The 57,377-nt window shown below is 61.1% G+C and carries 48 protein-coding genes and 1 pseudogene (1 of these 49 running past the window's edge); 18 read left to right on the forward strand and 31 right to left on the reverse strand.

From position 1 onward, the window contains the following. Window positions 1-116: 116 nt before the first annotated feature. The 3 genes from preA to hydA all read right to left on the reverse strand — a co-directional run bounded on the left by preA (window position 117) and on the right by hydA (window position 4,265). Window positions 117-1,391: an NAD-dependent dihydropyrimidine dehydrogenase subunit PreA gene (preA, locus tag EKA13_RS05365; RefSeq protein WP_065758368.1), complete on the reverse strand. Its 1,275-nt coding sequence runs from the start codon at window positions 1,389-1,391 to the stop codon at window positions 117-119. Beyond that, a complete protein-coding gene (locus tag EKA13_RS05370; RefSeq protein WP_065758369.1) occupies window positions 1,392-2,759 on the reverse strand; it encodes an NAD(P)-dependent oxidoreductase in 1,368 nt (455 codons plus the stop codon). A gap of 66 nt (window positions 2,760-2,825) precedes the next feature. Continuing rightward, complete coding sequence (gene hydA / locus EKA13_RS05375) at window positions 2,826-4,265, reverse strand: dihydropyrimidinase (RefSeq protein WP_065758370.1); 1,440 nt, start codon at window positions 4,263-4,265, stop codon at window positions 2,826-2,828. Window positions 4,266-4,853: 588 nt separating this feature from the next. On the opposite strand from hydA, the gene EKA13_RS05380 reads away from it, so the two are divergent. Then, window positions 4,854-6,341 carry an NCS1 family nucleobase:cation symporter-1 gene (locus EKA13_RS05380; RefSeq protein WP_065758371.1) on the forward strand — a complete coding sequence of 496 codons (1,488 nt, stop codon included), beginning with the start codon at window positions 4,854-4,856 and terminating at the stop codon, window positions 6,339-6,341. A 45-nt stretch (window positions 6,342-6,386) separates the two neighbouring features. Beyond that, window positions 6,387-7,670, forward strand: coding sequence for a Zn-dependent hydrolase (locus EKA13_RS05385; RefSeq protein ID WP_065758372.1), 1,284 nt, complete (start codon window positions 6,387-6,389; stop codon window positions 7,668-7,670). A gap of 197 nt (window positions 7,671-7,867) precedes the next feature. Here EKA13_RS05385 and EKA13_RS05390 read toward each other — a convergent pair whose 3' ends face one another. Continuing rightward, window positions 7,868-8,779: a LysR family transcriptional regulator gene (locus EKA13_RS05390; protein ID WP_065758373.1), complete on the reverse strand. Its 912-nt coding sequence runs from the start codon at window positions 8,777-8,779 to the stop codon at window positions 7,868-7,870. A 286-nt stretch (window positions 8,780-9,065) separates the two neighbouring features. On the opposite strand from EKA13_RS05390, the gene EKA13_RS05395 reads away from it, so the two are divergent. The 7 genes from EKA13_RS05395 (at window position 9,066) to EKA13_RS05425 (ending at window position 17,200) form a co-directional block, all read left to right on the forward strand. Next, a complete protein-coding gene (locus tag EKA13_RS05395; RefSeq protein WP_065758374.1) occupies window positions 9,066-10,382 on the forward strand; it encodes an MFS transporter in 1,317 nt (438 codons plus the stop codon). Window positions 10,383-10,401: 19 nt separating this feature from the next. Then, on the forward strand, window positions 10,402-11,793 hold the full coding sequence (locus tag EKA13_RS05400; RefSeq protein ID WP_065758375.1) for an FAD-dependent oxidoreductase: 1,392 nt from the start codon (window positions 10,402-10,404) through the stop codon (window positions 11,791-11,793). A 100-nt stretch (window positions 11,794-11,893) separates the two neighbouring features. Beyond that, the gene (locus EKA13_RS05405; RefSeq protein WP_065758376.1) at window positions 11,894-12,598 is read left to right on the forward strand and encodes a YebC/PmpR family DNA-binding transcriptional regulator; all 705 of its coding nucleotides are present in this window, start codon (window positions 11,894-11,896) and stop codon (window positions 12,596-12,598) included. Window positions 12,599-12,710: 112 nt separating this feature from the next. Continuing rightward, window positions 12,711-13,211: a PaaI family thioesterase gene (locus tag EKA13_RS05410; RefSeq protein ID WP_065758377.1), complete on the forward strand. Its 501-nt coding sequence runs from the start codon at window positions 12,711-12,713 to the stop codon at window positions 13,209-13,211. 167 nt (window positions 13,212-13,378) lie between these two features. Then, entirely contained in the window at window positions 13,379-14,602 is a 1,224-nt protein-coding gene (locus EKA13_RS05415; RefSeq protein WP_065758378.1) for a multidrug effflux MFS transporter, read from the forward strand. A gap of 32 nt (window positions 14,603-14,634) precedes the next feature. Beyond that, window positions 14,635-15,225 carry a TetR/AcrR family transcriptional regulator gene (locus EKA13_RS05420; protein WP_065758379.1) on the forward strand — a complete coding sequence of 197 codons (591 nt, stop codon included), beginning with the start codon at window positions 14,635-14,637 and terminating at the stop codon, window positions 15,223-15,225. An 85-nt stretch (window positions 15,226-15,310) separates the two neighbouring features. Then, the gene (locus EKA13_RS05425; RefSeq protein ID WP_065758380.1) at window positions 15,311-17,200 is read left to right on the forward strand and encodes a propionyl-CoA synthetase; all 1,890 of its coding nucleotides are present in this window, start codon (window positions 15,311-15,313) and stop codon (window positions 17,198-17,200) included. Window positions 17,201-17,809: 609 nt separating this feature from the next. Here EKA13_RS05425 and EKA13_RS05430 read toward each other — a convergent pair. The 4 genes from EKA13_RS05430 to EKA13_RS05445 form a co-directional block, all read right to left on the reverse strand. Further along, on the reverse strand, window positions 17,810-18,475 hold the full coding sequence (locus EKA13_RS05430; protein WP_176717398.1) for a DUF4225 domain-containing protein: 666 nt from the start codon (window positions 18,473-18,475) through the stop codon (window positions 17,810-17,812). Continuing rightward, complete coding sequence (locus EKA13_RS05435; protein WP_065758381.1) at window positions 18,472-18,957, reverse strand: Hcp family type VI secretion system effector; 486 nt, start codon at window positions 18,955-18,957, stop codon at window positions 18,472-18,474. Before EKA13_RS05435 ends, EKA13_RS05430 begins: the two co-directional genes overlap by 4 nt. Before the next feature lie 221 nt (window positions 18,958-19,178). After that, the gene (zapE, locus tag EKA13_RS05440; protein ID WP_083199746.1) at window positions 19,179-20,279 is read right to left on the reverse strand and encodes a cell division protein ZapE; all 1,101 of its coding nucleotides are present in this window, start codon (window positions 20,277-20,279) and stop codon (window positions 19,179-19,181) included. A gap of 124 nt (window positions 20,280-20,403) precedes the next feature. Then, window positions 20,404-21,252 (reverse strand): LysR substrate-binding domain-containing protein, encoded by an 849-nt coding sequence (locus EKA13_RS05445; RefSeq protein WP_065758382.1) that lies wholly within the window; start codon window positions 21,250-21,252, stop codon window positions 20,404-20,406. Between the two features lie 101 nt (window positions 21,253-21,353). Here EKA13_RS05445 and EKA13_RS05450 point away from each other — a divergent pair, with 101 nt between their 5' ends. The 4 genes from EKA13_RS05450 to EKA13_RS05465 all read left to right on the forward strand — a co-directional run bounded on the left by EKA13_RS05450 (window position 21,354) and on the right by EKA13_RS05465 (window position 25,204). Next, the gene (locus EKA13_RS05450) at window positions 21,354-22,583 is read left to right on the forward strand and encodes a cyanate transporter (protein WP_245704307.1); all 1,230 of its coding nucleotides are present in this window, start codon (window positions 21,354-21,356) and stop codon (window positions 22,581-22,583) included. Between the two features lie 121 nt (window positions 22,584-22,704). Further along, the gene (locus EKA13_RS05455; RefSeq protein ID WP_065758383.1) at window positions 22,705-22,947 is read left to right on the forward strand and encodes a DUF2790 domain-containing protein; all 243 of its coding nucleotides are present in this window, start codon (window positions 22,705-22,707) and stop codon (window positions 22,945-22,947) included. A 151-nt stretch (window positions 22,948-23,098) separates the two neighbouring features. After that, window positions 23,099-23,719 (forward strand): TetR/AcrR family transcriptional regulator, encoded by a 621-nt coding sequence (locus EKA13_RS05460; RefSeq protein ID WP_065758384.1) that lies wholly within the window; start codon window positions 23,099-23,101, stop codon window positions 23,717-23,719. 66 nt (window positions 23,720-23,785) lie between these two features. Next, on the forward strand, window positions 23,786-25,204 hold the full coding sequence (locus EKA13_RS05465) for a ComEC/Rec2 family competence protein (RefSeq protein ID WP_065758385.1): 1,419 nt from the start codon (window positions 23,786-23,788) through the stop codon (window positions 25,202-25,204). A gap of 13 nt (window positions 25,205-25,217) precedes the next feature. Here the strand turns inward: EKA13_RS05465 and EKA13_RS05470 are convergent, their stop codons facing one another. The 16 genes from EKA13_RS05470 to paaF form a co-directional block, all read right to left on the reverse strand. Next, window positions 25,218-25,703, reverse strand: coding sequence for a GNAT family N-acetyltransferase (locus tag EKA13_RS05470; protein WP_065758386.1), 486 nt, complete (start codon window positions 25,701-25,703; stop codon window positions 25,218-25,220). A 144-nt stretch (window positions 25,704-25,847) separates the two neighbouring features. Beyond that, complete coding sequence (gene paaZ / locus EKA13_RS05475; protein ID WP_065758387.1) at window positions 25,848-27,902, reverse strand: phenylacetic acid degradation bifunctional protein PaaZ; 2,055 nt, start codon at window positions 27,900-27,902, stop codon at window positions 25,848-25,850. A gap of 59 nt (window positions 27,903-27,961) precedes the next feature. After that, window positions 27,962-29,215 (reverse strand): OprD family porin, encoded by a 1,254-nt coding sequence (locus EKA13_RS05480; protein ID WP_065758388.1) that lies wholly within the window; start codon window positions 29,213-29,215, stop codon window positions 27,962-27,964. A 42-nt stretch (window positions 29,216-29,257) separates the two neighbouring features. Next, a complete protein-coding gene (locus tag EKA13_RS05485) occupies window positions 29,258-30,898 on the reverse strand; it encodes a cation acetate symporter (protein ID WP_218060839.1) in 1,641 nt (546 codons plus the stop codon). Further along, window positions 30,895-31,203 (reverse strand): DUF485 domain-containing protein, encoded by a 309-nt coding sequence (locus tag EKA13_RS05490; protein WP_065758389.1) that lies wholly within the window; start codon window positions 31,201-31,203, stop codon window positions 30,895-30,897. The genes EKA13_RS05485 and EKA13_RS05490 overlap by 4 nt, the downstream gene beginning before the upstream one ends. Before the next feature lie 85 nt (window positions 31,204-31,288). Continuing rightward, complete coding sequence (paaE, locus tag EKA13_RS05495; RefSeq protein ID WP_065758390.1) at window positions 31,289-32,365, reverse strand: 1,2-phenylacetyl-CoA epoxidase subunit PaaE; 1,077 nt, start codon at window positions 32,363-32,365, stop codon at window positions 31,289-31,291. Window positions 32,366-32,385: 20 nt separating this feature from the next. Beyond that, window positions 32,386-32,919: a 1,2-phenylacetyl-CoA epoxidase subunit PaaD gene (gene paaD / locus EKA13_RS05500; protein WP_065758391.1), complete on the reverse strand. Its 534-nt coding sequence runs from the start codon at window positions 32,917-32,919 to the stop codon at window positions 32,386-32,388. Continuing rightward, the gene (gene paaC, locus EKA13_RS05505; protein ID WP_065758392.1) at window positions 32,906-33,661 is read right to left on the reverse strand and encodes a 1,2-phenylacetyl-CoA epoxidase subunit PaaC; all 756 of its coding nucleotides are present in this window, start codon (window positions 33,659-33,661) and stop codon (window positions 32,906-32,908) included. Before paaC ends, paaD begins: the two co-directional genes overlap by 14 nt. Window position 33,662: 1 nt before the next feature. Further along, window positions 33,663-33,944 (reverse strand): 1,2-phenylacetyl-CoA epoxidase subunit PaaB, encoded by a 282-nt coding sequence (gene paaB, locus EKA13_RS05510; protein WP_065758393.1) that lies wholly within the window; start codon window positions 33,942-33,944, stop codon window positions 33,663-33,665. A gap of 15 nt (window positions 33,945-33,959) precedes the next feature. After that, window positions 33,960-34,949 carry a 1,2-phenylacetyl-CoA epoxidase subunit PaaA gene (paaA, locus tag EKA13_RS05515; RefSeq protein ID WP_065758394.1) on the reverse strand — a complete coding sequence of 330 codons (990 nt, stop codon included), beginning with the start codon at window positions 34,947-34,949 and terminating at the stop codon, window positions 33,960-33,962. A 191-nt stretch (window positions 34,950-35,140) separates the two neighbouring features. After that, window positions 35,141-36,451: a phenylacetate--CoA ligase PaaK gene (gene paaK / locus EKA13_RS05520; protein ID WP_065758395.1), complete on the reverse strand. Its 1,311-nt coding sequence runs from the start codon at window positions 36,449-36,451 to the stop codon at window positions 35,141-35,143. 94 nt (window positions 36,452-36,545) lie between these two features. Next, window positions 36,546-37,757, reverse strand: a complete 1,212-nt coding sequence (pcaF, locus tag EKA13_RS05525; RefSeq protein WP_065758396.1) for a 3-oxoadipyl-CoA thiolase — start codon at window positions 37,755-37,757, stop codon at window positions 36,546-36,548. Continuing rightward, a complete protein-coding gene (gene paaI, locus EKA13_RS05530) occupies window positions 37,754-38,194 on the reverse strand; it encodes a hydroxyphenylacetyl-CoA thioesterase PaaI (protein ID WP_065758397.1) in 441 nt (146 codons plus the stop codon). Before paaI ends, pcaF begins: the two co-directional genes overlap by 4 nt. Beyond that, entirely contained in the window at window positions 38,187-39,704 is a 1,518-nt protein-coding gene (gene paaH / locus EKA13_RS05535) for a 3-hydroxyacyl-CoA dehydrogenase PaaH (RefSeq protein WP_065758398.1), read from the reverse strand. The genes paaI and paaH overlap by 8 nt, the downstream gene beginning before the upstream one ends. A gap of 2 nt (window positions 39,705-39,706) precedes the next feature. Continuing rightward, window positions 39,707-40,498, reverse strand: a complete 792-nt coding sequence (gene paaG, locus EKA13_RS05540; RefSeq protein WP_065758399.1) for a 2-(1,2-epoxy-1,2-dihydrophenyl)acetyl-CoA isomerase PaaG — start codon at window positions 40,496-40,498, stop codon at window positions 39,707-39,709. A 53-nt stretch (window positions 40,499-40,551) separates the two neighbouring features. Next, entirely contained in the window at window positions 40,552-41,322 is a 771-nt protein-coding gene (gene paaF / locus EKA13_RS05545) for a 2,3-dehydroadipyl-CoA hydratase PaaF (RefSeq protein WP_065758400.1), read from the reverse strand. 288 nt (window positions 41,323-41,610) lie between these two features. Here paaF and paaY point away from each other — a divergent pair, with 288 nt between their 5' ends. Both paaY and paaX read left to right on the forward strand, forming a co-directional pair. Then, window positions 41,611-42,210: a phenylacetic acid degradation protein PaaY gene (gene paaY, locus EKA13_RS05550; protein WP_065758401.1), complete on the forward strand. Its 600-nt coding sequence runs from the start codon at window positions 41,611-41,613 to the stop codon at window positions 42,208-42,210. 77 nt (window positions 42,211-42,287) lie between these two features. After that, on the forward strand, window positions 42,288-43,250 hold the full coding sequence (gene paaX / locus EKA13_RS05555; RefSeq protein ID WP_065758402.1) for a phenylacetic acid degradation operon negative regulatory protein PaaX: 963 nt from the start codon (window positions 42,288-42,290) through the stop codon (window positions 43,248-43,250). An 11-nt stretch (window positions 43,251-43,261) separates the two neighbouring features. Here the strand turns inward: paaX and EKA13_RS05560 are convergent, their stop codons facing one another. From EKA13_RS05560 to wecB, 4 genes and pseudogenes are all read right to left on the reverse strand, one after another. Further along, window positions 43,262-44,113: a DUF4434 family protein gene (locus EKA13_RS05560; protein WP_065758403.1), complete on the reverse strand. Its 852-nt coding sequence runs from the start codon at window positions 44,111-44,113 to the stop codon at window positions 43,262-43,264. Next, window positions 44,113-46,974 (reverse strand): annotated as a pseudogene (locus EKA13_RS05565) (NfrA family protein). The gene EKA13_RS05560 and the pseudogene EKA13_RS05565 overlap by 1 nt, the downstream one beginning before the upstream one ends. After that, window positions 46,971-49,145: a cyclic di-3',5'-guanylate-activated glycosyltransferase NfrB gene (nfrB, locus tag EKA13_RS05570; protein ID WP_065758404.1), complete on the reverse strand. Its 2,175-nt coding sequence runs from the start codon at window positions 49,143-49,145 to the stop codon at window positions 46,971-46,973. The pseudogene EKA13_RS05565 and the gene nfrB overlap by 4 nt, the downstream one beginning before the upstream one ends. Beyond that, on the reverse strand, window positions 49,142-50,296 hold the full coding sequence (wecB, locus tag EKA13_RS05575) for a non-hydrolyzing UDP-N-acetylglucosamine 2-epimerase (protein WP_065758405.1): 1,155 nt from the start codon (window positions 50,294-50,296) through the stop codon (window positions 49,142-49,144). Before wecB ends, nfrB begins: the two co-directional genes overlap by 4 nt. A 336-nt stretch (window positions 50,297-50,632) precedes the next feature. On the opposite strand from wecB, the gene ilvA reads away from it, so the two are divergent. Then, window positions 50,633-52,195 carry a threonine ammonia-lyase, biosynthetic gene (gene ilvA, locus EKA13_RS05580; protein ID WP_065758406.1) on the forward strand — a complete coding sequence of 521 codons (1,563 nt, stop codon included), beginning with the start codon at window positions 50,633-50,635 and terminating at the stop codon, window positions 52,193-52,195. A gap of 84 nt (window positions 52,196-52,279) precedes the next feature. Next, the gene (yiaY, locus tag EKA13_RS05585; protein WP_065758407.1) at window positions 52,280-53,428 is read left to right on the forward strand and encodes an L-threonine dehydrogenase; all 1,149 of its coding nucleotides are present in this window, start codon (window positions 52,280-52,282) and stop codon (window positions 53,426-53,428) included. Window positions 53,429-53,464: 36 nt separating this feature from the next. Here yiaY and EKA13_RS05590 read toward each other — a convergent pair whose 3' ends face one another. Both EKA13_RS05590 and EKA13_RS05595 read right to left on the reverse strand, forming a co-directional pair. Next, window positions 53,465-54,817: a GntP family permease gene (locus EKA13_RS05590; RefSeq protein ID WP_065758408.1), complete on the reverse strand. Its 1,353-nt coding sequence runs from the start codon at window positions 54,815-54,817 to the stop codon at window positions 53,465-53,467. 99 nt (window positions 54,818-54,916) lie between these two features. Next, window positions 54,917-55,456 carry a gluconokinase gene (locus EKA13_RS05595; protein ID WP_065758409.1) on the reverse strand — a complete coding sequence of 180 codons (540 nt, stop codon included), beginning with the start codon at window positions 55,454-55,456 and terminating at the stop codon, window positions 54,917-54,919. Window positions 55,457-55,661: 205 nt separating this feature from the next. On the opposite strand from EKA13_RS05595, the gene gntR reads away from it, so the two are divergent. Then, window positions 55,662-56,681: an HTH-type transcriptional regulator GntR gene (gene gntR / locus EKA13_RS05600; protein WP_065758410.1), complete on the forward strand. Its 1,020-nt coding sequence runs from the start codon at window positions 55,662-55,664 to the stop codon at window positions 56,679-56,681. 2 nt (window positions 56,682-56,683) lie between these two features. On the opposite strand, the gene EKA13_RS05605 is transcribed toward gntR, so the two are convergent. After that, on the reverse strand, window positions 56,684-57,377 hold the 3' portion of the coding sequence (locus EKA13_RS05605; RefSeq protein ID WP_065758411.1) for a transporter substrate-binding domain-containing protein. 2,636 nt of this gene lie beyond the right edge of the window; 694 of the gene's 3,330 nt are visible here — the last part of the coding sequence; the start codon falls outside the window, past its right edge; its stop codon occupies window positions 56,684-56,686.

Raw genomic sequence — 57,377 nt, forward strand, 5'->3', positions numbered from 1 at the left:
TCCAGCTGCCATTACGGGCCGCAGTTTTATTTTAACGGGGCCGCTGGTGCTGCGCCGGTTAACATGAGTGACGGCCAGCCGCGGCTGCGGCTGGCCCCTGGTCGCTGAGATGCCCTTCAAGGTGCTACGTGATAGGGGTTGCGCGGGTCATGCTGCCAATCGAGGAAGGGTTTGCCGTTATCCTGCGCGACCATCTCGATACAGTCCTGCACCGGGCAGGTGATCTGGCAGAGGTTGCAGCCTACGCATTCGGCGTCGATCACCTCGTAGCGGTGGCTACCATCGGGCTGTTTCAGGCTGGCGATGGCCTGGTGCGAGGTGTCTTCGCAAGCGATATGGCAGCGCCCGCAGCCGATGCAGGCCTGTTGGTCGATCCTGGCGATGACCTGGTAGTTGATGTCCAGGTACTTCCAGTCGGTGGTGTGGCCGACGGCCCGCCCGCTGAAATCCCGCAACGTGTGATAACCCTGGCTGTCCATCCAGCGTGAAAGGCCGTCCTTCATGGCTTCGACGATTCGAAAGCCATGCAGCATGGCGGCGGTGCAGACCTGTACCGAACCACAGCCCAGCGCGATGAACTCGGCCGCATCGCGCCAACTGCCGATACCACCGATGCCGCTGATCGGCAGGCCCTGGGTGGCCGGGTCTCGGGCGATTTCGGCAACCATGTTCAGGGCAATCGGTTTCACCGCCGAACCGCAGTAACCGCCATGGGTACTCTGATTCCCGACAATGGGCAGGGCGACCATGCGCTCCAGGTCGACACTGGTGATGGAGTTGATGGTGTTGATCAATGACACCGCGTCAGCGCCGCCACGGTAGGCCGCACGTGCCGACTGGCGGATATCGGTGATGTTCGGCGTGAGTTTGACGATTACTGGCAGCTTGCTGTAAATCTTGCACCAGCGAGTAACCTGCTCGACGTACTCCGGCACCTGGCCGACTGCCGCCCCCATGCCACGCTCAGGCATGCCGTGGGGACAACCGAAGTTCAGCTCGATACCGTCAGCGCCGGTGGCTTCCACCAGCGGCAGGATGGCTTTCCAGGATGCCTCGACACAGGGCACCATCAACGACACGATCAGGGCGCGGTCGGGCCAGTCCTTTTTGACCTGGGTGATTTCGCGCAAGTTGATGTCCAGTGAGCGGTCGGTAATCAACTCGATGTTGTTGATCCCGATAACCTCGCGGTTGGCGCCATAGTGCGCCGAGTAACGTGACGACACGTTGACCGCAGCCGGGTCTTCGCCAAGGGTCTTCCAGACCACGCCACCCCAGCCGGCCTCAAACGCCCTGACCACGTTGTAGGCCTTGTCGGTGGGCGGGGCGGAGGCCAGCCAGAAAGGGTTAGGCGCTTTGATGCCCGCGAATTCGATCGACAGGTCTGCCATTTATGCGGCCTCCACGTGGTTCATCAGTTGGGCATGAATGGCCTGGGCTGCCAGCTTTCCGTGCTGCACGGCCTGGACGGTGAGGTCCTGCCCGAGTTGGGTACAGTCGCCACCGGCATACACGCCGGGAAGACTGGTGCGCATCTGTTCATCGACGCGAATGCGGTCGCCGTCGCGGGCCAGGAGTTGCCCGCTGGCGTCGTTCAGGGCGTGTTCATCGAAGGTCTGGCCGATGGCCTTGAAGATGGCATCGGCGGCCAGTTCGAAGGTTTCCCCGGTAGGCTGCAGGCGACCTTCGTCCAGGTGGGTACGAGCAAAGCGCATGCCGCGCACCCGACCCTGTTCATCCAGCAGGACTTCGTCGGGTTGTGCCCAGGTCAGCAGACGCACCTGATTGGCCTTGGCGATGTCCTGTTCATGTGCCGTTGCGCCCATGTCCGGGTAGCCACGGCGGTACACCAGGTTGACCTCACGAGCACCCAGGCGGGCCATCTGCACGGCCATGTCGATGGCGGTATTGCCGGCACCGAGCACGATGCAGCGCTCGGCCAGTGGCAGTTGGCTCAGGTCGTCGGCCTGGCGTAGTTCGCGGATGTAGTCGGTGGCGGCGAGCAACCCCGGCGCGTTTTCGTTGGCCAGGCCGAGTTGACGGCTGGCGTTCAGGCCAAGGCCAAGGAACACCGCATCGAACTGTTGGCGCAGATCCGACAGGCTCAGGTTGTCGCCCAGTACCTGACCATGGCGTATTTCAATGCCGCCAATCTGCAGCACGAACGCCAGTTCGCGCTGGGCGAAGTCGTCGACCAGCTTGTACTTGGCGATCCCGTACTCGTTCAGCCCTCCGGCCTTGGGCCGTGCCTCGAAGATCACCACGTCGTGGCCATGCCAGGCCAGCCGATGGGCACAGGCCAACCCGGCCGGGCCGGCACCGACCACCGCGACGCGCTTGCCGGTAACGGGCGCGCGCTGGAAAGGGTGGGCGTCGAAGTCAGCGTGGTCCAGGGCGTAGCGCTGCAGCGCGCCGATCAGCACGGGCGCGCATTCCTGATGATGGTTGCGCACGCAGGCTTGCTCGCACAACACCTCAGTCGGGCAGACCCGTGCGCAGCTGCCACCGAGGATGTTGGCCGAGAGAATTTTCTCGGCCGCACCCTGGAGGTTGTCCTGATGAATGTTGCGTATGAAGGCGGGGATGTCGATTTCGCTGGGGCAGGCGTTGACGCACGGCGCATCGTAGCAGTACAGGCAGCGTGCGCTTTCCAGCGTAGCCTGACGGGCATTGAGCGGCGGCGCCAGGTCGCCGAAGCGCTCGGCCAGGGTGGCGTTATCGACGCCGGGTCGGGGGAGGTGATTCAAGGAGTCGATCACGGTGGTGGCCTCTGTTCTGATTGTTAGAGTCACTACGGCCTGTGGGGCAGCGTCACGGCCTTGCTTTCAGCGTTTCACGGCGCTCGGCTTATGCAATTCGGCACGCTTGCTCAACAGGTCGAATACCGCAGGGTAGGCGGGCCGTTCGAGGTAGCGCCCGGCACCGCGCTCGGCGCGCAAGTCACCGTTGGCCCAGACCAAGCGGCCTTGGCTGATGGTGTGGCTGGGTATGCCGCGCACGGTCTTGCCTTCGAAAATGTTGAAGTCGACGTTCTGGTGATGGGTCTTGGCCGAAATGGTCCGCGTGCCCTCCGGGTCCCAGAGCACCAGGTCGGCATCGGCGCCGACGCGCAGGGCACCCTTGCGCGGGAAGAGGTTGAAGATCTTCGCGGTGTTGGTCGAGGTCAGGGCGACGAAGTCGTGCACCGACAGCTTGCCGCTGTTGACCCCTTCATCCCAAAGCACGGCCATGCGGTCTTCAATGCCGGCCGTGCCATTGGGGATCTTGCTGAAATCGTTGCGCCCGGCGGCTTTCTGCTCGGCGCAGAAGCAGCAATGGTCGGTGGCGGTGGTGTGCAGGTTGCCTGATTGCAGGCCTTGCCACAGCGCCTGTTGGTGGCCGATTGGGCGGAACGGTGGGCTCATTACGTAGCCGGCGGCCGTCTGCCAGTCCGGGTGGCGGTACACACTGTCATCCAGCAGCAGGTGCCCGGCCAGTACCTCGCCGTACACCGGCTGGCCCTTGGCCCGGGCGTAGCTGATTTCGTCGAGTGCCTCGCGGGTCGAGACATGCACCAGGTACAACGGCGTACCGAGGGTTTCGGCGATACGGATCGCGCGGCTGGCCGCCTCACCTTCGACCTGCGATGGCCGCGACAAGGGATGCGCCTCGGGGCCGGTGAGGCCCTGGGCCAGCAGCTTGCGTTGCAGGTGGTAGACCAGTTCGCCATTCTCGGCATGTACGGTAGGCACCGCGCCCAGTTCCAGGCAGCGCTCGAAACTGGCTACCAGGGTATCGTCGGCGGCCATGATCGCGTTCTTGTAGGCCATGAAGTGCTTGAAACTGTTCACACCGTGCTGTTGAACCAGTTCACCCATTTCCTCCCGTACCTGTTCGCTCCACCAGGTGATTGCGACATGGAAGCCGTAGTCGGCGGCGGACTTCTCGGCCCAGCCACGCCACTGGTGGAAGGCTTCGAGCAGCGACTGCTGCGGGTTGGGAATGACGAAATCGATGATTGACGTGGTCCCCCCGGCGAGGCCTGCAGCGGTGCCGCTGAAAAAGTCCTCGCTGGCCACGGTGCCCATGAAGGGCAATTGCATGTGGGTGTGCGGGTCGATGCCGCCCGGCATCAGGTACTGGCCGCTACCGTCGAGTACTTCGCAGCCAGTGGGGACCTCGAGGTTGTCGCCAATGGCCTTGATCAGGCCGTCGGCGCAGAGCACGTCGGCCCTGTATCGCTCTTCATGGGTAATCAGGGTGGCGCCACGGATCAACAACGTCATAGCGAAGCTCCTCACAGGCTTGACCGGTGTTCCGGTTCTACATTTTGTGCCACGGGACGCTGCTGGCAGAATCCTGCCACTGCTGTCAGAAATTGAATCTAGTTGTGCTTTTTCGATTGGGCAAGAATATTTCTAATAAGCTTATTCCTAATTCAAACTACTGATTTTTAAGGATAAAAAGACAAAATCAACAAATTGGTGCAGGCGCTCACCAAATTGACGCACTTGACAGAAAGCCGAAATGGTCAAGATTTCTCATGGGAAATCAGCGGTTTGACCGGGACAGGTGCGGGCCTATGGCAATCACCCAAAAATATTCCCTGCACCCCTTTGGTTCCCCAGGGGCGTACCTGCGTCAGGTGACCGTGAACCCAGTCGCCGTCGGGGTGCGTCCATCGGTGCTGTCGGTGCGGGGAAAGCGGCGTTGTACGCCGTTTTCAACACAATCGCAGCCGCCGTCGCCTGTTTCGGCACGCTTATTGTTTGCCGCCGCTGTGCGTTGGCCGGAGCCGCGATTGTTCAATGCAAGTGCAAGAACTCCAGCCATCGTCACGATGTGCAGACAATCAGAACAACAGTGGAGCGGCCATGCAGCAGATCAAATCGCAAGTGAGCGAACGCGACGGCTTGTTCGAGCTCGACGCCGGCAGTGACGTTCTCGAGAGCCCCCGGTACAACCACGATATTGCGCCGACCAAAGTCCACGAGCGCACCTGGAACAAATGGCATATCACTGCGCTGTGGGTCGGCATGTCGATCTGCGTGCCGACCTACACCCTGGGCGGTGTGTTGACCGCCTACTTCGGTCTGACGGTTGGGGAGGCGTTGCTGGCGATCCTGCTGGCAAACGTCGTGGTGCTGGTACCACTGACACTCAATGCCTTTCCCGGGACCAAATACGGCATCCCTTTTCCGGTGTTGTTGCGCTCTTCATTCGGAATCATCGGCTCCAACGTGCCGTGCCTGATCCGTGCCTTGGTGGCGTGTGGCTGGTTTGGCATCCAGACGATGTTCGGCGGCCTGGCTATCCACCTGTTTTTTGGCGCGATCTCGCCCGAATGGAAAGCCTTGGGCGGCACCGGTGAGGTGATCGGCTTTCTGCTGTTCTGGACCTTGAACCTGTGGGTGGTGTTGCGCGGTGCCGAGTCGATCAAATGGCTGGAAACCCTCTCGGCTCCATTGCTGATGCTGGTGGGGGCTGGGTTGCTGTTCTGGGCCTTGCCGAACGTTTCCATCAGCGAGTTGATGGCGCAACCGCCGAAACGCCCGGAAGGCGCGAGCGTGACCGGTTACTTTCTCGCCGGACTGACAGCCATGGTCGGTTTCTGGGCCACCTTGTCGCTGAACATCCCTGACTTCAGCCGCTACGCGAAAAGCCAGAAGGACCAGATCGTCGGGCAGATCATCGGTTTGCCGCTGACCATGTTCCTATTCGCCGCCCTGGGGGTTGTACTGACGGCCGCATCGGCATCGCTGGTAGGGGAAACGGTGTCCGACCCGGTCAGCCTGATCGGGCACATCCAGAACCCGCTGTGGGTTGCCTTGGCGATGGCCCTGATCATCATCGCCACGCTGTCGACCAACACGGCTGCAAACATTGTTTCACCGACCAACGACTTCCAGAACCTGGCGCCAAAATGGATCGGCCGCACCAGTGCCGTCATGCTGACCGGCGTGGTCGGGCTGTTGCTGATGGCCCATGAGCTGCTGAAAAAGCTCGGCCTGATCGTCTCTGAGGTAAGCCTGGAGTCGGTCTATTCCAACTGGCTGCTGGGGTATTCCAGCCTGCTGGGGCCGATTGCCGGAATCATGGTGGTGGACTATTTCCTGATTCGTCGGCAGACCCTGGACCTGGCTGGCCTCTACCGCGACGATGTGTATCCCGCCTGGAACCTGGCCGGTTTCGTCGCCTTCGGTGTGCCCGTGGCCCTGACCCTGTTATCGCTAGGCAGCACGGCGTTCAGTTGGTTCTATGATTACGGCTGGTTTACCGGTTCGGCCTTGGGTGGGCTGATCTACTACATGCTTGGCAGCCTCAAGGCTTACCGCGCTGCGAGCGTCAAAACCAGCGTTTAAACCCCCAGGCCCGTGGAGGCCCGTTGACTGATGCAGGAGATGCACATGCAAACAGCTCAGGACGTTCTGCAATCTACCCTCCACCACGTCGACGGAGGTCGACTCTGGCGTTCACTGATGGAGCTGGCGCAGCTTGGTGCCACCGCCAAAGGTGGCGTTTGCCGTCTGGCACTGACTGACCTGGACCGCCAGGCCCGTGACCTGTTCGTGACGTGGGCGCAGGCTGCCGGTTGTACGGTGACGGTGGATGCGGTGGGCAACATCTTTGCCCGTCGTCCAGGGTGCAACCCGACACTGCCGCCGGTGATGACCGGTAGCCATATCGACACGCAGCCTACGGGCGGCAAGTTCGATGGTTGCTTCGGGGTGATGGCGGGCCTTGAGGTGTTGCGCACCCTCAATGACCTGAAGGTGGAGACCGAAGCGCCACTGGAGGTGGTGGTCTGGACCAACGAGGAGGGCTCGCGTTTTGCTCCGTGCATGATGGGTTCGGGCGTCTTTGCCGAAAAGTTCACCCTTGAGGAAACCCTGGCCAAGACCGATGCCGAGGGCATCACTGTCGGCGAAGCACTCAATGCCATCGGCTACGCAGGATCGCGTGCGGTGACCGGGCACCCGGTGGGCGCCTATTTTGAGGCGCATATCGAACAGGGGCCGATACTTGAAGACCAGCAAAAGACCATTGGCGTGGTGCTCGGTGCCCTTGGCCAGAAGTGGTTTGACCTTAACCTGCGCGGGGTCGAGGCCCACGCCGGGCCGACACCCATGCACCTGCGCAAGGATGCGCTGGTGGGGGCAAGCGCTGTGGTGGCCGCGGTAAACCGCGTGGCACTGGAGCACCAGCCGCATGCCTGTGGCACCGTAGGGTGCCTGCAGGCCTACCCGGGATCGCGCAACGTCATACCTGGCGAAGTGCGCATGACCCTGGACTTCCGTCACCTGGAGCCCGCGCGCCTGGCGTCGATGATCGCGCAGGTCAAGGACGTGATCACTGACACCTGTCGTCAGCATGGCCTGAGCTACACCCTGACGCCGACCGCTGACTTCCCGCCCCTGTACTTCCATGAGCGTTGCGTAGAGGCGGTGCGCAATGCCGCGCAGGGGTTGGGCCTGTCACACATGGACATCGTCAGCGGTGCCGGGCATGACGCGATCTTCCTGGCAGAACTGGGGCCGGCCGGGATGATATTCGTACCTTGCGAAGGCGGGATCAGCCACAACGAAATCGAGAATGCCGCACCGCAAGACCTCGCCGATGGGTGTGCGGTGTTGCTGCGGGCGATGTTGTCGGCAGCGCAGGCCATAGCGCGTGATCGGGAAGCGGCATGATCTCGAATTTACATTATGTGTATAGGGTATCTGCTTGTTTTAATTAGATTAAATTCCAGTACTTAAAGTAAATTCTAGCTTGTTATTTTGACCGATTTCAGGGTTCTGTGACGGGCTTGCCTGCGATGGTTTCGACGGGGCGTCAGTGAATGCGTGGCGCCTGCATCGTTGGCAAGCCAACGTCCCGCAGGGGCAATTCAGGGCGTCGAACGCGGGCTGTGCGTCATGAGGTTGTTTTCATCCAGGCTTTCCTGAACCATCTGCAGAAAGGTTGCCACCAGTCGCCGTGAGCTCTGTTCGCGCAGGCACACCAGGGTTTCGGTCAAGCGTCGTTGGCAGTCGACAATCGGCAGGGCACAAACCCGCGCATCGGCGCCGAACTCGGCCGCCGACACCACCCCGACGCCAATGCCCACCACCACAGCCTCCCGCGCTGCTTCGCGGCCTTCGACCTGAATCGCCGGGCGAATGCGCAGGCCTGCGCGTTGCATTTCTTCTTCCAGGGTTTGCCGGGTCACCGAGCCCGGTTCGCGCAGCACGATGGGCGTGTCATCGAGGTCCTGGAGGCTGATCGAGGCACGGCTTGCCCACGGGTGCTGGTGGGAGACGAAGGCGACCATCGGGTCGTCGCGCAAGGGCACGCAGAGCAGCCGTTGATCGTCGACATCGCGCCCCAGCAGGGCCAGGTCGGCCTGGTAGTTGAACAGGCGCAACAGCGACTCGTCGGTGTTGCCCGTCTCGATCTTCACGCTGATGCCGGGGTAACGCTGGCAGAACCGGGCGATCTGCGGCAGTACGTGTACCGGGGCGTCTACCGCCAGTACCAGGGTGCCGGTCTGCAGCGCGCGTGAATCCTGCAGCAGTTCGTGCGCTTCGTCCTCGCAGGCAAACAGGCGCTGGGTGATGCCCAGCAGGCGCTCACCCAGATCGGTCAGTTGCACCGAGCGTTTGTTGCGGTGGAACAGCAGGATGCCGAAACGCTCCTCCAGTTTGCGCACCTGATCGGAGATCGCCGGCTGAGTGAGGAATAATCGTTCGGCGGCACGGGTGAAGCTGCCGTGCAGCGCAACCGCGTGGAAAGCCTTGAGTTGAGCGTGTGAAACGGACATGGCGGTACCTGTTACAAGCTGAGCTTATATTTGAAATACGATAAATCGATTTTATTTATCAGTCAGTAATTGTTTCCATCGCTCTCAGCCCGCTGGCAACATTCGTTCGAGTGTGTCCCGGGCCATGGGCTCTGGACGACAGCGCAAACAACAACCGCGTATCCCCGGGATCCATCTGACCAGGTGATGGCCTTGCTTGGCCGTCACGCAGTGCGCAACACAAGAACAAGACAGGCGTTTTTTCCCAATTCTGCCGGCACACTCAGATTCCGAGGTCAGATTCATCATGAATAAACACATCGCAAGCATCAAACGTTGGCGCATGCAGATCTTCGCCATCACCTGGTTGGCCTATGCGGCGTTCTATTTCACCCGCAAGGCTTTCTCGGTGGCCAAACTGGGCATTGGCGAAGACCCCAGCTTCACCCTCGACAAAATGGCCATGGCCAACCTCGATGCGATCTACCTGACGGCCTATGCCGTCGGCCAGTTCACCTGGGGCATGCTCGCCGACCGCTTTGGTCCCAGGGTGGTGGTATTGGGCGGTCTGGTGATTTCGGCCGCCGCGGCGGTGGTCATGGGGAGTTATGCGACGTTCCCGATTTTCGCCACCTGCATGCTGATTCAGGGCTTGGCGCAATCCACCGGTTGGGCAGGGCTGTGCAAGAACATTGGCAGCTTCTTCCCGGCGGTTCAGCGCGGCCGTGTACTGGGGCTGTGGAGTTCTTGCTACGCCTTCGGCGGCCTGGTCGCCTCGCCGTTTGCCGGCTGGTGGGCGTACACGCTGATTGGCAGCTGGCACGCTGCGTTTTTCTCCAGTGCTGCGGTGGTCGCTGTGGTGGCAGTGCTGTTCTTCTTCCTGCAGCGCAACAAGCCCGAGGACGTTGGCTTGCCGGCGGTTGAGCCAGAGCCGGAAAGCATGGTGCCTGGTACCACCCTGTGCAGCGTCTGGGCACCGCTACGCGAGATTCTGCGCAACCGCACGGTGCTCACCCTGGGCCTGGCCTATTTCATGTTGAAGCCGGCGCGCTACGCGATTCTGCTCTGGGGGCCTGTCATCGTCTTCGAGCAAATGCCGTCGCTGGGCAAGGTTGGCGCGGCCATCGTGCCCACTGCGTTTGAACTGGCCGGCTTGCTGGGGCCGATCATGATTGGCCTGGCCTCGGACAAACTGTTTGGCGCCCGGCGCATGCCCGCCTGTGTGCTCAGCCTGCTGGCGTTGACCGTGACGCTGGGGTTGTTCATGGGGGCGATGCACACCGGCAGCGTGATGTTGGTCGTGGTCTTGTTGTTTGTCATGGGCCTGACCCTCTATGGGCCGGATTCGATGATCAGCGGCGCCGCCGCAATTGACTTCGGTACCGCCAAAGCGGGCGCCACTGCTGCTGGTTTCGTCAATGGCTGTGGCTCGGTGGGGGCCATTCTTGGCGGCCTGCTGCCGGGCTACTTCGACACGGTCACGGTGTTCATTGTGTTTGCTGGCTGCGCCTTGTTCTCGGCGCTGGTACTGGTACCGCATTGGAACAGCCGCCCGGCCAGCCTGGCCGATACGGCAGCCGTCGCACCGAACACATCAATGGCAATCAAGCCAATGCGCACCTGAGTCGACAAGGAGACACACAATGAGGCCGTTCTGGTTACAGCAGGCATTGGACCAGGAAGAGGCGGCGCCTTGTGCGCCGCTGGCCGGTGACAGCCGTTGCGATGTATGCATCGTCGGCGGCGGCTACACCGGTTTGTGGACCGCGCTGATGCTCAAGGAGCAACAGCCGACGCTGGATATCCTGCTGATTGAGGCGGATACCTGCGGCGCAGGTGCCAGCGGGCGCAATGGTGGCTGTGCATTGTCCTGGTCGGCCAAGTATTTCACGCTGGAGCGGCTGTTTGGGGTTCAGGAGGCGGTGCGCCTGGTCCGGGAGTCGGAACAGAGTATTCGGGCTATCGGCGACTACTGTACTGCCCATGGTATCGACGCCGACTACCGATTGGATGGCACCCTGTACACCGCCACCAACCCCGCTCAAGTGGGGGCGACAGACCGTGTGATCGCCGCGCTGGAGCGCCAGGGCGTGAACTCGTTCCAGCGTTTGCAATTGGCGCAGGTGCAGCGCCTGGCAGGTTCGCACAAGCACCTGGAGGGGTGGTTCTCGCCGGCGGCAGCAACGGTTCAGCCCGGCAAACTGGTACGTGGTTTGCGCCGGGTTGCGCTGCAGCGGGGCATTCGTATCCACGAACAGACTGCGATGACCGGCCTGCAGCAGGGGCGACAATCACAGGTACAGACCGCCCACGGTACGGTACACGCCGACCGTGTGGTGCTGGCCTTGAATGCCTGGATGGCACGGGCGTTCCCACAGTTCGAACGCAGCGTAGCGATTGTCTCCAGCGACATGATCATCACAGAGCCGTACCCACAGTTACTCGAACAGATGGGTTTGAGCACAGGTATCAGTGTGCTGGATTCGCGGATTTTCGTGCATTACTACCACAACACCCCGGATGGCCGGCTGATGCTTGGCAAAGGCGGTAATACCTTTGCTTATGGCGGAAAAATGCTGCCGGTGTTCGATCAGCCGTCGCCCTACGAGCCGTTGTTGCGGCGAAGCCTTGGCGAGTTTTTCCCGGCATTGGCTGACGCACGGATCGCGGCGACCTGGAACGGTCCTTCTGACCGCTCGGTCACCGGCTTGCCGTTTTTTGGCCGGTTGCAGGGGGAAGGCCAGGTGTTCTATGGCTTTGGCTACTCCGGGAGTGGGGTGGGGCCTTGCCATATGGGCGGGCAGATTCTGTCCTCACTGGTTTTGGGGCTCGACAACCCCTGGACGCGCTCGCCGCTGGTCAATGGCCCGTTGGGCTATTTTCCACCTGAACCGATCCGTTACCTGGGGTCGTTGATGGTGCGCAATGCGATCCGGCGCAAGGAGCAGGCCGAAGACCATGGGCGCCGACCCCGCCGCCTGGATGTGCACCTGGCCAGGTTTGCTGCAGCGGCTGGCAAGGCCGACAAGGGTTGAGGCGATTTTTTGTCGATTGCGGCAAAGAGGGCGTATAAACTGCACCCACTTTGCCGGTCGCTACCTGAACCGGCGCTTGAAGCACAGAAAGAGAGTCGACATGGGCGCACAGTGGAAAGCCAAACATAAAGAAGCAGCAGCCAATGCCAAGGGCAAGATCTTCGGCAAGCTGGCCAAGGAAATCCAGATCGCCGCACGCGGTGGTGCCGACCCTGACATGAACTCCCGCCTGCGTCTGGTGGTCGAGCAGGCCAAGAAGGCCTCGATGCCTCGCGAAACCCTGGAGCGCGCGATCAAGAAAGGTGCTGGCCTGTCGGGTGACGTCGTGCAGTACACCCTGGTCAAGTACGAAGGTTTCGCTCCGCATCAGGTGCCACTGATCGTCGAGTGCCTGACCGACAACGTCAACCGCACCGTTGCTGAAATTCGCGTACTGTTCCGCAAGGGCCAGTTGGGTGCCGAGGGTTCGGTGTCCTGGGACTTCAACCACGTTGGCCTGATCGAAGCCAGCCCGGACAGCGCCGACGCAGACCCGGAAATGGCCGCCATCGAAGCCGGCGCCCAGGATTTCGAGCCTGCCGAAGAGGGCACGACCCTGTTCATTACTGAAACCACCGATCTGGATGCGGTGCAGAAGGCGCTGCCTGAGCACGGTTTCAGCGTCATTTCGGCGAAGATCGGTTATGTACCGAAGAACCCCGTCACCCTCGACAGCGAAGAAAAGCTCGCTGAAGTCGAAGCCTTCCTTGAGGCCATCGATAACCACGACGACGTGCAAAACGTCTACGTCGGTCTGGCAGGCTAACACCTTCCCGTCACACTGCCGGGCAGCCTCGTTGCCTGCCCGGTGGTCGAGACGCCAGCATGGCGTTAACATCGGTCCTGTAATTGTTCCCATAACAACAATCAGGACGTTTATGAACAACACCCATGTACTTTCCATCCAGCAGTTGGCCTCGCCCGAGGGTTCCTGCTACGGCTGCGGCTGCTCCCATCCTACCGGTCTGCACGTTGAAAGCCATTGGGCCGAAGACGGCGTGCATGTGCTGTGCAAGCACACCCCGGCAAGTGAATTCCATGGTTGGCCGGGGCTGGTCTACGGCGGTCTGCTGGCGATGCTGGTCGATTGTCATTCCAACTGGACGGCAATGGCCTATCACTACCGTGCCGAGGGCCGTGAACCGGGCAGCCTGCCACGTATCGACTGCGTGACCGGGCAACTGAGCCTGACCTACCTCAAGCCTACCCCCATGGGCGTCGAGTTGGTGCTCAAGGCCCGCGTTGAAGGCGAAGTAGGGCGCAAGAGCCGAGTGATCTGCGAAATCTGGGCTGGTGATGTCCTGACGGTGACCGCCGACTCGGTGTTTGTTCGCGTAGACACCGAACGCCTGCGCCAACAGGCTCACACCCCCGCTTAAGGCTGTACGTCTTTGGAATGGCAGCCCTGTTGGCCGTGCAACGGGGGTGTCACTCCGGCCCGCCTGTGTTGATGACTTGACCCGTTGAAAAGAGGTGTATACGCTCGCGTCGCTCAGAAACCTACCGATCGTTAGGTTTTGTTTGGGGCGAATTGGAAATCGAGCACATGCACACCATAACGCAAACGCCATCAACGCCTGTTCGGTTTGCCGTGGCGCTGGCGCTGATCGGCGCCCTTGGCCCTTCGGCAGTCGACATGTACCTGGCCAGCATGCCGGCGATTGCTGCCGAATTTCGAACGTCATACGCCGCCGTGCAGTTGACCTTGACGGTGTTCCTGCTGGCCATGGGCGCCGGGCAACTGTTGTTTGGCCCACTGATCGATATGCTGGGTCGACGTCGGCCATTGTTGGCAGGGCTGCTGGTGTTCATCCTCAGTTCGGTATGGGCGGCCCGCGCAGATTCCCTCGACGCGTTGGTTGTGGCGCGTTTTGTCCAGGGCTTGGGCAGTGCCCTGACGCTGGTCGTGATCATGAGCATGGTGCGCGATGTCGCCGAAGGCGCCCGGGCAGCGCAACTCTTTGCCTTGCTGATGACCATTGAAGGCCTGGCGCCGGTTGTTGCGCCGGCCTTGGGGGGCGTTGTTGGTGCGCACTATGGCTGGCGAATGGTCATGCTGGTGTTGGCCGCGCTGGGTGCCGTCGTGCTGCTGAACGCCAGCCTGGTGCTCAAGGAAACCTTGCCTGCAGACCAGCGCATGGCCTTTCGACCCAGGGCATGTCTGCGCACTTATGCAGGGATTGCCAGTGACCGTCAGTTTCTGCGCCCGGCGTTGGCGCTGGCGGCGGTGTTTTTCTTCCTGTTCGCCTACATTGGCGGCGCCGCGTATGTCTATCAGCACCACTATGGGCTGTCGGTCGAGGCGTTTGGCACGCTGTTTGGCGCAACCGGCATTGCGATTTTGCTGGGGGCGATCACGGCGGGGCGGCTGGTGGCACGCAAAGGGCTTGGGCGGTTGGCGTTGGTCGGCGCCGGCTGCATGCTGCTCGGGTCGCTACTGGTACTGATTGGCGCCGTTACCGCCAGCGGGCTGGTCGGGATCGTCGCAGGCATGGCCCTGGCCATGTTTGGGCTGGGCGTAGCCGAGGCCACGCTGATGTCGATGGCCATGGCTTCACAAACCCGTGCACTAGGCTCTACGGCGGCATTGCTGGGGGCGTTTCAGTTGATCATTTCGTCGTTCGCCACGCCGTTGTCAGGCATCATGGCGCCTTTGGGCGCATCGCATTGGGCGTTGCTGCTGGCGCTGTCGGCTGCGTTGGTAGCGGTGCTGGTACGCGCCAGTGTGCGCTGTGCGCCTGGCGAGCGGCCGCACCTGGCCGGGCACTGAGGCCCGGGTAACTGTTTTCTGGAGAACGCTGCATGAGAACCCTGTCGCCTTCGGCAGAAAAGATATGCGTGATTGCCGTCGAGCATTTTGCCAACAGCGGCTACGACGCCTGTTCGCTCAATGACATTGCGGTGGCGGCGGGTATGCGCAAGCCATCGTTGTATGCGCATTTCAGCAGCAAGGACGACCTGTTCCAGGCCGTCTTCGAGCGTGCGGTGGAAGCAGAGCGGTTGTATGTCGAGGACTGTTTTGCTCATCCGCATGGCGATGTTCCCGGTGGGCTGTACTGCCAGCGTCTGGGTGAGCGCTATCTAGGGTCGGCGCATTTACGTTTCTTGCTGCGCACGGCGTTTTTTCCGCCGACGGAGCTGCGGGCCTGGATCTCCGCGGGGTTCGAAGGTTATCTGGCGCGGCTGGCGGCGTTGTTCGTTGCACGCATGAAGGCCTATCGGCCGACGTTCGAGGATGAGCAGGCCGTACTCTACCGGGATGCCTACATGGGAATTGTCGACAGTTTGGCGGTGGAACTGATCTACGCCGGGCCTGAGGCCTATGCCCGACGGCTGGCCGCATTGTGGAAGGTGTTCGAGGATTCATTGGCGCGTAGCGGCGCCGAAAAATAAGACCTTAGTACCATGGCGGCTTCATTGAAGCGGTCCATACTCATCGTTCGCCCTTAAATAACAACAAGCTCAGGGTTCGACATCGATGACTTACCAGCACTGCTATGATCGCTCCATTGCTGACCCCGCTGCGTTTTGGGCCGAGCAAGCCAATGACCTGGCCTGGTACCGAAAACCGACACAGACGCTGACCGAAAACGCCGATGGTACGCACCAGTGGTTCAGCGATGGCCGCTTGAACAGCTGCTACCTGGCCCTCGATTATCAAATCGAGCAAGGCCGTGGCGAGCAAGTCGCGCTGATCTATGACTCCCCGGTAACCCACACCCAGCAAACCTTTACCTACCTGCAAATGCGCGACGAAGTCGCACGCCTGGCCGGCTTGCTGCGCCAGTTGGGTGTGGAAAAGGGTGACGGTGTCATCATCTACATGCCCATGGTGCCCCAGGCCGCCATGGCCATGCTCGCCTGTGCCCGCATTGGCGCGGTGCATTCGGTAGTGTTTGGTGGCTTTGCCGCCAATGAGTTGGCCCTGCGCATCGATGATGCCCGGCCAAAACTGCTGCTGACTGCCTCCTGCGGGTTGGAGTTCGGCCGGGTGATTGCCTACAAACCCTTGGTCGACCGGGCCCTGCAACTGGCACAACATCAGCCCAGGCAGGTACTGGTGCTTCAGCGCCCGCAAGCCCGTGCCGAGATGATCGAGGGACGCGATCTGGATTGGCAGGCCGCTGTCGCCAGCGCTGAACCGGTCGCGCCGGTCGAGCTGGGCGCTGCCGACCCGCTCTACATCATGTACACCTCGGGCACCACCGGAAAACCCAAAGGTATCGTGCGCGAAAACGGCGGCAATGCCGTGGCGCTGAAGTTCGCCATGCAGCACATCTATGGCATGCAGCCGGGTGATGTCTGGTGGGGAATCTCCGACGTGGGCTGGGTGGTCGGGCACTCGTTGATCGTTTACGGGCCGCTGATGAATGGCTGCACCAGTGTGTTCTATGAGGGCAAGCCGATTCGTACACCAGACGCCGGTGCTTACTGGCGTGTGGTAGAGCAGTACAAGGTTAACGGGATGTTCTGCGCGCCGACAGCGATGCGGGCGGTGCGCAAGGAGGACCCGGAAGGCCTGTTGCTGCGTAAATATGACCTGAGCTCGTTGCGTCAGTTGTTCCTGGCCGGCGAGAAACTTGACTCCAGCACCCACCAATGGCTTGAGGCAACCAGTGGCAAGGCGGTCCACGATCACTGGTGGCAGACCGAAACCGGCTGGCCGGTGACAGCGCCCTGTGTCGGTCTTGATGGCAGTGGCGTGCGAGCGGGATCGAGCAACCGTGCGGTACCGGGGTACCACGTTCAGGTACTGGATGACGACGGGCATTTGCTGGGGCCGAATCAGCAAGGTGCCATTGTCATTGCCTTGCCGCTGCCGCCCGGCTGCAGCCAGACCTTGTGGGGCGACCATGCACGTTACGTACAGTCGTACCTGCAGACGTATCCGGGTTACTACCATACCGGAGACGGCGGTTACCTGGATGATGACGGCTTTGTCTACATCATGGGGCGCACCGATGATGTGATCAACGTCTCAGGCCATCGCCTCTCGACCGGTGAAATGGAAGACCTGGTGGCCGCCCATCCGGCCGTGGCCGAATGTGCGGTGATCGGTGTCTACGACGAGATCAAGGGCCAGGTGCCACTGGCACTGGTAGTGCTCAAGGACGCGACGCCAATCAGTGAGCAGCAGTTGCAGAGCGAGCTGGTTGCCCGCGTTCGCGAGCAGATCGGCGCACTGGCCTGCTTCAATCAGGTTCGTGTGGTCAAGCGCCTGCCCAAGACGCGCTCAGGGAAAATTCTCCGGGCCGTGTTGCGCAAGATCGCCGATCAACAGCCCTATACGCCGCCATCGACGCTCGATGACCCCGCCGTGCTGGATGAGATCGAGGCGGTGCTCGCCAGCCTTGCTCGGGCAGGCTAAGGCGCTGACGGAACATGGCCTGTGCTCCAGGCCATGTTGGAGTTTGCGCAGGAGCGGAATAGATAGTGCACTTAGGTGTCCAGCGCCTTCTTTCTAGGCATATGCCTCGATAAAGCAATTGCGTATCTCGGCTTCCTGGCTGATAGCCAGTCATATAGGGTCTTATCCAGCTCTTCATCGCGTCGATAGGGTGCTGTCAGTTCATAAATCTGCAACTGGATGGGTATTGATTTAGTGTAACTTTACTTTCGTGAAAACCAGCGTCTCGGCTCATATTGGGTGGGAATACAGCATGTGTGGAGAAAAATACTTACAAATGCAATCCATCCAACGACATCATTGCCTTGAATGAAAGGTTTTAATGTGGGGAAAACGACATCGTACCCGTACTTTACGGTGCTCATGTGAAAAGATCCAAAGAAAATGGCTAGGGACAATAGTATAAAAAACCATTTCCACCTGAAGTTTTCGCCAGAAAAAAATCTCGATAAAAAATATAAAGAAAAAAGTGTTATCAAGGACAGTGCGAGATATATAACTGAAACGATAATAGTGCTTGTCATTGTTTTTTGTGCTCCAGGTACATTGATCTACCTGTAACGCTATCGCTTACCGCTTCAAATGTAAGTGTGCTGCCCTCATTGTTTTGTATGATCTTATGTAGTCGGTGTGTATATATCTAAACAGTCGCCATGAGTCTTGCCTTAATACCATTCTCCCGACGCCGTAGGCAGAAAGCCCTAAGTCAATAGCACCATAAGCAATATTGCCTTCAAGGACCCCGCCACCGATTAGTTTAGCGCCCTCCTGATAAACTTTCCTGACGGGCCCTTGGGTGTCAGCGCGATTTTCCAAGAGGTTACGACCGTTCTCATAGAGGTTATTTGATCCATGGGCCATCATCGGGACACCCGCGAAAAGGCAAAGTGTTCCGGCTGATCCGTAGCAGATCCCGGCCCCTGTTGCTATCTGAAATGCCCCTGCGATTGCGCCAACGCCTTTCTGAGCGATCTCAAATGACTGGCTTAGCAGGCTGTCTTGTTCGTTTTTTAGGTCCTGTAGGCCTTGCTCAGGGCTTTTTTTGCCCTGCGAGACATCATTAACAATGCTTTTGGCGTAATAAGCGATCTCGCGGTTGAATTGTAAACGCAGTGCGCCGTCTTTGATATGTCGAACACCTAAGGTGCTGGCTTGGTTTCCAAGCTTTCCAGCAGCGGCACTGACCATCCAGTAATCACAGCTACCTGGCATGCAGCTTTCACTTGCTGGCTTCATTCGTTATTTTCCCATGTGCTATATCCGCTAGTACCAGCAACGTGGTGAGTCCACGTGATGTCTCGGTAACGGATGGCTACATGTTCTTGCGGCTCGGCGTCACTCTGCAAAATAGCGTGAGGCATTTCAAATGTCAGGTCAGCAATAATCCCGCCATTGATGGTTACAGAATAGAATTTCTCCTGCAATCCAAAAGAAGACACTCGATAAAAACTGATTGTGCAGCTTATTTCCTCTCTGGATGAGAGCGCTTGAGCGAGGAGCGGTGAAGCCTTGTCCACGTTTTTGGTGATAATGATTGGACTATGTGTAGGCTTATTAATATTTCCGATGTTGACCATGTTGTGGGTGTAAGACAACACCATGATTTCGTCTGCATGCGCTGTCTGACACTTGTTGCCAATAGAGTCTTGGGTTGAACAACCCGCCGAAATCAGTCCTTGAGCCTTGCCGGTGATGGTCATGTAACCGTGGTTAGCCATGCGTGACACTCCTTTAGTCCGCCGGTCATCCTATTACAAGGGTTTGAGCTGTGCTGTAGGGCATTTCTGAAAATCTATAAAAAATATTTCGACCCCAAGAGCCGACTTCGGGGCCGTGAAAAATATGTCCTGATAAGGTTGTGGGTAGGTCGAGAAACCAGGGGGTCTGACCCTGATTGCACTTTCTGTTCCGTTGTCCCAAACCCCACGACCGCGAGGCTTCACCCTTGCGCAATCTGCTGCAACTGCCCAAGGCGGCTGCGGGTGCGGGCCAGGTCGTTGGCTGTCCCTTGCAGGGCGGCGTCCAATGGCTGTTCGCCAATCAGCACCAGATACTTGTCCTGGTCGTAGAGCACGTCAATCAGGTTGATGAAACGCTGCTGGGCGGCGATCGAACAGTCCGCCAGGTTTGGCAGGCCATCGATGACCCAATGCTCGAATCGCTGCGCCAATTGCAAGTAGTCGATGACGGCGGTGGGTTGCTCGCAGAGGGCCGCGAAGTCGAACGCAACACGCTCGCCGTCAACTAGCCAGGCCTGTACATCACGTTTTCCCACTGCAAGGGCGGTGGGCTGCGCCGATGGCAGGTCGAGGGCTGCGCGTTGCTCGGCGTTGCCTGGCCACAGGTAGCAACCCTGGGTAAAACGCTGGTGGCTGCCACTGCCCGGCAGGCCCCGGTAGTCCTCGCCGCCTACTTCGACGACGTGCATATGCTGTTTGATCAGGCGGATGACCGGCTCGAAACGCTGGTGGTAGAGCGGGTTTGGCAGCAGCCCTTCGGGCGGGTAGTTGGAGGTGACCAGCAGCAGGATACGTCGCTCGAACAACGCCTTGAACAGTTGGGTGATGAGCATGGCATCACCGATGTCATGGACATGGAACTCATCGAAGCACAGGACTTTGCAGTCCTCGAGCAACTCGTCAAGGGTGCAGGCCAGCGCATTGTCGGCATGCCGATGACGGAACATGCCGTCGTGCAGCCGGGCGAAGAAGTCATGAAAGTGCAGGCGGCGTTTTTGCTCCAGGGTGATTGCCCGGAAGAAACCCTCCAGCAACCAGCTTTTGCCGCGCCCGACACCGCCATAGAGGTACAGGCTGCGTGCCTGGCCCCGCGCCAGTTGTTCGACCTGCCCGGCCATGAAGCCGATCACCTGTTGCTGGCTGTGGCTCAGGGTATAGCCCTGTTCGTGGGCTTTGTGCTGGAACCACAGGCGCAACTGCTGAGCGGGGCCATCGTTGAGGGTAGAGCCGCGTTGCATACGCTGGCGCAAGCTGCGCAAGGGTGAGCGAATCCAGGACGAAGAGGGCGGCTTTGCAGTCAACGTGGGGTCCTTGGCTTAAGGGGAACGAACAGCCCACCTAGAGCGAGCGCGGCTAATTTACCCAATAGCGACACAGGCGACCAGCGATCTTGAGACCCTGCGGTGTTACGGTGCCTTGAGGCTGTCAGTGTGCGGCGCGACGCTCACACAAGGCCTCCAGACTGTCGCGCAGTGCCGCGCCATCGTCGTCCAGCGCCGGGCGGGCGTAGAGTGCCAGTGTCAACCCGGCGATGGGCGCGAAGCCTTCATTGACACCCAGTACGCGATGGCTGGGTTCAACACTGCGTGCCGGGATCAGGCTAACCCCCAGGCCTGCACTCACTGCCGCGCTGATGCTGGCCAGGCTGGTGCTTGAGTAACTGATACGCCAAGGGCGCCCGGCCGCTTCCAGCGCATGGATCATTTCCTGGCGATACAGCGCACCTACCGGGAACACCACCAAGGGCACGGGGTCGGTTATCGGGTGTCTGGCACTGCTGACCCAAGCCAACGGTTCCGGCCAGTACGCATGACAGTCACTGTCAGCGCCCCATTGCTTGACCAGCAGCAGGTCCAGTTCGCCATTACGGTACAGGTGCAGCAGCGGCAGGCTGAGGCCGCACTCGACCTCCAGGCGCATACGTGGTCGCTCGGCCAGCAGGTGGCTCAATGGCGTCGTGAGAATTTCGCCCGCGAAGTCATCCGGCACCCCAAGACGCAACGCCACCTCCGGTTGCTGAGGGCTCAGGGCGTGGCGCGCTTCCTCTTCCAGGCGCAGGATGCGCCGGGCGTAGCCCAGCAGCCGTTCGCCTGCTTCGGTCGGCCAGACCTGCCGCTGGCTGCGGTCCAGCAAACGGCAGCCCAGGCGTTGCTCCAACCGGATGATCTGTTGGCTGATGGTTGATTGGGTGAGGTGCAGGCGCTCGCCAGCGCGGGTGAAACTGCCGGCTTCGACGACAGTGACGAAGCTGCGCAACAGTAAAGGGTCAAGCATTCGAAATCCCACTGGCATGCATGAAATCAATTAATTTCATACTACCCCGGCGTCTCAGGATAATCACCGGCCTGTGTTGAATCTCATTAAAAGGCGCAAGCATGAACAGCGAAATGAACGCGCACCTGAGTCGGACCGGCGCGCTCGGCTGGCTGTTGGTGGTGGCGGTGGCGATTAACCTGCGGCCGATCCTGACCAGCATCGGCCCGTTGCTGGAGGAGATTCGCAACAGCACCGGCCTGGGTTACCAGCAGGCGGCACTGCTCACCGCGTTGCCGGTGTTGTGCATGGGCCTGGTACCGTTGCTGCAACCCTGGCTACGCCGCTGGCTGAGCGAGCACCACGGGATGCTTGCCGGGCTTGCAGCCATTGCCCTGGCGTGTACCTGGCGCCTGTTTCTGCACAGTGGTACGGCGCTGATTGCCAGTGCCGCGTTGGCTGGCCTGGGTGTGGCTTTTATTCAGGCCTTGATGCCAGGCCTGGTAAATCGTTGGTTCCCCTCACGCCTGGCGTTGGCCATGGGCGTGTATTCGGCAGCGTTGATGAGCGGTGGTGGAATCGCCGCCGTGCTCGGCCCGCGGATCGCGGAAACGGCGGGGCACTGGCAGGCAGGACTTGGAGTGTGGCTGCTCCCGGCGCTGCTGGCCCTGGTCTTGTGGTGCGTGGCGCGCCCCAGCGCGGAGCAGGCGCGTAGTGGGGCAGAGGCCAGGCGACACTTTTTCGGCAGCCGCCGCGCGTGGTTGCTGGCGGGCTACTTTGGCCTGATCAACGGTGGTTACACCAGCATGGTTGCCTGGTTGCCGGCCTACTATCGGCAGATCGGTGGCAGCGCCCAGGGCGGCGGCGAGTTGATCGGCTTGATGACCATTTTCCAGGTGTTGGGTGCGTTGGGCCTGCCGTTGCTGTTGCGGCGTTTGGCTGATCGGCGCCCGGGGCTGTTATTGGCCCTGTTGTCACAGTTGCTGGGCTTTATCGGCCTGCTGATGCAGCCTTCATTATGGTCGGGGCTGTGGGTGGCGCTAATTGGTTTCGGCCTGGGCGCCTGCTTCAGCCTGAGCCTCACGCTCACCCTTGAACACTTGCGCGGCAAGCCTGCCGCGGCAGGCGCACTGGCAGCGTTTGTTCAAGGTATCGGTTTTATCATCACCGGCATCATTCCCTACCTGACAGGCTGGCTGCGGGATATCAGCGGCGATTTCCAGGCCTCCTGGCTGTTGCTGACCTTGACCGTGGTACTGATGCTCGTGGTGACCTTGCGTTTTTCTCCGGGCGGTTATGCCGGCGCCATGAGTGAAGAGGGTGAGCGTCAGGTGAGCCCTGTGGCCAGATGATGGGCGGCAGGTGTTTCCCCCGTGTAACCGAAGGCGTGCCGTTGATCCGCAAAACCTACGCGTCGTCTGTGCGACGCCACACTCAAGGGTGTCAGCCATTTCCATTTGGAGGGCAACCCTCATGAAAGCCCGTTGGGTGTTGGCATCGGCCTTGCTGGCCTGTACTGCTGTGCAGGCACAAGAAGCAGTACCGTTGTATCACTATGGCATGCCGCTGGATGTGGCCAAGGTGGTCAACCTGAGTGAGCCGGAGTCGATGCTGTGTGAGGTGGTAAAGGCACGTATGGTCTACAAGGACTCGGCCGGGCAAGTGCGTAGCCTGGACTACCTGAAACTGGCGCAAGCCTGCAACCATGGCGGTTGATCCGCCGTCGTTGATGTTATGGCCTGAGTGCAGTCATGGTGTGGGTAGGTGCTGCTGAGTCTCGTTGAATGACCATGACCGCACACAAGGCTTTTGCCTGAGGTGAGTGAATCGGCGTAGCCTTGCCGTGTCAGCCGCAATGGATTCGCCCATGGCCCCGCGCAAACCCAGTATTCGCCAACGCAATATCGACAGTATTCTCCTCGCTGCGGAAAAGGTATTTGCCGAAAAAGGCTTTGCCGGCACTGCCATGGCCGACATTGCCGAGGCTGCCGAACTGCCGCGTAGCAATGTGCACTATTACTTCAGTACCAAGGCAGAGTTGTATCAGGCTGTAGTGCTCGGCTTGCTTGAGGTGTGGAAGCAGGATGCGCTGTGTTTCGAACTGTATGACGATCCGCGGATCGTGCTCAGCAGCTACATACGCGCCAAGATGAACCATTCGCGCAGCCGCCCCCATGGCTCCAAGGTCTGGGCCGATGAAATTATCCATGGTGCGCCCAACCTCGGCACGGCCCTTGATGACAGCCTGTGCGGCTGGGCGAAACTGAAAGAGGCGAAAATTCGTCAATGGGTCGAAGACGGACGCATCCTGCCGGTCGAGCCCTCAGGGTTGCTATATATGATCTGGGCCTCGACCCAACACTACGCCGACTTCAGCCATCAGGTCAGCCTGCTGAACGCGCATCAGCCCCTCGATGACCTGCAGTTTGAGCGCGCCGTGCAGACCGTCACCTGCGTCATCTTGCGGGGTATCGGGCTGGAACCTTGAGCGGCCACCCACTGGCAACGCCTGTTGTGGCATGCTTGCTGGCTTTGGTAACACCGGAATCAGGGAATGAACGGGCAAGATCTCAAGGACAGGCAGCAACTGCAGGCACGGCTTGAAAGGTGTGTTTCCGTGTATGCGCTGATCGACCCGTCTCAGGCGGGTGAGGGTGAAGACACGGTGTTGGATGGGGTTGAGGTCCGCTCGTTTGAGGCCGCCCCGCAATCCCTCGGCTTGGCGCTGAACAGTGAGTGGGAGCCCGAGTCCTGGTTGCTGCGCCTGAGCCCCTTGGCCATGGCGAGCTGGCCAGGGGAACGGCAGCCCGGCCTGAACTGGTTCAAGGTCGACTTCCGCCTGTCGTCATCACCCGATGCACAAGCGTCACTGTATGCCTTCAGGGCGCTTGACGATGCGCGAACGCCTTTGGAAATCCTCGATGTGCAAGTGCTGGACAAAGGCGAGACGCTTCGCAAACTGGTGCGCTTTAGCCAATTGCGCGGCCTGCCGGTTTCCTCCAAAGCGAGTATTGCCGAGTTGTTCCAGCAGGCTACCGATAATTGTGATTGGCCGATGTTGGTCGTGCATGATGTCGGCCAGGCTAACTGGAATTCACTGTATCCCGGTGCGATCTGCCCGTGCCGAGGCAAACACGCCGTGCTGTTCTACGACTGCGGTGTCCCGACAGGGTACAACTATGCCACCTTGCCCAGCCCGCCGTTGGACCCCTTTGCCAACGCGTCAGCCGAGGCACCGGTCATCCTGTCGCACTGGGACATGGACCACTGGGCTGGCGCTGCTGCCGGACAGCCGCTTTTCGGTGGCCGTGGTATTCGCATCGCGTGGGATCCACGGGCGCTTGATCGCCCCTGGATCGTACCCAATCAAGGGCGTGCGCAGAGCGGTCAGCGTGTTTCCAGCATGGGCTGGCGACTGGCGCTCGCCTTGGCGCGGCGGGGTAACCTCCACATCTGGCCGAGTCAGCTCAATGGCGTTGTCAGCCGTCAGGGCCATCGCATCATCAAGTGTCAGCCACAGGGTGGCCACAATGACAATAACAACACGGGCCTGGCCCTGCTGATCAATGCCGGTGCTTCAAGGCGTGAGCCACAGTACCTGTTAACGGTGGGCGATGCCGACTACTCGTCGTTGTACCTTCATTACCCGCAAGTTCGGGCGTGCGGCTATCGAGGGCTGGTCGCCAGTCATCATGGTGGCAACATCAACAGTGCGCCGCCTGCGCCACTGGATCGCTGGAGCAAGCTGGTTTATTCACACGGCGCCCTGTACCACCATCCAACGCATGCTGCACGACTGGCCCACAGCGCCGCGGGCTGGCAACAGGTCCGCGAAACCCATCAGCGGCGTAATCGTCGTATTCGCGGAGGTGTTCAGCAACAGGTGGGCAGCGTGAGCCTGGGCATTCACGTTGAGCCCTGCCTTTGCGCGCACCTGGGTGTGCCTGCCGATGCCAACTGCCCGATTCAGTAATGCCCGATCCGCTTTAGCGGTCGCCGCGCGCAAACGCGTGCAAGGTCTGGCCTTCCATCCGGTAGCGCACCCACTCATCCTGAGGCTGTGCGCCAATCGATCGGTAGAACTGAATGGCGGGTTCGTTCCAGTCCAGTACGCTCCACTCCAGGCGGCCGCACCCCTTGTCGCAGGCTTCACGGGCGATATGGCGCAGCAACTGCTTGCCTGCGCCGCTACCGCGTTGGTCGGGGGTGATGTAAAGGTCTTCGAGGTAGATGCCGTTGCTGCCCAGCCAGGTGGAGTAGCTGAAAAAGTACACCGCGTAGCCGATGACCTGGCCATCGCGCTCGCAGATCAGCGCTTTGGCCGTCGCCTCAGGGCTGAACAGGCTGCGCTCGATATCGGCGAGGTTGGCGACCACTTCATGGCGGGCGCGTTCGTAGTCGGCGAGCTCGATGATCAGCTCGAGAATGCGCCCTGCGTCTTCAAGGCGGGCTGGGCGAATGTGCACGGTCATAAGTGAGGTTTCTGCGGGCAAGGGGTGGGCGACCATCGTAACCGTCAGGGTGTGATCGTCAACTCTGCCGGCAGGCCAGCACCCACACTGATTGCATGGGTGCTGGCGTTCCTGCGGTCTAGCGGCGCACGCTTGCCGCGCGAATCAGCCTTGGCGTTTTACCACCAGCGTCAAGATGTCGTAGCTGGCCACCAGCTCGCCGAGCTGGTTGGTAACTTCCACATCCCAGGCCACGACCCCTTGCGGGATACCCTGTGGGCTCTTTTTGCCCTGGTCGATCTTGCGCTTGCAGGTCAGGCGCGCCTGGATGGTGTCGCCGATGCCCACCGGATTGATAAACCGCAGGGTGTCCAGGCCATAGTTGGCCAGCACCGGGCCGGGTGCGGCGCTGACGAACAGCCCAGCTGCCGCCGACAGCACAAAGTAACCATGGGCGATGCGTTTGCCGAACTGCGATTCCTTGGCGGCGATGTCATCGAAGTGCATGTAGAAATGGTCGCCCGACAGGCAGCCGAAGTTGACCAGATCGGCTTCGGTCACGGTACGTCGATGGGTCAGCAGTGACTCACCAATCTGCAGGTCTTCAAAGTGACGGCGGAACGGGTGTACCTCGGTTTCGATCACCTCGGCGCCACGTACGTATTCACCGGTAACGGCCATCAGCATGCTCGGTGAGCCTTGCACCGCGGCGCGCTGCAGGTAGTGCTTGACCGCGCGCAGGCCGCCCAGTTCCTCACCTCCGCCGGCTCGACCGGGGCCGCCGTGCTTGAGCTGTGGCAGTGGCGAGCCGTGCCCTGTGGACTCTACTGCCGCTTCGCGGTCCAGCACCAGAAGGCGCCCGTGCCAGGCGGCAGCGGCGGGTATCGCCTTGGCGGCGACCTGGCGATCATGGGTGACCAGCGTTGCGACCAGGCTGCCTTTGCCGCGCGCTGCCAGCGCCAGGGCTTCGTCCAGATCGTCGTAGGCCATCAGTGTACTGACCGGGCCGAAGGCTTCGATATCGTGAGCACCGCCCTCGGCATGTGGATTGCGCGCCTGGAGCAGGGTCGGGGCGAAGAACGCACCTTCCGCGACACCTTCGCCAACCGGGGCGAAACCATCGCGCTCGCCGAACAGCAGGTCGCAGCTTTGCAGCAGGCTCTGTACACGTTCAGCGACATCGGCCTGTTGGCTATGGGAGGCGAGGGCGCCCATGCGTACGCCTTCCACCGATGGGTCGCCGACCACCACCTTGCTCAGGCGCTCGCGCAGGCGGCTAGCGACCGCGTCGATGTGCTTGGCCGGGACGATGGCGCGGCGGATGGCGGTACATTTCTGCCCGGCCTTGGTGGTCATCTCGCGGACCACTTCCTTGATGTAGAGGTCAAACTCCGGGTCGTCCGGGGTTACGTCCGGGCCCAGAATCGCGCAGTTCAGCGAATCGGCCTCGGCCGTGAAAGGTACCGAATTGCGGATCAGGTTCGGCGTGACGCGCAGTTTGGCGGCAGTGTCGGCAGAACCGGTGAACGTGACCACGTCCTGGCCCTGCAAGCGGTCGAGCAAGTCGCCGGTGCCGCCGATCACCAATTGCAGGCTGCCGACCGGCAACAGGCCGGACTGATCCATCAGGCGCACGACTGCCTCGGTCAGGTAGCTGGTGGAGGTGGCCGGCTTGACGATACACGGCATGCCCGCAAGGAAAGTCGGCGCAAACTTTTCCAGCATGCCCCAGATCGGGAAGTTGAAGGCGTTGATGTGCACGGCCAGGCCCGCGCGCGGCACCAGGATATGGCTACCGGCGAAGTGGCCTTGCTTGCCCAGCGGCATGGCCGGGCCTTCATGGACGATATTGCCCGAAGGCAGTTCACGGGTACCGATACCCGAGTAGGCGAACAGGGTGGCGTTGCCGCCTTCGATGTCGATCCAGCTGTCGGCACGGGTGGCGCCGCTGTGGTGCGACAGGGCATACAGCTGCTCCTTGCGTTCGCTCAGGTACAGCGCCAGGGCCTTCAGCCGGGCGGCACGCTGCTGGAAGTCCATGGCCATGAGCTCGGCCAGCCCACGGGCCCGTGCGTGTTCAATGGCTTCGGCGAAGTCTGGGCGCTCTTCGTGGCTGTAGGCCAGGACATGGCCGTCCAAAGCGCTGCGCAGGGGTTGAGCGCCGTGCTGGCCGATCCAGCGGCCGCCGATGAAGCTTTGCAAGGTTGGGGCGTGAGACATCAGGTGTTCTCCTACGTGAATAAGGCCGCTGCGCCAGCGCTGGCGCAGCGGGAGGGCGCTTACCAGAGCGCCAGGGTGTAGCCGACAATGAGGCGGTTCTCGTCCACGGCGTTGGTCAGGCCATTGCCGGAGCGGAAGGTGACGTTGCGCCAGCGCAGGCTGACGTTTTTCAGTGGCCCGCTCTGCACCACATAGGCGATATCGGTATCGCGTTCCCACTCACGACCGTTGTCCACGCTGGCCGTCTTGGCGTGACGACCGTCGGTGTAGCGGGTCATGAAGCTCAGGCCCGGTACGCCGAGGGCGGCGAAGTCGTAGTCATAGCGCACTTGCCAGGAGTCCAGGCCAGCGCGGGTGAAGGTGTTGTAGGTCACCAGGTTGACCACATAGGGGTCGCCACCGTTGAGGAACGGGAACGCACTGTCGCCGGACTGCTGCTGGAAGTTGGTGCTGAACTTGTGGGCACCGACACCCAGGGTGAACATGCCGTTGAAGTTGCGGTTATCGATGCGCCCGGCGCGTTCGGCGCCGTCTTCACCGCTGTCGAAGTAGCGGATATCGCTGCGCAGGCTCAAGCCTTCGGCCAATGGCCAGGTATGCACCAGGCCGACGAACTGCTGGCGGTAGATATCCTCCAGCTTGCCGTAGTAGTAGCTCAGTGCCAGTTGCGGGTTGATTGCCCAACTGCCGCCGGCAAAGTCGAAGGCGTCACTTGTGGCTGCGCCATACCCGATGTCGTCACGGCTGGAGGAGTCGCGCAGATTGGTTTTGGTCAGCCGCCCGCCGTTGAAGGTCAGCCCGTCGAGTTCCTGGCTGGTCAGCAAACCACCCTGAAAGGTCGAAGCGAGCAGGCGGGTGTCGTTGTAGACCACCACCGGCAGCAGCGGCTGCAGGGTGCCCAGGCGCAGGACACTCTTTGACGCGCGCAGCTTGGCCGTCAAACCCAGCTCGCTGTAATCATCGTCCGGCTCCAGGCTGTTACGGCCGTAAGGCAGCAGGCCCGTACCGCGACGATCGCGGCTTGAGTCCAGTTTGATACCCAGTTGGCCCATTGCGTCGACACCGAAGCCCACCGTGCCTTCGGTGAAACCCGATTCGATTTTCGTGGTAAACCCCTGTGCCCACTCGTCGGCCTTGGCCTGTGGCGCGTTGCTTTGACGAAAATCACGATTCAGGTAGTGGTTACGCAGTTCGATCTTGGCGTGGCTGTCCTCGATAAAGTCAGCCAAGGCCGGTGCGGCGGCCATCGGCAGGGTGAGGCCAGCCAGCATGGCGGCAAGCTGTGGAGCGGAAGCAGTACGTTTGTGGTTCATTATTTTTATACCCAACAGTCCTGTGACAGCGTTACGTAATGGTCAGTGTTTACTGGCACCGGCGGCGCCGATTCCGGTCATCGAACGAATGAACTGGGCCAGGTAGCGACCGCGTTCTTGCGCTGCTTGTGGTGAGCTGTCGGTTACTGAGAACACCCAGGCGCCAAGGAACGCCAGGCTCATGGAGAACAGGGCCGGATTGTTGTAGGGGAACAGTGCCTTGTCGAAGTGCAGGACGTTGACCCAGACCGCCGGGCTGAGCACCAGCAGGGCGATGGCCGAGACCAGGCCAGCCATGCTGCCGGCGACTGCGCCGCGGGTGGTCAGGCCTTTCCAGAACATCGAGAGGAACAGCACCGGGAAGTTCACCGAGGCCGCAATGGCCAATACCAGGCCGGAGAGGAAGGCGATGTTCTGCGACTCGAAGAGCAGGCCGAGGATGATCGCCAGAACGCCGATGGCCAGGGTGGCAATACGCGATACGCGCATTTCTTCTTGCTCGGTGGCTTTGCCCTTGCGTACGACACAAGCATAAAGGTCATGGGAGACCGCCGAGGCACCGGACAGCGCTAGGCCGGCGACCACCGCCAGAATGGTGGCAAAGGCCACTGCCGAAATGAAGCCGAGGAACAGGTTGCCGCCAACCGCCTGGGCCAGGTGCACGGCGATCATGTTGCCGCCGCCGATGATCGCGCCGCTGGCATCGCGGTAGGCTGGCTCGGTGCCCACCATGACGATGGCGCCAAAGCCGACGACAATCAGCAGCAGGTAGAAGTAGCCGATGAAACCGGTCGCGTAGAACACGCTCTTGCGCGCTTCCTTGGCGTCGCTGACGGTGAAGAAACGCATCAGGATGTGCGGCAGGCCGGCGGTCCCGAACATCATGCCCAGGCCCAGCGAAATCGCGTCGATCGGGTTGGACAACAGCCCGCCGGGCGCCATGATCGCTTGCCCCTTGGTGTGTACCGCTGCCGCGCCGGCAAACATCGCTTCAGTGCTGTAGCCAAAGTGACGCAGTACCATGAGCGCCATGAAGGTGGTGCCCGACAGCAACAGCACGGCCTTGATGATCTGCACCCAGGTCGTGGCCAGCATGCCGCCGAAGGTGACATAGAACACCATCAGTACGCCCACCAGAATGACCGCATACAGGTAGCTGATGCCAAACAACAACTCGATCAGCTTGCCGGCACCGACCATTTGCGCCACCAGGTACATCAGGGCCACGGTCAGGGTGCCAAACGCCGAGGTCAGGCGCACGGGTGTCTGTGCCAGACGATAGGAGACCACGTCGGCGAAGGTGTACTTGCCCAGGTTGCGCAAGCGCTCGGCAATCAGGAACAGGATGATCGGCCACCCGGCCAGGACACCCAGTGCATAGAGCAGGCCGTCATAGCCATTGAGGAACATCATGGCGGAAATGCCGAGGAACGACGCCGCGCTGATCATGTCGCCAGCAATCGCCAGGCCGTTCTGGAAACCGGTCAGGCCGCCACCGGCGGTATAGAAGTCGCTGGCTGAGCGGGTGCGCCGTGCAGCCCAACGGGTAATACCCAGGGTGAATAGGACGAACATCAGGAACATGCCGATGGCGTTCCAGTTCAACGGGCGGGCAGCATCGGCGGCGAGCGCCAGGTCGCTGATCATCAGGCCCGGCAGCAGTAAGGTAAATACGGGTTTCATTGGGCGCACTCCTGCCGGACTTTGTCGTTGAGCGGGTCGAGTACGTTGTTGGCGCGGTAGACGTAGATGCCGGTCAAGGCAAAAGACAGCAGCACGATCACGACCCCGACCAGCATGCCGACCGAGGTGACCCCGCCACTCAGGGATCGACCCAAGGTGCTGGGTGAGAAGGCAACCAGCAGGACGAAGCCGTAGTAGATGACAAGCATGGCCAGGGTCAGTGACCAGTTCAGGCGCTGTTTACGCCTGACCAGCTGTTGAAAGTCCGGGTGCTTGCAGATGCTTTCGATATCGTTGGGTGTCATGGCGCTCTCTTGATCTTTTTTGTAGTTGTTTTGGGGTATTGCCGTCTTGCAGCAGGGGCAGGCATTGCCAGCCCCTGCGAGTGGATCAAAGCTGGTCGAAATCCAGGACGACCTTGTCGCTGACCGGGTAGCTCTGGCACGAGAGCACGTAGCCGGCGGCCACTTCGTAGTCTTCAAGGGCGTGGTTGCTGTCCATCTCCACTTCACCTTCGACGACCTTGCACTTGCAGGTCGAGCACACGCCTGCCTTGCACGAGTAGGGCAGTTCGGCGCCGATGGCATTGCCGGCGTCGAGGATGCTCTGGCTGTTGCGCGGCAGGTCGAAGGCCAGGGCGCGGCCGTCGCTTATCACGGTGATCTGGCTGACCGCCGAATCTGCCTGGCGTGCTGCCTCGCGAGCTTCGCGACGCTGCTCGTTGCCGGCTGCAGCGAACAGCTCGAAATGGATGCGTTCGGCCGCCATGCCGCTGTCCTTGAGGCGGTCGCGGACGATCTCGGTCATGGCCTGTGGTCCGCAGATGAACGCAGCATCAAGGCGCGGCACATCAAGCCAACGGCTGAACAGTTGCCCACACTTGTCCGCATCAATACGGCCGTTATAAAGGTCGATGTCCTGCTGTTCGCGGCTGAAGACAAAAATCAGGTTCAAGCGCTGCAGGTAGCGGTTTTTCAGGTCCTCAAGCTGTTCGCGGAACAGCGCACTGCTGCTGGCGCGATTGCCATAGAGCAGGGTGAAGTGGCTGTTGGGTTCGGTTTCCAGGGTGGTCTTGATGATCGACAGGATCGGGGTAATGCCGCTGCCAGCGGCAACCGCCAGATAGCGGCCCTGTCGTTCAGGGGCGAGGGCGATGTTGAAGCTGCCAGCTGGCGGCATCACCTCGAGCACATCGCCTGCGCTCAGCACGTCGTTGGCGAAGGCCGAGAAGCGACCACCCGGTACCCGCTTGACGGCCACACGCAACTCGCCGTCGTTGACCCCGGTGCAGATTGAATAGGAACGGCGTACTTCCTCACCGTCCAGCTGGGTGCGCATGACCAGGTATTGGCCCTGGGTAAAACGAAACTGCTGGCTGAGCGTCGCCGGCACGTCGAACAGAATCGACACCGCATCGCGGGTTTCTGTGCGCACTTGCTTGACGGTCAGGCTGTGAAATTGGCTCATGGTGGCTCTCCATCACGCGCTTAGATGCACTTGAAGTAATCGAAGGGTTCGCGGCAATCGCAGCAGCGGTACAGGGCTTTGCAGGCGGTCGAGCCAAACTGGCTGAGCAGTTCGGTGTGTGCGCTGCCACATTGCGGGCAGTTCACGGTGCCGTCATCGCCGAGCAGGCTGCGTTTGTTGGCACTGCCCAGCGGGGGCGCGATGCCGTAGGCCAGCAAGCGCTCGCGGCCGGTGCTGGTGATCCAGTCGGTGGTCCAGGCCGGGTGCAACTGTCGTTCGAGCTGCGGCGCGCTGAACCCTGCGTCTTCCAGGGCCTGACGAATATCGGCTTCGATGACTTCAGTGGCGGGGCAACCGGAATAGGTCGGGGTGACCACGACATGCAAATGCCCGGCATTCCAGGCCAGTGCACGAACAATCCCCAGCTCTACCACGCTGATCACGGGCACTTCCGGATCCATGACCCGGCCCAGCACCTGCCAGGCTTGGTCGAGGTCGCCGGGCGCCGCAGCGCGGGCGCCGAGGTCGCTGGCAATCAGCTCACCAGGTTGCATCGGGGTAGGCTCGTGGCAAGAACTGCATTTCAGCCAGCAGCAAGCCCAGGTGCTCGCTGTGCAGGCCCTGACGACCGCTTAGGTAGAAGTGGCAGGCCGGTGCCGGCACGGGCAGGGTGGCGCTGTCGAACGTTCGCTCGACCTGCTGTTGCCAGGCAGTGGCGATCTGCTGCGGGTCGCCGATAAGGCCCGCCGCGTGCAGGCGCTGCTCGACGGCATCGCTGTCGCTCAGCTCGACGGTGAAGCGCCACAGCTGCGGGATGGCTGTGAGCATGCGCTGGTGGCTTTCCTCTGTGCCGTCGCCCAGGCGCTCGACCCACTCGCTGGAGCGGCGCAGGTGATAGGTCACTTCTTTCACGGCCTTGGCGGCGATGCCTTGCAGGCGGCTGTCGCTGGAGTGGGTCAGGCCTTCCAGTACCGCCAGGTGCCAGGCGTCATAGAAGAACTGCTTGAGCACGGTGATGGCATAATCGCCATTGGGTTGCTCGACCAGCAACAGGTTGCGGTAGGCACGCTCGTCGCGGCGGAAGGCCAGGTGATCGGCATCGCGACCGTCATTGGCCAGCTCGGCGGCGTACTCCAGCCAGTTGCGGGCCTGGCCAACCAGGTCCAGGCCAACGTTCATCAAGGCCAGCTCTTCTTCCAGTGCGGGCGCCCGACCGCACCATTCACACAGGCGCTGGCCCTGGATCAGGGCGCTGTCGCCCAAGCGTAGCAGGTATTGGATCAGGTCCTGGTTCATCTTACATATGCCCCACTTCAGCCGGCAGCTCATAGAAGCTGGCATGGCGGTAGACCTTGTCTTCGGCGGGGTCGAACAACGGGTCTTTTTCGTCTGGCGACGAGGCGGTGATCAGTGCCGAGGGCACTACCCAGAGGCTCACCCCTTCGTTGCGGCGGGTGTACAGCTCACGGGCATTTTCGATGGCCATGGCGGCGTCGGCGGCATGTACGCTGCCGACATGCTTGTGGTTCAAACCGTGCTTGCTACGCACGAAAACTTCGAAAAGGGTCCACTCGGACATCTCGGCTACTCCAGATCAGGCGGCGTTCTTGTTGTGTTTTTTACGGGCGTGAGCAACGGCGGCGGCACGTACCCAGGCACCGTCTTCGATGGCCTTGCGACGGGTAGCGAGGCGTTCCTGGTTGCAGGGGCCGTTGCCCTTGAGCACCTCGTAGAACTCTTCCCACTGAATCGCACCGAAGTCGTAGTGGCCGCGTTCAGCGTTCCATTTCAGCTCCGGGTCGGGTGCGGTGCAGCCCAACAGTTCCAGTTGCGGTACGGTCTGGTCGATGAAGCGCTGGCGCAGTTCATCGTTGCTCTGGCGCTTGATCTTCCAGGCCATCGATTGCGCGCTGTTGGGTGAGTGTTCGTCGCTTGGGCCGAACATCATCAGGGCAGGCCACCATAGGCGATTGATGGCGTCCTGAACCATGTCCTTCTGTGCCTGGGTACCGTGACGCATCATGGTCAGGAGGATTTCGTAGCCCTGGCGCTGGTGAAAGCTCTCTTCCTTGCAGATACGGATCATTGCCCGCGAATAGGGGCCGTAACTGGTGCGCTGCAGCACGACCTGGTTGACGATCGCGGCACCGTCGACCAGCCAGCCTACGGCACCCATGTCCGCCCAGTTCAGGGTCGGGTAGTTGAAGATGCTGGAGTACTTGGCTTTGCCGCTGTGCAGCTTGGCGACTTCTTCGTCACGGTCGGCACCCAGGGTTTCCATGGCGCTGTACAGGTACAGGCCGTGGCCCGCTTCGTCCTGGATCTTGGCCATCAGTTGCAGTTTGCGTTTCAGGCTAGGGGCGCGGGTGACCCAGTTGCCTTCGGGCAGCATGCCGACGATTTCCGAGTGGGCGTGCTGGGAAATCTGTCGAATCAGGGTTTGCCGGTAGGCATCGGGCATCCAGTTCTTCGGTTCGATCTTGATTTCCGCATCGATCTTTTCCTGGAACGCGCGCTCCTGCTCGGACATCTCCTCCAGCGTCTTGAGGCGTTTTACGCCGGTCTCAACCAGTTGTGCGTACATGCTGTGTCTCCAGCCTTGAGGGGTGGGCTTGGGCCTGGCAGTAGTTATAAGTGATACATAATCAAATATCAAACACAAAAATACGTGTCGTATAAAATTTTTGTATCGCTTTTACCCGAACAGCGGGCGAAAAAAAGCCCCGCCGAAGCGAGGCTCTTTTCGTGCTGCTGGAATAGCCCTTATGGGGCGGGTTACGTGCGCTTGTCGAACACCCGGCAGGCCTTGCCCTCGGAGCGTTTAATCGAAAACACGGGCTGCAGCACGATACGTGCACTGATGCCGATGTGGGTTTTGATGTGTCGGCTCAGATCGCCGCACAGGGTTTTCTGCTGATCCTCGCCAAGGTGCTGTTGGTCGGGCCTGAGCTCAACGTGTACATCGAGGCTGTCGAGATTGCCATTGCGATACAGATGCATCTCGTAGCACTCGGAAAGCTGTTTTATTTTCAGGACCTGTTCCTCGATCTGGGTCGGGAACACGTTGACACCCCGGATGATCAGCATGTCGTCGCTACGTCCGGTGATCTTGTCGATGCGTCGCATCGGTCGGGCAGTGCCTGGCAACAGGCGAGTGAGGTCGCGGGTGCGATAGCGAATCATCGGCAGCGCCTCTTTGCTCAAGGAGGTGAACACCAGTTCGCCCAACTCACCATCAGGGAGTACCGCCCCGGTCACCGGGTCGATGATCTCGGGGTAGAAATGGTCTTCCCAGACGGTAGGCCCGTCCTTGCTTTCCGCACACTCCATGGCGACGCCCGGCCCCATGATTTCCGAAAGGCCATAAATGTCCAGGGCCGTGATGCCCAGGCGCGACTCAAGGGCGCTGCGTAGCTCAGGTGTCCAGGGCTCGGCGCCGAAAATACCCAGGCGCAGGGCCAGTTGGTGCGGGTCGATGCCTTGGCGCTCGATTTCATCGGCAATGTTCAGCATGTAGGACGGCGTGACCATGATGATGTCGGGCTGGAAGTCACGGATCAGTTGCACCTGCTTCTCGGTCTGGCCGCCGGACATCGGAATCACTGTACAGCCGAGGCGCTCGGCACCGTAGTGGGCGCCAAGGCCGCCTGTGAACAGGCCATAGCCGTAAGACACGTGAACCTTGTCGCCTTTGCGCCCACCGGCGGCACGGATCGAGCGGGCGACCACGTTGGCCCAGGTGTCAATGTCGTTCTGGGTGTAGCCGACCACGGTCGGCTTGCCGGTGGTGCCGCTGGACGCATGCAGCCTGACGACATCGTGCATGGGCACAGCGAACATGCCGTAGGGGTAGTTGTCGCGCAGATCGGCCTTGTAGGTAAACGGGAGTTTTGCCAGGTCGTCGAGGCTGCGGATGTCGTCGGGGTGTACGCCCACTTCGTCGAAGCGCTGACGGTACATGGGGACATTCTGGTAGGCGTGACCGAGGCTCCAGCGCAAGCGCTCCAGCTGATGCTGGCGCAGTTGGTCGATGCTGGCGGTTTCCATCGGGTCGAGCACGGCGGCATTGCTGATCTGCATGTTCATGGGTTCACTCAAATTGTTTTTGTAAGGGCCGGGGCTACCGGCCTGAGTGCATGACGCCAAGAATACCTTGGGCGCCATGGCCTGGGGTGTACGTTCAGCCGTCAAGGCGCTCGATGATCAGCGCAATGCCCTGGCCGACACCGATGCACATGGTGCACAGGGCATAGCGCGCCTGACGCTCCTCCAACTCGATCAACGCGGTGGTCACCAGGCGGGCGCCGCTCATGCCCAGCGGGTGCCCCAGCGCGATCGCACCACCATTGGGGTTGACCCGTGGATCATCGTCGGCGATGCCCAGTTCGCGCAGCACTGCCAACCCTTGTGCGGCAAAGGCTTCATTGAGCTCAATGATATCCATGTCGGCCAGGCTCAGGCCCGACCGCTCCAGAACCTTGCGGGTAGCCGGTACCGGGCCAATGCCCATGATCCGTGGTTCAACCCCGGCGGTGGCCATCGCCACGACCCGGGCGCGAGCTTTAAGGCCATAGCGCTGGGCTTCGGCGCGGCTGGCCAGGAGCAGAGCGCAAGCGCCGTCGTTGACGCCGGAGGCATTGCCTGCGGTGACCGTGCCATTGGCGCGGAACGGGGTGCCGAGTTTCTGCAATTGTTCCAGCGTGGTTTCGGCACGCGGGTGCTCGTCGTGTTCGACAACCTTGGGTGGGCCTTTGCGCTGGGCGATCTGGACGGCGACGATTTCCTTGGCCAGTCGGCCACGGGCCTGCGCCGCGGCGGTGCGCTGCTGGCTACGCAAGGCGAACGCGTCCTGATCGGCACGGGAAATGTTGAACTGTTCGGCGACGTTCTCTGCCGTTTCCGGCATGGAATCGATGCCGTACTGCTGTTGCATCAGCGGGTTGACGAAACGCCAGCCAATGGTGGTGTCGAACAGCTCCGCCTGGCGCGAAAAAGCCTGCTCGGCCTTGCCCATGACCAGTGGTGCACGGGACATCGACTCGACGCCTCCGGCCAGCATCAATCCGGCTTCGCCACTGCGAATGGCCCGGGCCGCACTGCCGATGGCATCCAGGCCCGAGCCGCACAGGCGGTTCAGGGTGGTGCCGGGCACGCTCAGCGGCAAACCGGCCAACAGGGCAGACATGCGCGCGACGTTGCGATTGTCTTCGCCCGCCTGGTTGGCGCAGCCGTAGTACACATCGTCAATGGCGCTCCAGTCCAGTTGTGGGTGGCGCTGCATCAGTGCACGCAGCGGAACCGCACCGAGGTCGTCAGCGCGCACGCCACTGAGCGCTCCGGCGTAGCGGCCAATGGGGGTGCGCAGGGCATCAATGATCAATGCGTCGTTCATGCCGGGGTCTCCGTGTTCAGCACGCTGCCGCGCACTTTGTAGGACTTGCCGTGAAACAGGGCGATCAGTTCGCCCTGCTGGTTTTCAATGCGTACGTCGTAGTTGCCGGTACGGCCGCTGCGGCTTTGTTCGGTGCACGCGGCCGTCAAGGTGTCGCCGAGTCGTGCCGGGGCGATGTAGTCGATGCTGCATCCAATCGCCACGGTGGCATCGTTGTAGCTGTTGCAGGCAAATGCGAAGGCCGAATCCGCCAGGGCGAACAGGTAACCGCCGTGGCAGGTGCCATGGCCCTGGAGCATGTCCTCGCGCACGCTCATGCCGACCCGCGCACTGCCAGGGCCGGTGGCGAGCAGGCGCATGCCCATGCCCTGGCTGGCCTGGTCGCGTTGGAACAGGGCCTGGGCGCAGCGGCTGGCCAGATCAAGACAGTCATTCATGGAACAGGGCTCCTTCGGCCAGTAGCCGACGCAGTTGCAAAGAAGGACGGTAACGTTCTTCGCCGTAAGCGGCCTGCAGGTTGCCCAGCACCTGGACAACCCGCTCGATACCGATGGCATCCGCCCAGGCCAGAGGGCCGCAGGGATAGTTGACCCCCGCGCACATGGCCAGATCCAGGTCCTGAGCGCTGGCAACGCCTTGCAACAGGGCGTCAGCTGCTTCATTGGCCAGCATGGCGACGGTACGCAGTACGCACAGGCCCGGGCTGTCCCGCAGGGCGCTGACGGCGATACCGGCACGGTTGAGCAGTGCGACGACCTGGTCGCGGGCCTGCGTAGGGGTGTCTGCCGCAGTGCTGATGGCCAACCGAGAGGCTTGTTGGTAATCAAGGGCGAGGTCGAGCAGGACCAGGTTGTCCAGACCCTCCTCACGGGCCCGTTGGCTGGCCAATCGACCATCACTCAGCGCCACGGTGGCATCGCCGACCCGCAGCACGCCGCGGCCTGCTCGGCGTACCACGCTGATGCCGCAGGCTGCCAGTCGCGTGACCAGCGGTTCGAGCAGGCCGCTTTCGCCTTCCACGATCAATTGCTCGACCACGGCGGTGCTGTGCAGGTTGCTCGGCTGGGGGCGCACAGCACCTTCACGGTAGTCATAAAAGCCAAGTCCACGCTTGCGACCCAAGTGGCCAGCGTCGACCAACTCTTTCTGGATCAATGAAGGCTGAAAGCGCATGTCCTGGTAGTAGGCGTCAAACACTGAGCAGGTGACGGCATAGTTGACGTCGTGTCCGATCAGGTCTGTCAGCTCGAAGGCGCCCATGCGAAAACCACCGGCTTCGCGCAACAGTGCGTCGAGGCTGGCGCAATCGGCCACACCTTCCTGCAGCAGGCGCAGGCTTTCGGCATAGAACGGGCGAGCCACGCGGTTGACGATAAATCCCGGCGTTGAGCGCGCCAGCACCGGTGTTTTGCCCCAGGCACGGGCGGTGGCAAGGATGCAGGCTGCAACCTCTGGATCGGTGGCCAGGCCGCTGATCACTTCAACCAGTGCCATTAACGGTGCCGGGTTGAAAAAGTGCATGCCGACAACCTGGGCCGGGCGTTGAAGGCCTGCCGCCAGGCGGGTGATGGACAGTGACGAGGTGTTGCTGGCCAGGATGCAGTCACTGCGGCACAGGCCTTCCAGTTCGCTGAACAGTGCCTGTTTGACCTCCAGGTTCTCGACAATGGCCTCGATCACCAGCCCTGCATCGGCCAGAGCCTCAAGGCTGTCGGCTGGCTGCAGCCGGGCGATGCAATCGGTCTGAGCGCTGGCCGCCAGCTTGCCGCTGGCAACGCGTTTGGCCAGCTGTTGGTCGATGTTGGCGATCGCCTGCGCGGCCGCGCCCGGACGATTGTCGTACAGCCGTACCGGGTGCCCGGCCTGGGCGGCCACTTGTGCGATGCCGGCCCCCATGGCGCCTGCGCCGATCACTGCGATCAGGGTGTGCGGGTTCAAGGTGGGCATGTTCAGCACCCCTTGAACACTGGGGTGCGCTTGGCCATGAAGGCACTGACCCCTTCACGGTAGTCTTCGCTACGCCCGGCCAGGCGCTGGAGGTCGCGCTCGAGGGTCAGTTGCTGCTCGAAGCTGTTGTCCAGGCTGGCGTGCAGGCTGCGTTTGATCAGGGCCAGGCCATAGGTCGGCTGAGTCGCCAGGTGTCGGGCCAATTTCAGTGCTTCATCACGCAAGTCGGCATCATCGACACAGCGGTAGATCAAGCCCCACTCCACGGCTTGCTCGGCGCTCAAGCGATCACCCAACAGGGCCAGGGCCTTGGCCCGAGCCATGCCGACCAATCGGGGCAGGGCCCAAGTGCCGGCAGAGTCGGGAATCAGGCCAATCTTGCAGAATGCCTGGATGAAGCTCGCGGAGCGGGCGGCCAGCACCAGGTCGCAGGCCAGCGGAATGTTGGCGCCGGCACCGGCTGCCACGCCGTTGACCGCACAGATAACCGGCATTGGCAGCTCACGCAGCGTGCGGATCAACGGGTTGTAGAAACGCTCGATGGATTCGCCCAGGTCTGGCACTGCTGCACCTGGCGCGACATTGCGGTCGCCCAGGTCCTGACCTGCGCAGAAGCCACGCCCCTCGGCAGTGAGTAACAGTACCCGCGCCTCGCCACTCTGACGCACAGTCTTGAGTGCCTGGCGAACCTCTTCATGCATCTGGGTATTGAAACTGTTCAGTTGCTCGGGGCGATTGAGGCTGAGGCGTGCAACGCCGTCTTCAATGGAAAACAGAATGTGTTCAAACGTCATGGTGGCTGCCTTTGGTTGCAGGTCTGTCAATGTCGCGAAACGGACGCAGGGGCTTACTGGCCGTTGAAGCGGGCTGGGCGTTTTTCCTGGAAGGCGCGAATACCCTCGTTTCGGTCGGCGGTGCCGGCGAGCAAGGTAAAGGCGTGGCGTTCAAAGCGCAGGCCACTGGCCAGGTCGAGGTCCTGCGCCTTCAACAGCGCTTCCTTGGCCAGGCGTACCGCCAGCGGCGCCTTGTTGGCGATGGTGGTAGCGATCTGCAGGGCGCGTTCGATCGTCAGCTCTGGTGGTGTGATTTCACTGACCAACCCGGCCTCCAGTGCACGGCGCGCACTGATGGGCTCGCCGCTCAGAACCATCTGCATGGCAAGCGATTTGCCAACTGCGCGCAGTAACCGTTGGGTGCCGCCTGCGCCCGGCATGATCCCCAGATTGATTTCGGGTTGACCGAACTGGGCATCTTCACCCGCGATCAAGATGTCCGCGTGCATGGCCAGCTCACAGCCGCCGCCCAGGGCATAGCCGTTGACTGCAGCGATCAAGGGCTTGGCGAAGCCGGTGATGCGCTGCCAGTGGGCCTGGCGGGGGTCGTTGAGCATGCCGACGAGGTCGCGCTCAGCCATTTCATTGAGGTCGGCGCCTGCCGCAAACGCCTTGCGGCTACCGGTCAGCACCACAGCGCGGATGTTGTCGTCGTGGCTGCAGCGTTCCAGTTCGTTCGCCAGTTCGGCGAGCAGTTCGGTGCTGAGTGCGTTCAGCGCCTGGGGGCGCTGCAGGGTGATCAGGCACACCGCCTGGTGGGATTGCACGGCAAGTGTTTGCGGCATGGCAAGGACTCTCGCAAGGCGGACGCGGCCTTTGGCCGGACTGGTTTTTTGGACGGGCCCCAGGGCCGTTTTTCCAGAGTATAGCCACAACGTGATACGCAAATACAATACTAAAATAAAATAGCGTGTCCTATATTGACGTGTCTCTTGCTCGCGCCGCGTACTATTTCTGCCGATTTTTGTTGTGGAATTAGTGATTTCTGGATGTTTGGCGCTGTTGCAATGTGATACAAGAAAGACGATTTTGCAGCGAACAAAATTCCAGCTTTAGACGCGAGGAGCGTGCCTATGACGTGTTACAGCCTCGATGAACTGACGCCAGTGGTTGATCCAACGGCTTACGTTCACCCATCCGCCGTGTTGATCGGTGATGTGATCATCGGCCCGCGTTGCTATGTCGGCCCACTGGCCAGCTTGCGCGGTGACTTCGGTCGGATCGTGCTGGAGGAGGGCGCGAACGTTCAGGACACCTGTGTGATGCATGGTTTTCCGGACAGCGACACGGTAGTTGAACGCAATGGCCACGTCGGTCACGGCGCGGTACTGCACGGATGCCGGGTCGGTGCAGATGCCTTGATTGGTATGAATGCAGTAGTGATGGATAACGCGCATATCGCCGCGCGTTCATTCGTTTCGGCCGGTGCGCTGGTCAAGGCTGGTTTCAGTTGCCCAGAGCAATCGTTGGTGCTGGGTTCACCTGCGCAGGTCAAGCGCCGGCTCAGCGATGAGGAAGTGGCCTGGAAGCAGGCCGGTACGCGCGAGTATCAAGTGTTGGCGCAACGCTGCATGGCCTCGCTGCAGGAATGCACGCCACTGAGCGTCGTCGAGGCCGACCGCCGCCGTATCCATGACAGCGGGTTGCGCCCCAAGTCGTCGGGCAGCGCCTGAACAGCGCCCCGGCTGTGCCCTGAATGGTCATTGCTGACTGCCAGGGGTATATTTCTTATTTTTCGACCGGAACGCCCATGTCGTCCCTAGCTCCGCTCACTAAACTGATCGACCGTTTCCAGCAGCAAACGCCCATTCGCGCCAGTTCGTTGATCATCACGCTCTACGGTGATGCCATTGAGCCACATGGCGGTACCGTGTGGCTGGGAAGCCTGATCCAGCTGCTCGAACCCGTTGGGATCAACGAGCGCTTGATTCGCACATCCATTTTTCGCTTGACCAAGGAGAACTGGCTAACGGCTGAAAAAGTCGGGCGGCGCAGCTATTACAGCTTGACCGGCACGGGACGGCGTCGTTTCGACAAGGCCTTCAAGCGGGTCTACGCCAGCACTTTACCGGCCTGGGACGGCTCGTGGTGCCTGGCAATGTTGACTCAACTGCCGGCCGACAAGCGCAAGCAGGTGCGCGAAGAGTTGGAGTGGCAAGGCTTTGGTGCGATTTCTCCGGTGGTGCTGGCGTGTCCACGTTGCGACCGGGCCGATGTGAACGCCACGCTTCTGGACCTCGGCGCACAGGAAGACACACTGCTGTTCGAGACCACTGCACAGGATGTCATGGCTTCAAAAGCACTGCGCATGCAGGTTCGCGAGAGTTGGAACATCGATGAGTTGGCTGCGCATTACAGCGAGTTCATCCAGTTGTTCCGGCCACTGTGGCAAAGCCTGCGCGAGCAGGAGCAACTCGACCCACAGGAATGCTTCCTGGCGCGCATCCTGCTGATTCATGAGTACCGCAAGCTGCTGCTGCGTGACCCGCAGTTGCCTGACGAATTGCTCCCTGGCGATTGGGAAGGGCGTGCAGCGCGACAGTTGTGCCGGAATATCTATCGGTTGATCTATGCGGCAGCCGAGCAGTGGCTGGAGTCGGCGATGGAGACCGCCGACGGGCCGTTGCCGGATGCCAGCGCAGGGTTCTACAAGCGCTTTGGCGGCTTGCCGGTCGGCGCCGGGCCTGGCAGTGAAGCCGATACGGCGGACTAGCAGAAGCTGGCTCAGGTACCGTCTGGCGCGGTCAGGAGGTGCTTGGCCCACGGCCGGTAATGCAATTCAAACACGGCCTGCGGATGGCAGCCTGTGGTGGTTTGCGGTGGAGCGGGGGTGGCCTTGAACGGTTGACCTTCCGCGCTGGTTTGGCGAAACGCTTCACGGATGATGCCAATCTCGCAGGCCAGCGCTGCCGCGTACTGCTGGCGGACGAACTCGGGCAAGCGCTCGGTCCCCGCGCCGTCCTGCCACCATACCGTCAGGCCGAGACGGGCCAATGCCTCCAGCCACTGTGCTTGTCCGTTCGGTGACAGCTTGCCAGTGCTGAAAACACTAAGGTGCATGGGGCCACCTGCTTCGCGCAGGAAGGCTTGCAGCAGCGTGTGCAGCGCCTCACGGCGGTCGGCCTGTTGGAAGTGCAGGTCATCCAGCTCCATGGGCAGGTACCAACCGCTGACCGGAAGCGCCCAGGTGTCCTTTAGCCGTTGCTGCTGAGCCAGCGATTGGCCCAGTTGTGCTTTCCAGTAGGCGATCAGGCCCGCGCCGTCCAGTTCGTCGATACGCCTGTAGTAGGCGTCGTCCATGTGCAGCCCGAGTACCAATTGCAGGCCCTGTTCATGGGCCAGGCGCAGGCTGTTGGCGAGCCAACCCTGGGCGCCGCCAAAGTCCTCGCTGCCGTAGCGGCTCCATTGCACGATCAGGGTCTGGACGCCCTGGTTTGCGGTTTCGCGCCAGAGGGTGCGCCACTGTGCCGGGCTCAGCGCCGCATCGCGGCTGAGCGGCTGGTAAAACAGACGTTCGTCAGCATTGACCAGAACACTCAGTATCAGCAGTAGCACGCCCAGTACGTATCGCCCCATCAGAAGTTCAACTCCACGCCCAGGAGCACGCCGTTGGCATGCTCATATAGATTGCCGCCCAGCGCCTGCTGGTATTCGGTGCGAACTGTCAGATTGCTGCGATAGGCGTTGTAGCGGTCGTCATCGAACCACCATTGCCAGCGCAGGCCGAGGCCGGTGCGCAGGTCCTGACGCCAGTCGTTGCCGGGATCCTGGCTGGAAAACGCCAGAAAACCATAGGGCATCAGTGTTTGCGGGCGGGTCACTGGCAGTTTCCAGGTATGCCCCTGCTGGAAGCGTGATGTCCACTGGTGTTCGCCAGCATGCGTCCACCAGGCGGCGTCCAGGTAGAGAAACCGTTCACTCCAGTGGTTCTCCTCGACACGCCAGTCATTGCGGTAGTCGCCTTGATCGAGGAACGAAGCAGTTGCGCGTAGCAGCAGGTCATTGCTGCTCTGGGCATTACCGCGCAGGTCGACATAGTTGTCAGCGACCTTGCCGGGGCTGAGCAGTTGGCCGAGGCTGAGACCGCTGTAGTGCTGATCGTCGATCTGGCGTTGGTTGTACAACTCGGCGTACAGGTTCAGGTTGGTGGTGCCGAATGGTTTGTAGCGCAGGCCAAGCCCGGTCCCCATGCTTTGGGCATAGTTGCTGCGGTCCTGGCCGCCGAACAGCACTCGGCCATACACCGACAGTGTGCTGCCGTTGCGGCTCGGCTAATCACCCAGGGCATGGTCCCACAGGGCCAACTGAACGTTCTGCGAGGCGGCACGGCGTTGTGGGTTGCTGCTGCGCAGGGTGTCGTTGGTCGAGACGCCGGCCGGCGACCAGGTGCTGGCCAAACTGATGCTGTCGCGTTGCGAAAGGCTTTGATGGGCGCGGCGTTGCCGATAAACACGGGCGGCGAGGCGGATGTCATCGGTACCGTCGTCCACCATGTTCTGTTCCAGGTCGATGATACGGCGCAGTTCCTGGCGGGCTGCCGCGCTGTTTTCAACCTCGTCGTAGCGCCAGGCCAGGGTTTCGCCAATGCGGTAGTCTTCCGGAAAGTCGTGGCTGGCCTGTATCAGGTAGGGCAGCGATTGCCTACGCAGTTGTGGTGTATCGGCGGCGGCCAGGCGCACGCCGTAGTCGGCGCGATAGCGCGGGTTTTCGGGGGCGAGCCGTGCCGCTTCTGCCAGCCATTCATGGCTCTGCTGCGGCTCGTTGGCGTGCTGTGCGGTCACGGAGGCTGCATAGTAGTGATCGGCGCGCGGCTGATGTCGCAGCGCTTCGCGTTGCAGGGCCATGGCTTCGGCGAAAGCGCCACGGCGTTGCGCAATGGCCGCGCCCAATGCCCAGTCGTCGGCGCTGCTGTGTGGCGCAGCACGCCAATGCACCCAGGCCTCTTGAGTGTGGTTGCTGTTCAAGGCGCTACGGGCGGCGGTAAGTCGGGCATTGGCCGTCCACTGCTCGGAGGGCAGTTGCTGCCAGATCCTGTAGGCGGCTTCGGCGTCGCCCGCCGCGTCCAGTGCATAGGCCAATGGCACTTGGCTGGCCGGGTCGCCACGTCGTACGGCCGCCTGGTAATAGGCGACGGCCACTCCGGGGCGTTCTGGCATCGCGCAGCGGCCCAGCGCACGCAACTCACCGATTTCATGAGGTATTGGCGGGGTCGCTGCGCGAACGACTTCGCAGTGACCACTCTGTGCCAAGCGTGCCAGCAGTTGCTCGCGGCTGGCGCTGTCGAGTTGCGGGATCAGGGTTTTCGCACGGCCTGCATCCAGTGGCCTGTCGACGCGACTGTACAATCCACCTAGCCGTTGCAGTAACACCGGTGGCCAGGGACCTTGGCGACGGTCGTAGGCCAGTTCGAGCAAGTGTTGTGCACGGTCATCCTGATGGTGTGTGAGTTGTAGGTAGGTGACCTGATCCAGCGCCTCCAGGCTACCGTTGAGGTGATAAAGGCGCTCCCAGGCATCAATGGCTTCACCTGGGTGATCGAGAGGATGCGCCATGGCTTCGACCGGCAGGCGTTGAGCCAAGGCCCTGCGGTCGCTTTGCTGGACGAGCTCCCTCAGTTGCTGACGCCGTTGCGGTTGCTCAAGCTCCTGCTTGGGTAATGCTTGCAGCCAGCGCAGTGCCAGGTTCTTTTGATCCAGCGCGATGGCTCGGTCGATCATCGCCAGGCGCATTTGGCGTGCCGCTTCGGCAGACGGCGGCTTGGTCAACAGTGCGCTGAGTGCTGTTTCGTCCAGGCGCTGGACGTAAGCATTGGCCAGGCGCCGCCACGGTTCTTCAGGCAACGGCCCGCGCGCGGCCAAAGGCGCGAGCTGTGCTATGGTTTGCTCACTGTTGTGCAGTTGCTCGGCCCAGTTGGCGCGCGCCATGCGCAGCAGACGATCATCACCTTTGCCAGGCAGTTGGTTGAGCCATTCCAATGCCCGTTGGGCGCCCCCGAATTTGGCCAGGCTCAGGCTATAGGCTTGCCATAAGCGTATGCGTTGCGTGAGGTCACTGTCCGCGATCCACCGCTCGACCTGGCTTTTACCGGGCGGGTCTTGCTCAATCCAGGTCAGGCGCAGTTGCAGCAGGGCGTCGGCGTGATCTGCGCTGGCGCCAAAGGCTTCGGCCACCTGTACAGCCTCGCGGTAGCGTCGTTGCCGGGTAAGCGCCTCGATCAGCAGGGCGCGTGCATCATCGTTGTTGGGTACTTTCTCCAGCAGGTGCCGGGTCAACCGCTCGACCTCTTGCCAGTTGTTGTTGCGCGCCTCGCGGTAGCTGCGGTCCATATAGGGAAAGCTGCGGAATCGCTCAAAACTACTGAGCGGCGCGGCGAGCGTCTGTGAACTGATGCACGCTACCAGCAGGCTGGTGAAAATCAGCAGTGGACGTCGTTTCATGCCACTTCCTGTGCCATCTGATAGGCGATCCGCAGCTCGGCGGCCTGCTCGGCCAGCGCTTCCTGAAGAACCTCGGCGGTAATCAAACCGCGCGCAACCAGGTGCTCGCCGATCGACATCTGCTCCGGGTTGTAGTCAATGAGTACCTGATTGAACAGGCTGCTTGGCAAAATACCACGCACCTGCAGCAGTGCGCCAAGCATGACCTGGTGATGGCTGACCCGCTCAAGGAGCGCAGCGTCGTCCTGATGCTTGGCCAGCACTGCGAGCATTTGCCGCGTGTCCTCCGGTTGCCAGGGGCTGGGGTAGTGATAACTCAATCCCAGGGTGACTCGCCCTTGGGGGGCCAGTTGGCAGCGTACGGGACGTTTCAACTGGCGACTGATCACACCCAGCGCCACCTGGCTGACAGGCCCCTCGCTGGCCAGAACCAGCGTCGGGCCGTCTTCAGCGACCGGCAGCACCGCATAGAGAATAGCCAGCCGACGAGGCAAGAGGGTAATCAGCGCCGGGGGAATGTTGAACGGGTTGAGCAGTGCCCACGCCATGTCAAATTGCTCGGCAAGTGCCTGGACCAACTGCTCGCTGTCGATCAGTCCTCGCAACAGCAGCTCACGCCCCAGGCGCCGGCGTACCGGGCTGGTCAGGGCATCCTGCAGTTGTGCTTCGCTGATCAGCCCCTTGGCGACCAAACGCTGCCCCAACGGTTCGCGCATGGGGGTGGTCAGCGCTGGAAACTCATGAGTGGTCTTGTCCCAGGCGACCCGTCGTGAGTCGCCCATCTCCAAGACTTGGCGCAGGGCTCGCAGGTTGGCGAAAAAATTGACGAAATTGCTCCACATCATTCGGGGTGCCGAAAGCAGGCCCTCAATGATGCCGTAGTAACGGGTGACGAAATAACCGCGCTGAAGCAAACGGTTGATCAACAGCAGGCCGTTGAGCCAGAGCAGCGTCGACAACAGGGCGCTGTCGGACAGGATGGACGGGAAGCGCCAGGCGTCGGGCGCGATCACCGTCACCAGCCACATGGCCAGCAACACCAGGAACAACAGGTTAACCAGAAAGCTCAGCAGGTAGGCAAACAGCCCACGGCGATCGCGCCAGAGGAAGTAGTTGAGTGCCGCTATGCGGCTCCAGCCCAGGTTGCTGGTGCCCTGAAAGACAATCCCCACGATCCAGCGCGACTTCTGGCGGATCGCGTGTCGCCAGTCACGCGGAAAGTGTTCGCGCACGCAGATTACCTGGGCAAATTCACGGCTCATGCCCCAATGCCACTCGCGCTTGAGCGCAAGTTGCGGGTCGCTTATCGAATAACGGGCAAAGATGCACTTCATGCCTTTGCGCTTGAGCCTGAAGCCGATGTCGTAGTCTTCGGTCAGGCTCTGTACATCGAATGCGATACCGTCGCCGTCTTCAAGTAGTGCCGTGATAGCCCGGCGGCTGAAGCAGGTACCGACACCGGCGCTGGGAACCTGGCCGCTGAGCGCTTCGCGGACAATGACATCCTTGCCATGGTTTTCGGCGAACTCATCGACGTAATGACCTGCCGTGAACCCGTGCCATTGGGGGGCGAAGGGGTAGACCGGTATCTGAATCATGTCCTTGTCGGGCAGCAAGTAGTTGAACAGCCGCAACTCCATCGGCGAGATGACATCCTCGGCGTCATGCAGGATGTAACCGGCGAACTCGATTCTCGCATCGCGCTGGAAGCGCAGGATCGCGTCGATGATGTTGTTCAGGCAGTCGGCCTTGCTGGTGGGGCCGGGGCGGGCACAGATGACTTTGTGAACATTGGGATAATGTAGGCACACCGCGTCGACATCGGCCTGGGTTTGCGGGTCGTTGGGGTAGGTGCCGACAAAGATCTGGTAGTTCTCGTAATCGAGTGTGGAGGCTGCCAAGCGGGCCATCTCGCCAACGACGCCCACTTCGTGCCAGGCAGGCACCATGATTGCCAGCGGTTTTTCCGGTACCTCGAACAGGCGGCGTTCGTCGGCGCGCGCATATTTGTCATAGATGCGAAAGCGTCGTATGAGTTTGCGCAACCAATAGATCAGGTCGATGAACAGATCGTCGAGCCCGAGCAGGAACATCAGGCTGGCCAGTACGATGGCCAGCAGCTTGAGGCCGAACAGCACGTAGGTCAGGGCGTCGACCAGGCCCAGGCTCATGAGATCTCTCGCCCGTTGGCGTTGTCCTCGAGCCAGCGGCTCAGCCGTTCGGCAATGCGCTCGCTGGCATGTCCGTCACCATAAGGGCTGAACACCCGGCTCATGCGCTGGTAGTGGTCAGGCTCTTCAAGCAGGCGGCTGGTTTCCTTGACGATCCGTTCGGTCTGGGTGCCCACCAGCAACACCGTGCCACCCTCCAGTACCGAGGGCCGCTCCGTTACCTTGCGCAGCACCAGCAGTGGCTTGCCCAGTGCCGGTGCTTCTTCCTGGATTCCTCCGGAATCGCTCAGGATCAAGTAGGCGCGGTCCATTAGCCAGACAAAGTGTCGATAGTCCTGAGGGGCGACCAGCAGGATGTTCGGCTGATGTGAAAGAACCGAGTAGACGGCCTTCTGGACGTGCGGATTAAGATGCACCGGGTAGACGAACTGAACCTCGGGGTAACGCAGGGCCAGCTCGGCGATGGCCAGGCAGATACGCTCAAAGCCATGCCCGAAGTTTTCCCGGCGATGGCCAGTGATCAGCACCATGCGCTGGTCATCGCGCAAGGCTGACAGTGGCGAGGCGGTTGCCGGTTTCCAGTGGCTGCTCTTGAGGTGTTCGCGCATCCACAGCAAGGCATCGATGACCGTATTGCCGGTCACTTCGATCTGCTCCAGCACGACCCCTTCGTGCAGCAGGTTATCGCGGGCCTTCTTGGTCGGGGGGAAATGCAGGTCGGCGATGATCGTGGTCATACGGCGATTGGCTTCCTCGGGCCAGGGCGCCTTGAGGTTTCCGGTGCGCAGGCCGGCCTCGACATGGGCAATGGGGATATGGCGGTTGAAGGCACAGAGCGCAGCAATGAAACTGGTGGTGGTATCACCGTGAACAAGGACGATATCCGGTTTTACCTGCTCGTAGTAAAGGTCGAGCTTACCCAGCAACTGTTGGGACAATTCGTTGAGACTCTGGTTGTCGGTCATGACCTGAAGGTCGATGTCGACGGTCAGGCAGAAGTCCTTCAGAACGTGATTGAGCATTTCCCGGTGTTGCCCGCTGGAGCAGATGTTCAGCGCGATGTCGGGCCATTGGCGCAATACCCTCGCCAGCGGCGCCATCTTGATCGCTTCGGGGCGTGTGCCGAAAACCATCATGACTTTATAGGGCATGTTCGTGCTCCTCATAGCCTCCTTGCGCGTGCTAGAAGTTGTACGGTAATCATGTCCTGTAAACGCTAGATACAAGCAGTTGCCCGAAAGCTTGTCCAATCGCTTGGTCGGACGCTTGAGGCCAAGCGGGGCGGCAAGCCTAGCACAAGTCGTTGACGTGAGGGGGAGACCTGAGCTAGTTTCCTCCTCATGACTTTACTCCCGCATTTGCCTCAGCACAGCATTATTACCGCCATTATCGTTTTGGCGGGCTAGCTGGCACTTGCACCGAACCCGCCCTGGAGGCGGGTTCTTTCTCTCTCTCCTGGGCACTTTGAAAAAAACCAGGAGTCACCGATGACCAGCCTTACCGCTTGCCCCAGCGTACCCACCGTCTTGACCACGATGCTGTCGGACTATGTGCGCAGGATTCTTGCCGCACCGGTGTATGACCTGGCCATTGAAACACCACTGCAATCGGCCCGTGCACTATCGGCTGCCTTGGGCAACGAGGTGTTGCTCAAGCGTGAAGACCTGCAGCCCACCTTTTCCTTCAAGATCCGTGGCGCGTATACCCGATTGAGTGCCTTGACTGCCGCCCAGCGCGCCTCTGGCGTGGTCACCGCGTCGGCAGGCAACCATGCTCAAGGCGTTGCCTTGGCCGCCCGCGAGTTGGCCATGACCGCCACTATCGTAATGCCAACCACCACCCCTGAACTGAAGGTCGAAGGTGTGCGTTCCCGTGGTGGCCACGTGGTGTTGCACGGTGACAGCTTCCCTCAAGCCCTGGCTCATGCGCTGACGTTGGCCGACACCGAGGGCATGACCTTTGTGCCGCCCTTCGATGACCCGGACGTCATTGCCGGGCAGGGCACTGTCGCCATGGAAATCCTTCGTCAGCAGCCTGGCAACCTGGATGCGATCTTCGTGCCGGTCGGTGGTGGTGGGTTGATCGCGGGGATCGCGGCGTATGTGAAGTACCTGCGTCCGCAGGTCAAGGTCATTGGTGTAGAACCGGCAGACTCCAACTGCCTGCAAGCGGCCATGGCGGCCGGGGAGCGGGTGGTACTGTCACAGGTCGGCAGTTTCGCAGACGGTGTGGCCGTGGCGCAGATCGGTGCGCATTGTTTTGACGTGTGTCGTCACTTCGTGGATGAGGTGATCACGGTTGGCAACGATGAAATCTGCGCGGCGATCAAGGATATCTATGACGACACCCGTTCGATCACCGAACCATCGGGCGCATTGGCTGTCGCCGGCATCAAGCGGTATGTGGCGTCGCGCGGTGTGACGGGGCAGACGCTGGTGGCCATCGATTCGGGGGCCAACGTCAACTTCGACCGGTTGCGGCACGTAGCCGAACGCGCAGAACTGGGGGAGCAACGTGAAGCGATCATCGCGGTGACCATCCCGGAACAACCCGGCAGCTTCAGGGCGTTCTGCCAGGCGCTGGGCAAGCGTCAGATCACCGAGTTCAATTACCGCTACTACCCCGGCAAGGAGGCTCGCCTGTTCGTGGGCGTGCAAACCCACCCCCAGCGGGATCCTCGTGCGCAGTTGTTGTCGAGCCTGCGTGATCAGGGCTACAGCGTGCTAGACCTGACGGATAACGAACTGGCCAAGCTGCACATTCGCCATACGGTTGGCGGCCATGCTGGTCCCGGTGCCAACGAACGGGTCCTGCGCTTTGAGTTTCCTGAGCGCCCAGGTGCCTTGCTGGCGTTCCTTGAACGGCTGGGCAAGCGCTGGAACATCAGCCTGTTTCACTACCGCAACCACGGTGCGGCTGAAGCCCGGGTGTTTACCGCTCTTGAAGTGCCAGAAGAGGAGCGTGCGGAGTTACCCGCGATGCTGGACGCCATAGGCTATCGCTACTGGGACGAAACGGATAATCCGGCCTACCAGTTGTTTCTGGGTTAAGCCCTTCGTTGCCACAGATCAACACGCCGTTCTGCCTACAGGTAGATCCTGAGTGCAATCGCACATTGCATGAGGGATCGGACCATGAGCAGTACGTTTTTCATTCCAGCGGTCAACATCATGGGCATCGATTGCCTGGCAGAGGCAATGGATGCTATTGCCGGCTACGGTTTTCGCAAGGCCTTGATCGTCACCGATAGTGGCCTGGCCAAGGCCGGTGTTGCCGAGAGGATTTCCGAGCAGCTGGCGGTGCGCGACATCGATGCCGCCATTTTTGACGGTGCCAAACCCAACCCCAGCATTGCCAACGTCGAACAAGGGCTGGCCCTGCTGCAGCGTGAGCGGTGCGACTTTGTCATTTCATTGGGCGGCGGTTCGCCCCATGACTGTGCCAAGGGCATCGCGCTGTGTGCAACCAACGGCGGGCATATCCGTGACTACGAAGGTGTCGACCGTTCGGCCAAGCCGCAATTGCCACTGATTGCGATCAACACCACGGCCGGCACCGCCAGTGAAATGACGCGTTTCTGCATCATTACCGACGAGGCCCGCCACGTAAAAATGGCCATTGTCGACCGCAACGTGACACCGCTGTTATCGGTCAACGACCCGGCCTTGATGGTAGCCATGCCCAAGTCACTGACCGCTGCAACCGGTATGGATGCGCTGACCCATGCGATTGAGGCGTATGTGTCGACGGCAGCCACACCGATTACCGATGCCTGCGCGCTGAAAGCGATAGCGTTGATCAACGAGAACCTGCGTCAGGCCGTGAACGAAGGCGCCGACCTCAAGGCCCGCGAGAACATGGCCTATGCGCAGTTCCTGGCGGGCATGGCATTCAACAATGCCTCGCTGGGGTATGTGCATGCGATGGCTCATCAATTGGGTGGCTTCTATGACTTGCCGCATGGCGTTTGTAATGCCGTGCTGCTGCCTCATGTGCAGCGTTTCAACGCCAGCGTCAGTGCCACGCGCTTGCGCGATGTGGCCACGGCCATGGGTATCGAAACCAACGGCCTGACCCCGGAGCAGGGCAGTGATGCGGCCATCGCCGGGATCGTCAGCCTGGCACGGTCTATCGACATTCCGGTTGGCCTGGCGGTGCTCGGTGCCCGCGAAGAGGATATCCCGACGCTGGCGGCCAATGCGCTGAAAGACGCCTGCGGTCTGACCAACCCACGCCCGGCGAACCAGGCCGAGATTGAAGCCATCTTCAAGGCTGCGTTCTGATGTAACGTGGCGCCGGTCAGCCCGGCGCCACGTTGATCAAACCACCCATGACAGCAGCATGATGAAGATGATTCCGACCACGGAGAGGATGGTCTCCATCATGCTCCAGGTCTTGAACGTCTGCGCTACGGTCATGTTGAAGTACTGCTTCACCAGCCAGAACCCCGCATCGTTGACGTGAGACAGGATCAACGAGCCAGCCCCGGTGGCCAGTACCAGCAATTCGCGGTTCACCCCGGGAATCATCCCGATCACCGGCGCAACGATTCCGGCGCCTGTGATGGTTGCGACCGTCGCTGATCCTGTGGCGATGCGAATCACCGCCGCTACCAGCCAGGCGAGCATGATGGGCGAAATCTGCGCCTGGACGGCCATCTGCCCGATGACATTGCCGACACCGGTATCGACCAACATTTGCTTGAAGCCACCGCCGGCGCCAACGATCAGCACGATGGCGGCAGTAGGGGCCAGGCTTTGGTCCAGCAGTTTCATGATCTGCTGGCGGTTGAACCCGCGGGCTGAGCCAAAGGTATAGAACGCCAGCAACAGCGCGGCGAGCAGGGCGGTGATCGGGTGTCCGATCAGGTCCATCCACTGGCGGAAGATGTGCTCGGCGGGCAGCACAACGTCGGCGAAGGTTTTCAGCAGCATCAGGAACACTGGCAACAGCACGGTCATCAGCGTCACGCTGAAGCTCGGCAGGTTCTGCTGGTCGGACTCACGCGCAATCTGCTCCATCAATGCCTGTGAGGGTGAACCTGGGATATGACGCGAGATGAAGTTGCCATACAGCGGGCCAGCAATGATGGCGGTCGGCAGGGCAACGATCAGTCCGTAGAAAATCGTCTTGCCAATATCGGCATTGAAAATGCCAATCGCCAGCAGCGGACCTGGATGTGGCGGCACCAACCCGTGTACCACTGACAGGCCGGCGAGCAGCGGAATGCCGATCTTGATCAGCGACACACCGGAGCGTCGGGCAACGATGAATACCAGCGGGATGAGCAAGACGAAACCGATCTCGAAGAACAGCGGAATGCCCACCAGAAAGGCCGCGAACATCATGGCCCAATGGACGTACCGTTTGCCGAACGCACGGATGAGTGTCTGTGCTATCTGGTCGGCCCCGCCAGAGTCGGCCATCAGTTTGCCGAGCATGGTACCCAGTGCCAGGACAATACCGACGAAACCGAGCACACCGCCGAAACCGTCTTGAAATGACTTCATCACCTTGGCCACCGGCATGCCGGAGGTCAGGCCGAGGAAGCCGGCAGCCAGTGTCAGGGCGACGAAGGGGTGGACTTTAAAGTGGGTAATCAGCAGCACCAGGCCGATGATGGTGAGCAGGGCGTCCAATAGCAGGTACGTGTCAGTTGCCAGTCCGAACATGGTTCAGAGCCTCATATTGTCTTTATTTTGGGCAGTATGGGTGGTGCTTGAAATGCCTGAGATAGCGCTATCTTTGGTGAGCCGGAAAATCAGCTTTGGTCAGGCTGTTTGCGCCAGTAACGACTCACCGCAGGGCTTTAGCCATTGGTCCACCCTGGTTGCCAACTGATCGACCGGCAAGGTGGCATCCAGCACCAGTGTCAGCGGCTCGTCATGGGGGGCTTCAAGTGCTGCGAACTGGCTGTCGATCAGGCTGGCGGGCATGAAATGCCCCGGACGGGCGCGGACGCGTCGGGTGGCTTCTTCTGGGGACAATTCGAGAAAGACGAAACATAACGCCGGCACGGCATCACGCAAGGTCTGCCGGTAACGTTGCTTGAGGGCCGAGCAGGTGAGAATAGGGCGTTCACCTGCGGCGATCGTAGCCTGCAGCTCTTCAGCCAGGCGTATCAACCAACCGGCGCGGTCGTGGTCGTCGAGTGGAATGCCGGCGCTCATTTTTTCGATGTTGGCGGCTGGATGAAAGGCATCGCCTTCGATCAAGTGCCCACCACTGCGTTCGGCAATAGCTGAACCCATGCGGCTCTTGCCGCATCCAGCTACACCCATTACCACTATCGCGGCCTGGGAAGTGTTCATCGGTACCTCCTGCAGAGCAAGATAGCGCTGTCTTTGGCCGGTAGAAAGATTGGCTCGGACGCTACCTGCCCAGATGTTATTGATTTTGTATTAGCAGTCTGGGTGTTCCTTGCAGCACGCACGCAGTTTTGCATTGCCTGACGCATGAGACAGCGCTACCTTAGTGCTCGTTCCCCATTCTTTGCAAGACAAAAATATCAGGCCCATGACCCGAATCGGCTCCCGCACTACCGGTCGTCCCACCCTGGCAGAAGTGGCCAGGCTTTCCGGGGTTTCCCCGATCACAGCGTCCCGCGCATTGCGCGGTGTCAGTACGGTTGCCCCGGAGCTGGTAGAAAAAGTCCAGGTGGCCGCGGCGACACTGGGCTATGTCGCCAACCCGGCTGCGCGTGCATTGGCTTCGGCGCAAAGCCAGTCGGTGGTCGTGCTGATTCCGTCGTTGTCCAACCACTTGTTCATCGACACGCTCGAAGCGATCCATGAGGTCATGCGCCCGCGCGGGTTGGAGGTATTGATCGGTAACTACCACTACGACCTTGCCGAAGAGGAGAACCTGATCCGCAACTACCTGGCCTATCAGCCCTGCGGCATTCTGCTGACTGGCTTCGATCGCACCGAGGCAGCGCAGCGGATGTTGAGCGCCAGTGCTGTGCCCTGCGTACACATGATGGAACTTGGCAACGCAGAAGGGGTGATCTCGGTAGGCTTCTCCCAGCGCGACGCTGGCCGCGCAGCAGCGCAACACTTGTTGGCCCGGGGGCGACGCCGGCTGGGCTTTATCGCCGCACAGCTGGATCCTCGTGTCATGCAGCGGGCTGAAGGTTTTCGCCAGGTGCTTGCCGAAGCGGGGCTGCAAGCGCCGGAGCTGGAATTGCTGGCACCACAACCTTCATCCATTGGCCTGGGGAGTGAGCTGTTCAGCCAGCTGATTGCCCAACACCCTGACCTCGACGGGATTTTCTTCTGTAACGACGACCTGGCGCAGGGCGCGATACTTCAAGCGTTGCGCCAGGGGATTGCCGTGCCAGAGCGTGTCGCGATGGTGGGGTTCAACGACTTGCCATCATCGGCTCACCTGGTACCCCGGTTGACCTCGATACGAACACCACGCGCCGCTGTCGGGCGTTGCGCGGCGCAAGCACTGCTGGCGGTACTGGACGGCAAGAAAGGCCTGCAATCGGCACAGGACCTGGGCTTCGAGCTGGTTGTTCGCGAAAGCACCTGAGCCTAGTGGGTTGGGGTGCGTTGATTCAAATGCGCATCCAGGTCGGTCATGCTCTTTTCCAGTTTCAGGATCAGGGCATGCAGTTCCTGTTGCGAGGGTTTTCCGGCACAGGCCTGCTCTACGGCTTCACAACACTGCACGACGCCGCGGGCCTTGAGCATTTTGGCCCCCCCTTTGATCCGATGCGCCAGTGCGCGCACATCCTGGTGCGTAGGAGAAGCGCCAAGCGACTGCAGTGCCTCAAGGTCTTTGGCGTTGCTCTCTGCCAGTTCACCCAACAGGCGTGTGATCAGTTTCGGATCGCCCAGCGTCAGGTAGCGCAGGTTGTCGATATCGAAGCCGCTGCTGTCTGCGCTGGATGCGCTGTCTACAGGGCCAAGGCCACTTCCAGGTGCAGGATCGGCTTGAGGGCCGGCCCCGGCTGTCTGCAACTGGCGGCGCAACTCGTTCAGACCGATGGGTTTGAACAGACAGTCATTCATGCCGGAGGACAGGCAGCGTTCTCGCTCTTCAGCTTGGGCATTGGCGGTCAGGCCAAGGATCAAGCAGGGGGGCAGGTTGTTCTCGGCTTCTGCACTGCGAATACGCCGGGTCAGTTCATGCCCGTCCATGATGGGCATGTTGCAGTCGCTGATAACCACATCGAAACGCTGATTCTGCCAGGCTTGCAACGCACGGCTGCCATCATCCGCCAGG

The organism is Pseudomonas defluvii, from assembly GCF_001695625.1.
GTDB lineage: Bacteria > Pseudomonadota > Gammaproteobacteria > Pseudomonadales > Pseudomonadaceae > Aquipseudomonas > Aquipseudomonas defluvii.

Excerpts from the sequence above, each read along its gene's own strand:
- paaE (WP_065758390.1), bottom strand. The coding sequence starts at position 32,365 with ATGAGCCAATTTCACAGCCTGACCGTCAAGCAAGTGCGCACAGAAACC.
- EKA13_RS05485 (WP_218060839.1), bottom strand. The coding sequence starts at position 30,898 with ATGAAACCCGTATTTACCTTACTGCTGCCGGGCCTGATGATCAGCGAC.
- EKA13_RS05480 (WP_065758388.1), bottom strand. The coding sequence starts at position 29,215 with ATGAACCACAAACGTACTGCTTCCGCTCCACAGCTTGCCGCCATGCTG.
- EKA13_RS05435 (WP_065758381.1), bottom strand. The coding sequence starts at position 18,957 with ATGGCTAACCACGGTTACATGACCATCACCGGCAAGGCTCAAGGACTG.
- EKA13_RS05410 (WP_065758377.1), top strand. The coding sequence starts at position 12,711 with ATGAACAACACCCATGTACTTTCCATCCAGCAGTTGGCCTCGCCCGAG.
- EKA13_RS05380 (WP_065758371.1), top strand. The coding sequence starts at position 4,854 with ATGCAGCAGATCAAATCGCAAGTGAGCGAACGCGACGGCTTGTTCGAG.
- paaF (WP_065758400.1), bottom strand. The coding sequence starts at position 41,322 with ATGCCGCAAACACTTGCCGTGCAATCCCACCAGGCGGTGTGCCTGATC.
- EKA13_RS05595 (WP_065758409.1), bottom strand. The coding sequence starts at position 55,456 with ATGAACACTTCCCAGGCCGCGATAGTGGTAATGGGTGTAGCTGGATGC.
- nfrB (WP_065758404.1), bottom strand. The coding sequence starts at position 49,145 with ATGAGCCTGGGCCTGGTCGACGCCCTGACCTACGTGCTGTTCGGCCTC.
- paaK (WP_065758395.1), bottom strand. The coding sequence starts at position 36,451 with ATGAACATGCAGATCAGCAATGCCGCCGTGCTCGACCCGATGGAAACC.
- EKA13_RS05385 (WP_065758372.1), top strand. The coding sequence starts at position 6,387 with ATGCAAACAGCTCAGGACGTTCTGCAATCTACCCTCCACCACGTCGAC.
- EKA13_RS05590 (WP_065758408.1), bottom strand. The coding sequence starts at position 54,817 with ATGTTCGGACTGGCAACTGACACGTACCTGCTATTGGACGCCCTGCTC.
- paaX (WP_065758402.1), top strand. The coding sequence starts at position 42,288 with ATGTCGTCCCTAGCTCCGCTCACTAAACTGATCGACCGTTTCCAGCAG.
- EKA13_RS05415 (WP_065758378.1), top strand. The coding sequence starts at position 13,379 with ATGCACACCATAACGCAAACGCCATCAACGCCTGTTCGGTTTGCCGTG.
- EKA13_RS05425 (WP_065758380.1), top strand. The coding sequence starts at position 15,311 with ATGACTTACCAGCACTGCTATGATCGCTCCATTGCTGACCCCGCTGCG.
- paaG (WP_065758399.1), bottom strand. The coding sequence starts at position 40,498 with ATGACGTTTGAACACATTCTGTTTTCCATTGAAGACGGCGTTGCACGC.
- EKA13_RS05450 (WP_245704307.1), top strand. The coding sequence starts at position 21,354 with ATGAACAGCGAAATGAACGCGCACCTGAGTCGGACCGGCGCGCTCGGC.
- paaH (WP_065758398.1), bottom strand. The coding sequence starts at position 39,704 with ATGCCCACCTTGAACCCGCACACCCTGATCGCAGTGATCGGCGCAGGC.
- yiaY (WP_065758407.1), top strand. The coding sequence starts at position 52,280 with ATGAGCAGTACGTTTTTCATTCCAGCGGTCAACATCATGGGCATCGAT.
- preA (WP_065758368.1), bottom strand. The coding sequence starts at position 1,391 with ATGGCAGACCTGTCGATCGAATTCGCGGGCATCAAAGCGCCTAACCCT.
- paaI (WP_065758397.1), bottom strand. The coding sequence starts at position 38,194 with ATGAATGACTGTCTTGATCTGGCCAGCCGCTGCGCCCAGGCCCTGTTC.
- EKA13_RS05465 (WP_065758385.1), top strand. The coding sequence starts at position 23,786 with ATGAACGGGCAAGATCTCAAGGACAGGCAGCAACTGCAGGCACGGCTT.
- pcaF (WP_065758396.1), bottom strand. The coding sequence starts at position 37,757 with ATGAACGACGCATTGATCATTGATGCCCTGCGCACCCCCATTGGCCGC.
- EKA13_RS05455 (WP_065758383.1), top strand. The coding sequence starts at position 22,705 with ATGAAAGCCCGTTGGGTGTTGGCATCGGCCTTGCTGGCCTGTACTGCT.
- ilvA (WP_065758406.1), top strand. The coding sequence starts at position 50,633 with ATGACCAGCCTTACCGCTTGCCCCAGCGTACCCACCGTCTTGACCACG.
- paaC (WP_065758392.1), bottom strand. The coding sequence starts at position 33,661 with ATGAACCAGGACCTGATCCAATACCTGCTACGCTTGGGCGACAGCGCC.
- EKA13_RS05420 (WP_065758379.1), top strand. The coding sequence starts at position 14,635 with ATGAGAACCCTGTCGCCTTCGGCAGAAAAGATATGCGTGATTGCCGTC.
- paaD (WP_065758391.1), bottom strand. The coding sequence starts at position 32,919 with ATGCAACCTGGTGAGCTGATTGCCAGCGACCTCGGCGCCCGCGCTGCG.
- EKA13_RS05490 (WP_065758389.1), bottom strand. The coding sequence starts at position 31,203 with ATGACACCCAACGATATCGAAAGCATCTGCAAGCACCCGGACTTTCAA.
- paaB (WP_065758393.1), bottom strand. The coding sequence starts at position 33,944 with ATGTCCGAGTGGACCCTTTTCGAAGTTTTCGTGCGTAGCAAGCACGGT.
- EKA13_RS05560 (WP_065758403.1), bottom strand. The coding sequence starts at position 44,113 with ATGGGGCGATACGTACTGGGCGTGCTACTGCTGATACTGAGTGTTCTG.
- EKA13_RS05430 (WP_176717398.1), bottom strand. The coding sequence starts at position 18,475 with ATGAAGCCAGCAAGTGAAAGCTGCATGCCAGGTAGCTGTGATTACTGG.
- EKA13_RS05400 (WP_065758375.1), top strand. The coding sequence starts at position 10,402 with ATGAGGCCGTTCTGGTTACAGCAGGCATTGGACCAGGAAGAGGCGGCG.
- EKA13_RS05405 (WP_065758376.1), top strand. The coding sequence starts at position 11,894 with ATGGGCGCACAGTGGAAAGCCAAACATAAAGAAGCAGCAGCCAATGCC.
- hydA (WP_065758370.1), bottom strand. The coding sequence starts at position 4,265 with ATGACGTTGTTGATCCGTGGCGCCACCCTGATTACCCATGAAGAGCGA.
- EKA13_RS05445 (WP_065758382.1), bottom strand. The coding sequence starts at position 21,252 with ATGCTTGACCCTTTACTGTTGCGCAGCTTCGTCACTGTCGTCGAAGCC.
- paaZ (WP_065758387.1), bottom strand. The coding sequence starts at position 27,902 with ATGTCTCACGCCCCAACCTTGCAAAGCTTCATCGGCGGCCGCTGGATC.
- paaA (WP_065758394.1), bottom strand. The coding sequence starts at position 34,949 with ATGTACGCACAACTGGTTGAGACCGGCGTAAAACGCCTCAAGACGCTG.
- EKA13_RS05460 (WP_065758384.1), top strand. The coding sequence starts at position 23,099 with ATGGCCCCGCGCAAACCCAGTATTCGCCAACGCAATATCGACAGTATT.
- EKA13_RS05390 (WP_065758373.1), bottom strand. The coding sequence starts at position 8,779 with ATGTCCGTTTCACACGCTCAACTCAAGGCTTTCCACGCGGTTGCGCTG.
- paaY (WP_065758401.1), top strand. The coding sequence starts at position 41,611 with ATGACGTGTTACAGCCTCGATGAACTGACGCCAGTGGTTGATCCAACG.
- EKA13_RS05470 (WP_065758386.1), bottom strand. The coding sequence starts at position 25,703 with ATGACCGTGCACATTCGCCCAGCCCGCCTTGAAGACGCAGGGCGCATT.
- wecB (WP_065758405.1), bottom strand. The coding sequence starts at position 50,296 with ATGCCCTATAAAGTCATGATGGTTTTCGGCACACGCCCCGAAGCGATC.
- gntR (WP_065758410.1), top strand. The coding sequence starts at position 55,662 with ATGACCCGAATCGGCTCCCGCACTACCGGTCGTCCCACCCTGGCAGAA.
- EKA13_RS05395 (WP_065758374.1), top strand. The coding sequence starts at position 9,066 with ATGAATAAACACATCGCAAGCATCAAACGTTGGCGCATGCAGATCTTC.